This is a genomic window from Enterobacter sp. 50793107 (assembly GCF_001463365.1).
In the GTDB taxonomy this organism is placed as follows: domain Bacteria; phylum Pseudomonadota; class Gammaproteobacteria; order Enterobacterales; family Enterobacteriaceae; genus Enterobacter; species Enterobacter cloacae.
Genome location: NZ_LNII01000078.1, coordinates 1 through 57,671, shown reverse-complemented (window position 1 = coordinate 57,671; position 57,671 = coordinate 1). Strand labels below are relative to the sequence as shown.

Sequence of the window (57,671 nt, the reverse complement as noted above, 5' to 3'; positions counted from 1 at the left end):
TTCCAGCAGGCTGGCAGTGGCCGTTACGCCGTGCGGCTCGCCCCACAGGGCAACCGCAGAGGCCAGACAATAGAAACCGATGTCCATAATCGAGCCGTTGGAGAAGGCCGGATTAAAGGTGTTCGGGTTCTCGCCGTCCAGATAACGCTGGTAGCGCGACGAGTACTGGCAGTAGTTAATAAAGGCTTTGCGCACTTTGCCCACCTTCGGCAAAGACTGCTGTAGCAGCAGGAAGTTCGGCAGGCTGGCGGTTTTGAACGCTTCGAACAGCACCACCTGGTTGTCGCGGGCGCACTGAATGGCGGCTTCCACTTCCTCGATATTCGAGGCCAACGGCTTCTCGCAAATGACATGTTTTTTGTGGCTGAGGAAGAGCCGGGTTTGCGGGAAGTGCAGGGCGTTCGGGCTGGCGATATAGACCGCGTCAATGGCGTCGCTTTGCGCCATCTCATCAAGCGAGGTGAACAGATGTTCAACCAGATAATCGTTCGCGAAGGCCTGCGCCTGTTCAAGGCTGCGGGAATAGACGGCGGTGAGCTTAAGTTTGCCGGTTTCGTGGGCGGCGTCGACGAACTGGCGCGTGATCCAGTTCGTACCAATGACTGCGAAACGTATCATAAACGTTTACGTACTCCATAGCGGGGAACCTTTAGCCACTGTAGCACGTGATTGTTGCAAAACCAGTGCGCTACTGCGCATTACTCTTTAACGATAAATGCGTAAGCCACAAACGGGTATCAAACTCCAGCTGATGGTACTGTGGCTCCATGTGGCAGCACAGGGAATAGAACGCCTTGTCATGCTCTTTTTCCTTCAGGTGCGCCAGCTCGTGCACCACGATCATCCGCAGAAAGGCTTCCGGTGCGTTGCGAAAGACGGTGGCGACGCGGATCTCGGCTTTTGCTTTTAGCTTACCGCCCTGTACGCGTGAAATGGCCGTATGCAGGCCGAGCGCGTTTTTCAGCACGTGGATCTTGTTGTCGTACATCACTTTATTGATGGGTGGTGCACTCTTCAGATACCGGTTTTTGAGATCCTGCGTATACTGCCAGAGGGCCTTATCGGTCGCGACATCGTGCGTGCCGGGATAACGTTTTTCCAGCACCGCCCCCAGTTTTTGCTCGGCAATTAACGTGCGTACCTGGGAGAGCAGATGCTCCGGGTAGCCCTGGAGATAAGTCAGCTGGTTCATCAAAACCCCAAAATAAGTTGAAAACGGGTATACTCACGCACCCTTTTCAGGGATAACGCCAAATTTTACCATTCAGGAGGGCCGATGAGCCACTTAGACAACGGTTTCCGTTCACTCAACCTTAAACGTTTCCCGGAGACGGACGACGTTAACCCGCTTCAGGCGTGGGAAGCGGCGGATGAATATCTGCTGCAACAGTTGGATGACACTGAAATTCGCGGCCCGGTTCTGATCCTGAATGATGCCTTCGGTGCGCTGGGCTGCGCCCTTGCGGCGCACACGCCTTATAGCATTGGCGATTCATACTTAAGCGAGCTGGCGACGCGTGAAAACCTGCGTCACAACGATCTCGATGAATCCAGCGTGAAGTTCCTCGACAGCACCGCAGACTACCCGCAGGCGCCGGGCGTGGTGCTGATCAAAGTGCCAAAAACCATGGCGTTGCTGGAGCAGCAACTGCGTGCATTACGGAAAGTCGTCACGCCAGAGACGCGCATCATCGCGGGCGCGAAGGCGCGTGATATTCATACCTCAACGCTGGAGCTGTTCGAGAAAGTGCTGGGCCCGACCACCACGACGCTGGCCTGGAAAAAAGCGCGCCTGATCAACTGTACCTTCAGCGCGCCGGAACTGGCTGACGCGCCAGAGACGCTGAGCTGGAAGCTGGAAGGCACAGACTGGACCATCCATAACCACGCGAACGTCTTCTCCCGCACCGGTCTGGACATCGGCGCGCGTTTCTTTATGGAACACCTGCCGGAAAATCTGGAAGGGGAAATTGTCGACCTGGGCTGCGGCAACGGCGTGATTGGCCTGACGCTGCTGGCGAAGAACCCGGACGCCAGCGTGGTGTTCAGCGACGAATCGCCGATGGCGGTGGCGTCGAGCCGTCTGAACGTGGAAACCAACATGCCTGAGGCGCTGGACCGCTGCGAGTTCATGATCAACAACGCGCTGTCCGGCGTGGAGCCATTCCGCTTCAACGCCGTGTTCTGCAACCCGCCGTTCCACCAGAAGCACGCCCTGACGGATAACGTCGCGTGGGAGATGTTCCACCATGCGCGCCGCTGCCTGAAAATCAACGGCGAGCTGTATATTGTGGCGAACCGTCACCTGGACTACTTCCACAAGCTGAAGAAGATTTTCGGTAACTGCGTCACCATCGCCACCAACAACAAGTTCGTGGTGCTGAAAGCGGTGAAGCTGGGACGTCGTCGCTAAATAACCAGTGCAAGCTGGGTGCCCTGCGCAATGGCCCGCCGCGCATCCAGCTCCAATGCCACATCGCACCCGCCGATCAAATGCACCGTTTTACCTGCCTCACGCAGCGGATCCGCCAGATCGCGCTTCGGCTCCTGCCCGGCACATAAAATCACATGATCCACGCGCAGCAGCTGTGGCTCACCGCCGATCGTGACGTGCAGGCCGTCGTCGTCGATCTTCTGATAGCTCACCGCCGGGATCATCTTCACGCCGCGCGAAAGCAGGGTGGCGCGGTGGATCCAGCCGGTTGTTTTCCCCAGTCCTTCACCCGGCTTACTCGCTTTGCGCTGCAGCATGACGATCTGCCGTGGGCTTTTTGGCAGCTGTGGCCCTTCCGGGCGCAGGCCGCCGGACTGGCTCAGGCTGGTGTCGATGCCCCATTCCACGCAAAATTCGGCAATGTTCTGGCTGGTGGCCTCGCCCGGCTGGCTTAAATACATGGCGGTATCAAAGCCGATCCCGCCACAGCCGATAATGGCGACGTTTTCCCCAACCGGCGCTTTATCGCGCAGCACATCGAGATAGCTCAGCACTTTAGGATGATCGATACCCTCGATCGCAGGCGTGCGCGGTGCGATCCCGCTTGCCAGGATCACCTCGTCGTAATCCAGCAGATCTGGCGCACTCACCCACTGGTTGAGCCGCAGATCCACACCCGTGAGCTCGATCATCCGGCGGTAGTAGCGCAGCGTTTCATAGAACTCCTCTTTGCCGGGGATCTGTTTGGCAATATTAAACTGCCCGCCAATTTCGCCTGCGGCATCGAACAGCGTCACGCTGTGCCCGCGCGACGCCGCATTTACCGCAAACGCCAGCCCCGCGGGGCCCGCCCCGACAACCGCCAGGCGTTTTGATTTGTCTACCGGGAGCACCGGCATTTTGGTTTCATGGCAGGCGCGGGGGTTAACCAGGCAGGAGGTCACTTTCCCGACGAAGATCTGATCCAGACAGGCCTGATTACAGCCGATGCAGGTGTTGATCTCATCCGCACGCCCGCTTTGCGCTTTGGAAAGCAGTTCTGCATCTGCCAGGAACGGACGCGCCATCGACACCATATCGGCATCGCCGCGTGAGATGACATCATCCGCCACCTGCGGATCGTTAATACGGTTAGTGGTCACGAGCGGAACAGACACTTTGCCTTTCAGCTTGCGCGTAACCCAGGTGAATGCCGCGCGCGGTACCGGCGTGGCGATAGTCGGGATGCGCGCCTCGTGCCAGCCAATCCCGGTATTGATGAGGGTGGCACCGGCGGCTTCAATCGCCTGCGCCAGCTGGACTGTCTCGTCAAACGTCCCGCCGCCTTCCACCAGATCCAGCATCGACAGGCGGAAGATGATAATAAAGTCAGCGCCCGCACGTTCGCGCACGGCGCGTACCACTTCGACGGCAAAGCGCATGCGTCGCGCATAATCGCCGCCCCATTCGTCGTCACGCTGGTTAGTGCGGGCGGCGAGAAATTCGTTAATCAGATAGCCCTCGGAGCCCATTACCTCGACGCCGTCATAGCCCGCTTCACGCGCCAGCGCCGCACAGCGGGCGAAGTCGTCAATCAGCGCCAGCACTTCATCGTGGCTGAGGGCATGCGGCTTGAAGCGGTTAATCGGTGCCTGAATGGCCGACGGTGCCACCAGATTGGGCTGATAGCTATAACGCCCGGTATGCAGGATCTGCAGGGCAATTTTACCGCCTTCGCTGTGAACGGCATCGGTCACAATGCGATGGTGCGGCAGCTGTGACGCATCATTAAGCACCGCTCCGCCTTCCATCCCCACGCCTGATGGCGCGGGAGCCACACCCCCGGTGACGATCAGCGCCACCCCGTGGCGCGCGCGCTCGGCATAAAAGGCCGCCAGACGCTCGGCCCCGTCCGGATGCTCCTCCAGCCCGGTATGCATTGAGCCCATCAACACGCGGTTTTTGAGCGTTGTGAACCCCAGATCGAGGGGGGCGAATAGCGACGGGTAGCGGCTCATAGTCTCTTCCAGTGTAAAATTATTGTTATGTGGTCGGATGAGTTACTAATTTAGCCAGCAGAAAGTAAAAGGGAAAAGGGGAATGCAGTGATTGTGATGGGATTCAAATAATGCCCTCACCCTAACCCTCTCCCACAGGGAGAGGGGACTCAATCTCCCTCTCCCTAAGGGAGAGGGGACTCAATCTCCCTCTCCCTTAGGGAGAGGGCCGGGGTGAGGGGGATGCTCGCACCAGCCCAGGTGCCTGCCACATTGACGTCGTCAGCCCGCTGTCCACCAGACCGAGCTGGTCGGCGTACACCGCCTGCCACTTCTGCATCATGCCATCGTACAGCGCCCGGTGCTGCGGGTTCGGGGTAAACTCGCGGCTCCATTTCACCAGCCGCTCGCCGGTGGTGGCCATATCCGCAAACAGTCCGGCCCCGGCTCCGGCGGCAATGGCGCAACCCAGCGCCGTCGCCTCTTTCACTTCCGGTACGCGCACCGGCAAACCGGTGACGTCACTTAAAATCTGGCTCCATAGCGCCCCCTTCGAACCGCCTCCGGCAAACACCAGGCTCTCGAAGTTAACGCCGGAGAAACGTGAGATTTGCGCCAGGTTACAGGCCGAGACAATCGCTGCGTTCTCTTCCAGCGCGCGGAACAGCGTCGCTTTGTTGCACTTTTCCGGGTCGATGGAGAGGTTAATAAACGACGGGGCGGCGTGGTACCACTGCTTAAAATGCATCGCGTCGGAGAAGATGGGCATCACGCCATGCGAACCCGCGGGCACCCGGCTCGCCATCTCCTCGAGCAGGGAATAGGTGTCCATCCCCATACGTTCGGCGATCAGCTTCTCTTCCGCGCAGAAGGCGTCGCGGAACCAGCGCATGGTCAGGCCGGTGAAGAAGCTGATCGATTCCGCCTGCGCCATACCGGGGATGACGTGTGGGTTCACGCGAATATTCATCTCAGGATCGGTGCGCACCTGCGGCAGATTGACCACCTGTTGCCAGAAGGTACCACCCAGCACTGCCGTTTGCCCGGCGCGGACCACGCCCAGCCCCAGACAGCCCAGCTGCACGTCGCCGCCGCCCATCACCACAGGGGTGCCTTCACGCAGGCCGCTCTGCTGTGCGGCATCATGGGTGATAGCGCCCAGCACGGTGCCGGTCTCTTTCACCGGAGAGAGGATATCGGCGCGCAGCCCGGCCATATCCAGCAGCGCTGGCCGCCAGTCGCGGGAGAAGAGATCCAGCATCCCCGTAGTGCCCGCATTTGATGGATCGACCGCCAGCTCGCCGGAGAGCTTCGCCGCCAGCCAGTCGCTGATCATGGTAATAGTGGCAGCCTTGCGATAGATATCCGGGCGATGGTGCGCCAGCCACAGCAGACGCGGCATGGCGCTCAGGGCCAGGGTCTGGCCGGAAACGTCGTACACTTCGGATTCAAACTGGTTGTCGTGGATCTCTTTGAGTTCGGCCACCTCGCGGCTGGCGCGGGCGTCGACGTTGGCGCAGGCCCAGATGGCCTCACCGTTGCGGTCATACAGCACGATCCCTTCGCGCATGGAGCAGCAGGCGACGGACTGGATATCCGCCGCGCTCAGGTGCGCGCGATCCAGCGCCTGGTGGATGCACTGGCAGGTAAGCCGCCAGTTGGTATTGAGGTCGAACTCCATCGAGCCCGGCACATTTTCCACGCTCAGGTGCTGCCACTCGGCCTGACCCACGGCAACCTGGTTGCCCTGCAGATCGAAAATAACGGCACGCACGCTGCCTGTCCCTGCATCTAACGCTAAAAGGTAACTCATGAGTTTGCCTCGTTGTTAGCGCAGGGCTTACCCCGTTACGTCAGGGCCAGCACCGCGCGGGCTGTTGTCTCTTCCGTCACCAGGCCATTGATACGGCGACCTTTCAGTGCGGCGTAAATCGCATCGGCTTTCTCAACACCGCCAGCCACGCCGACGATGGTAGGTAACTGCGCCAGTTCATCAAGCGTGACGCCCAGCAGTTCTTTGTGGATCTCCAGCTCTTCAACGCACTCTCCTTCGGCAGTGAGGAAATAACCGAGAATGTCGCCGACGGCCCCTTTACGGGCATACATCAGCTGTTCACCTTCGCTGATGTAGCCTGAGCGCAATATCGTTGCATCACGACGCTGGTTCACGGACCCAATCCCGACCACCGCCACGTCGGCCGCCGTTGCGGCGAGGATCACGTCCCGCACGCTGGTTTCACGTTTTAAGATCCCAGCCACCTCGGCGGAGGAGACGCGAAGCGGGGCGGGGATCATGCTGACGCTGCATGCCGCGTCCAGCTGGCCGATACCGGTCATATACGGCCCCACGCCGCCGGAAAGGGTGACCAGACGGATCTGCTGCGAGCTGATAAAGCCGCTTAAATGTTGCAGGCTGCTCATGGTGGTTTCACCAAATCCCACCGCTAACAGCTGGCCGGGTTCCAGCACGCCCATTAACGACTGCGCGGCACCAATGCCTAACCGCACGTTCATTGGCGGGGTATTCAGTGCTGGCAGCACGCGCACCAGCTTTAGCCCAAAGCGCTGCTGCAGTTCGGTTTCCAGTGCCAGACAGCCCTCATAGCGGGAGTTGATCTGCACGCGGATCACCCCTGACTGGCGACCTTTCTCCAGCAGGCGAGAGATCTTCAGGCGCGGCAGGCCGAGCCGTTCGCCAATGTCGTTTTGCGTCAATCCGTCGTGGTAGTAACACCAGGCCACGCGGGCAACCAGCTCCTCTTCCGCCAGTGCCAGCCCGGCAAACCGACCTTCTTCCGCAGTGCGTTTATCGCTCATAATTGAACTCTTATAAAAATTTAGATCATATGTTCGTGACGGCGCAGGTCGAAAGTGTGAGCCACGCGGCAAAACGGATCATTTAGATAGTTTCTTTCTCAGATGGATCTTAATCGATAAAACTGTGATCCCTGCACGGTTGTAAATATAGTTCACCGTCTACGCTTTTGAACATTATTAAATCTAAAAATCATTTGTTCAATAGCGGAGCGATGATGACCCCACTTATCGAAGCACGAGCCATCTGCAAGCAGTTTTCCGGGGTGCCGGTTTTGAAAGGCATTGATTTCACGCTGCTTGCGGGCCAGGTGCATGCGCTGATGGGCGGGAACGGCGCGGGTAAATCGACGCTGATGAAGATCATCGCCGGGGTGGAGACGCCGGACAGCGGTGAACTTTCCGTAGCAGGTCATTCATATGCGCGGCTCACGCCCGTGCAGGCCCATAAGTTAGGTATCTATCTGGTGCCCCAGGAACCGCTCCTGTTCCCCAATCTGACGGTGCGGGAAAACATCCTTTTCCGCCTGCCGCGTGAACGGGAAAGAGAGAATCGGCTGACGGAGAAGCTGCAGCAGCTTCAGTGCCAGCTAAATCTCGACGCCACCGCCAGTACGCTGGAAGTGGCGGATCAGCAGATGGTGGAGATCCTGCGCGGTCTGATGCGTAACGCAACGATCCTGATCCTCGACGAGCCCACGGCCTCCCTTACGCCGGGTGAAACCGAACGTCTGTTTCGCCAGATCCGCGCCCTGCAGGATCTGGGCGTCGGCATCGTCTTTATCTCGCATAAATTGCCGGAGATCCGCCAGCTGGCAAGCCACGTCTCGGTGATGCGCGACGGTGCCGTAGTGCTCAGCGGGGAAACCGCGCAGTTCGACGATAACGCGCTGATTGCCGCCATGACGCCGGTGAGCCGGGAGAAAGGCTTAAGCGATGCGCAAAAACTGTGGCTGGCGCTGCCGGGAAACCGTCGCACCCAGCCGCAGGATTTTCCGGTATTGCGCGTGGACGATCTTACCGGGGAGGGGTTTATCGATCTCTCGCTTGAGATCTACGCAGGCGAGATCGTCGGTCTGGCCGAGCTGGTCGGATCCGGGCGCACCGAATTTGCCGAGACGCTCTACGGCCTGCGTCCGGTGCGTGGGGGACGGGTCTGGCTGGAGAATCAGGAGATCACTCACGAGAGCGTGGGCGCCCGGCTGGACAAAGGCCTGGTTTATCTGCCGGAAGACAGGCAGGTGTCCGGCCTGTTCCTGGATGCACCCATCCGCTGGAACACCGTGGCGCTGAACGAGCCGTCTCTCTGGCAGCAGCGCAAGCGGGAGTCCGCGGTGGTGGAGCGTTACCACCGCGCGCTGGGGATCAAACTCAACCATGCGGATCAAACCGTGCGCACCCTCTCCGGCGGGAATCAACAGAAAGTGCTGCTGGCCCGCTGTCTGGAAGCCAACCCGTTATTGCTGATCGTCGATGAACCGACGCGCGGCGTGGACGTGTCGGCACGTGCCGATATCTACCAGCTCATCAAAAGCGTGGCCGCGCAGAACGTGGCAGTGCTGATGATCTCAAGCGATCTCGATGAGTTTCCTGGCCTTGCCGATCGCGTGCTGGTCATGCACCAGGGCGTGCTCAGCGGCGAGTTGCCGCGCCATGCCGTCAGCCTCGATCGGATGATGGCGCTGGCGTTCGGAGGACAATCATGAAGACGTTACTGAAAAACCGCGAGCTGAGCGCGTTTCTCGCCATTCTTGCGCTGTTTGCCGTGCTGGTGGCGCTTAATCCGGCGTACCTGAGCCTTCAGACGCTGGGGATGATCTTCGCCAGCGCGCAAATCCTGATCCTGCTGGCGCTTGGCGCCGCGCTGGTGATGCTGACCCGCAATATTGACGTCTCCGTGGGCTCCACCGTGGGGCTCTCAGCCATCGCCGTCGGCGTGGCGCTGAACAATGGCTACAGCCTGCCGGTATCGATGCTGTTCGCGCTGTCTGTCGGTGCGCTGGCAGGGGCGTTCAACGGGTTTCTGGTGGTGGCGCTGCGCATCCCGGCGATTGTCGCCACCCTCGGCACGCTGGGGCTGTATCGCGGGGCGATGCTGCTCTGGACCGGTGGAAAGTGGATTGAAGGGTTACCGCCGGGGCTGAAATCCCTCTCTGAACCCGTAGCCGTGGGCATTTCGCCGCTCGGCATGGTGGTGCTGTTTTTGGCCGCCGTCGGCGCGTGGACGCTCTCGCGTACCGCGTTTGGACGCGATTTCTATGCCGTGGGCGATAACCTTGCCGCCGCGCGCCAGCTGGGCGTGGCGGTTAACCGCACGCGGATGATCGCCTTTACTCTCAACGGCATGCTGGCGGCCTGCGCCGGGATTGTCTTTGCCGCGCAGATTGGCTTTGTGCCAAACCAGACCGGGAGCGGGCTGGAGATGAAAGCCATCGCCGCCTGCGTGCTCGGCGGCATTTCGCTGCTGGGCGGGACGGGCACGCTGATTGGCGCACTGCTTGGGGCCTTTTTCCTGACGCAAATCGACACCGTACTGGTGCTGTTTAAGCTCCCGGCGTGGTGGAATGACTTTATCGCCGGGCTGGTGCTACTGGGCGTGCTGGTGCTCGACGGGCGTCTGCGCCAGGCGCTGGCGCGTCATCAGCGGGCGCTGAAATACGGTCGCTTCCAGCCGGGTAACAGAGGGGGAAAGCACGTCACCCCATTTCCCAAACGCAAAAAAGAGGTGGCGTAAATGAAGCTTAACTGGGAAAGCGCGCTGCTGATCTTACTGGTGCTGGAGATCCTGCTCTTTGGCGCCATCAACCCGCGGATGCTCGACATCAACATGCTGCTGTTCAGCACCAGCGATTTTATCTGCATCGGCATTGTGGCGCTGCCGCTGACGCTGGTGATTATCAGCGGCGGGATCGATATCTCCCTCGGTTCAACCATTGGCCTGTGCGCCATTGCGCTGGGGGTGATGATGCAATCGGGCTGGCCGATGGCGGTCGCCATTCCTCTGACACTGCTGCTGGGCCTGCTGTGCGGGCTGGTGAATGCGGCGCTGATCCACTACACGGGTATCAGCCCTTTAGTTATCACTCTCGGCACGCTCTACCTCTACGGCGGCGGGGCGCTGCTGCTCTCCGGCATGGCGGGCGCGACGGGCTATGAGGGCATCGGCGGCTTCCCGGACAGCTTTACCGCGTTCGCTAACCTGACCGTGTCAGGTCTGCCCATTCCGCTGGTGCTGTTTGCGCTCATTACGCTCTTCTTCTGGCTGATTACCCACCGCGGGCGCTTTGGGCGGCATCTGTTCTTAATCGGCCAGAACCCGCGCGCCGCGCGCTATGCGGCGCTGTCGGTTAACGGCATGCCCTACGCGCTGTATGGCCTGGTGGGCGTCGCCTCGGCCATTGCCGCCCTGGTGATGGTCTCCTATTTCGGTTCCGCGCGCTCGGATCTGGGGCGCGATCTGCTGATGCCAGCCCTCACCGCTGCCGTACTCGGCGGGGCGAATATTTATGGCGGGTCAGGTTCAGTTATCGGTACGGCACTGGCAGCGCTGCTGGTGGGGTATCTGCAGCAGGGGTTACAGATGGTCGGCATCCCCAACCAGGTGTCGAGCGCGCTGTCAGGGGCGCTGTTGGTTGTGGTGGTGATGGGACGTTCGCTGAGTCTGCACCGTGAATGGGTGCGTTCTCTCTTTAGAAAACTATCCGGAGCGTAAGATGAAAACAAAACTGATAGTCCTGGCAATGGCCCTCAGCTTCGCCTCGGCGCAGGCGGCGGACCGCATCGCCTTTATCCCGAAGCTGGTGGGGGTGGGCTTCTTCACCAGCGGCGGCAATGGCGCGAAAGAGGCGGGGAAAGACCTCGGCGTGGACGTCACCTACGACGGCCCCACCGAGCCGAGCGTCTCCGGCCAGGTGCAGCTCATCAATAATTTCGTCAACCAGGGCTATAACGCCATTATCGTCTCCGCCGTGTCGCCGGATGGCCTCTGCCCGGCGCTGAAGCGCGCCATGCAGCGCGGCGTCAAAGTGCTGACCTGGGATTCCGACACCAAACCGGAGTGCCGCAGCATTTACATTAACCAGGGTACCCCGGAGCAGCTCGGTGGCCTGCTGGTGGAGATGGCCGGGAAGCAGGTGACAAAACCGAATGCCAAAGTGGCGTTCTTCTACTCCAGCCCGACCGTCACCGACCAGAACCAGTGGGTGAAAGAGGCGAAGGCCAAAATCGAAAAAGATCATCCCCAGTGGCAGATTGTGACCACCCAGTTTGGCTATAACGACGCCACCAAATCCCTGCAAACCGCCGAAGGGATCTTAAAAGCGTACCCGGATCTGGATGCGATCATCGCCCCGGATGTCAACGCTCTGCCTGCCGCGGCGCAGGCGGCGGAAAACCTGAAGCGGGAAGGGGTGGCGATTGTCGGATTCAGTACGCCTAACGTCATGCGTCCGTACGTGGAGCGCGGCACGGTTAAAGCCTTCGGCCTGTGGGATGTGGTGCAACAGGGCAAAATTGCGGTCAATGTCGCCGATCGTTTGTTGAAAAAAGGCGATCTTAACGTCGGCGACAGCGTGGAGGTAAAAGATATCGGTACGCTGAAGGTCGAGCCGAACAGCGTCCAGGGCTACCAGTATGAAGCAAAAGGCAACGGCATCGTGCTGCTGCCAGAGCGCGTGGTGTTCACCAAAGAGAACATCAACAAATACGATTTCTGACGGGGGAGCAAATGGCTGATTTAGACGACATCAAAGACGGTAAGGATTTTGGCATCGGTACACCGCAGCAAAATGTACCGTTCACCCTGAAGGGCTGTGGCTCGCTGGACTGGGGCATGCAGTCCCGGCTTTCGCGCATCTTCAACCCAAAAAGCAACCGCACGGTGATGCTGGCCTTTGACCACGGTTACTTCCAGGGGCCGACCACCGGTCTTGAGCGTATCGATCTCTCTATCGCGCCGCTGTTCGCCGAAACCGACGTGTTGATGTGTACCCGCGGTATTTTGCGCAGCACCGTACCGGCCGCCACCAATAAACCGGTGGTCCTGCGCGCCTCCGGCGGTAACTCAATTCTGGGCGAGCTGTCGAACGAGTGCGTGGCAGTGGCAATGGAAGACGCGCTGCGCCTGAACGTCTGTGCGGTGGCGGCGCAGGTGTACATTGGCAGTGAATTCGAGCATCAGTCGATCAACAACATCATCAAGCTGGTGGATGCGGGGGCACGCTACGGGATGCCCGTGCTGGCGGTGACGGGCGTCGGCAAGGAGATGGCGCGCGATGCGCGGTACTTCTCGCTCGCCAGCCGTATTGCCGCCGAAATGGGGGCGCAGTTTGTCAAAACCTACTATGTGGATGAAGGATTCGAAAAAGTGACCGCCAGCTGCCCGGTGCCGATCGTCATCGCCGGGGGGAAAAAGCTGCCGGAGCACGAGGCACTGGAGATGTGCTGGCGCGCGATTGACCAGGGAGCCTCCGGCGTGGACATGGGGCGCAACATCTTCCAGTCCAGCGCGCCGCTCGCCATGCTGAAGGCGGTGAAGAAAGTGGTTCACGAGAACATGAGCGCCCGGGAGGCGTTCCAGTTCTGGCAGGAAGAGAAACAGGGAGAAGCGAAATGAACGTGACGTTAGTGGAGATCAACATCAAACCCGAGCGGGTGGACGAGTTTCTGGAGGTGTTTCGCGCCAACCACGAGGGCGCGATTCAGGAGCCGGGAAACCTGCGTTTTGACGTGTTGCAGGACCCCCGGGTGAAAACCCGGTTCTTTATCTACGAGGCCTATAAAGACGAAGAGGCGGTGCTGGCGCATAAAAAAACGCCGCACTACCTGGCCTGCGTGGATAAACTCGAAGAGCTGATGTCGGAGCCGCGCAAAAAACGCAGTTTTGTGGGGCTGCTGCCGGAGTGACAAATTAACCGGCAGCCAGCGATTCAATGGGGATAGTGGTGAAAGAGGCGAAGAATAACGGATGTTATACTCTGGCGCCGGTTGTCTTTTATTTCATCTATCCCCAACGATGAGCTGACGTTAAAAAACGCCTCTTCCTTTATCTTATGACGCCAGCAATCCTTTCAATCAGATAGGGATAGAACGGATTCGAGGTGATACGCATTAAGGAGTCCATATCTGCCAGCAGTACCGCTCGCTCCCCTCTGACGCGTAAAACACCCAGACTCAGACCATAGTGATTTGGTTCATAGGGTTCACTTCCATATAAGGAGTCATGGACAGGAAACGGGAGGGCGACATGAGAGAGTGAAAAAACATCTCTCGGATAGCGCACATTAAGGGGCTGCACGTCTGCTGTTGTTGAGTGCGCTAAGTGTGTCGAAGCGACCATGTTCATACTCTCTGAAGAGGCGTTTTTGACGATAGTCGTCGTGTAAGTACGCTGTGGTGTTGCCAGTAAGTGTGATAGCGCGCGATCCGAAGAGTGGCGAAACAGTGCACGAAAATTGACCGCACGATTAATATCAAACAACACCAGTTCGCTACCGTTATCCGGTAGATTATGATGGAGTACGTCCAGCACTGCCCGGGTACTGACTGTGGAATCAAGAACGGACTGAAACGTAAGCACATGAGGAAGGTCTTTCCAGCCAGCCGATGACTTGCGTCGCGTAAGGTCCCGTTTCAATGTCTCAGTCAGAAGATAAGCCTGCCGCGCACCATTCACGGGAAAAGAGTTATATTTAAAAGGATTAAATTCTGGTACCAGACCTAACCAGGCCGCACGAGAAAAGGCCGGGAGAAAGGCTGTCCATTCGGCCATTCCCGAAAACCGAGCAAAGCGGCTTATGCCTATCATGGGAGAAATCAGGACAATTTGTTGTGGCTTCTTCAGGCTCTCATCATCAAGGGCATCGATGGCATATTTCATGGCCAGCGCCCCACCATTGGAAAAGCCAACAATATGCAGCGGCGCATCCGCATGGGTCATTTTTGTTGCCTCGCGCACCGCAAGACGCGTTGCTGCCAGCCAGTCCTGCCATTTTACATCCGTTAATGCCCCGGGTACGGTACCATGGGCAGGTAGACGGATCCCGATGGCGACAAACCCTTCTTTTTGATAGAGCCGGGCAATATGCTGCAGGCTGTAAGGGGAGTCCGTAAGTCCGTGCAGTAACACGACAGCCCCTCTCGGTTCCGCCTGTGGGCGCATGATATAGGATCGATTCCAGTCTGTGGGAAGGGTGTCCGGAAATACCGGGCTTGACGGGTTATAACGATTTAAACTCGTTGTATCCTGATCGGTTTGCTTCATAACGACATTGTTATGCACCTCCATGAAGAGGGCGTTTTCAGCATTGATATAGTCATCCCAGTCGGCACGATCGATCTCGTTTTCGCGTAATTCATTAGGGACAAAAGTATGCCAGGGCTGGAGTTCGCCGCTACGCTGTACCCAATAAAACAGGCCTGTCATTGCACAAAGCGTGAAGCCCAAAAGGATAAAAATACAACGCTTCAACACTCTAATACTTTTCTTGCGCATAAATCCTCTAAACATAGATATTCAACCTGATATCTGCTGTATTTAGGTTTTAAAGCGCAGCGTGGTTGATGATGGGGGCACAGAATAAAGATATGGACATCGCATAAACTATGCTTTTAACCATTGCATGATCAGCAAGGAGTTAATGGCGAAATTAATATGCGCGACGATAGATAACATAATACTAAGCGCTGCCACAAACAGAACCTTGAGGTTGAGGATGCGTGTTTTTTTTAAGTTTGCATCCAGCCATAACATATTCCTTATTTTATTCTTTTGATATAAATACATTATCCCCATAGATAAATATAAGAGAGGCATGATAATGCTTACTGAATTGATCTGTAACAGCAGTAATTCACTGCCAACTAATGCAAATAGCCATGAAATAAATAGCAGCATAAGCGTTGCTCCTCAGTTTTTTTTGTTGGTAAGGTAAAACCAAATCATAAACAGAACATCTAAAAACAACCAAACTCCGCCCAGCAACAAAACGTGCGAGACTGCACCCGGCCAGAACAAAGCGCCATTGGGGGAAACAGAAAAGAAATCCTGTCCCCAGACCAGGCGTGCCACAATCATGAAAAGGGGCAGCAATAAAAGGTTGAACAGAAAAAGATAACGGATAAAGTTTGGTTTTTTGGGCCGTCTGATATTTTCTTCCGGGAACATGGTTTCCTCACTGGTTTCGGTGAAAATAAAGAGGCATTCTAGTGCGAAAAGATAGATGGAACTTAAACACACGTCATTTTATAGCGTGCGCAGCTGTCACCTCGATGATTAATGAATGAGAGTATGGTGAGTGAGGATCTCTTGTTTGTTTGAACTTCATATAACATCGCCCCCTAAAATAAGCCACCAGACAGAGCTTGTTTAAGGTTCTGACTTCTTTTTTTAATGTAGATTAGGTGATAACAAATGTTTAAAAAAACACTCACAGTAGTGGCAATTCTTTCAACTCTTTCTGTTGGTGCTAACGCCGCTGAAATTGGCGCTCAGTTAGGTACACAACATACGGAGTTAAATGCACTAATTGCGCCAGAGCCGACCGGTATTTTTTATACCGCAAACTGGGCTAACAATTATAATGATGGCCGTAATTCTGGCGGTGTCGGCCTGGGTTATCAGGTGTCTCTGGGTAAAGCCGATCTTTACGCAGGTGCCAAGGCCATCTATATGGCGCCTAAGAAAGGTGATAATGGATTTGCGGCACCGATTGGTGGCGGGGTTCGTGTCCATTTCAGCGATGAGGTGTATGCCTATGGTGAAGGTTATACCGCGCCACGTGGCCTGAACAATGCCGTTGAAAACTATGTTGAAGTTGATGCAGGGTTGGCCTGGCAGGTACGAGATGAGGTGAAACTCAAAGCGGGTTACCGTCATATTAGCGTTCATGGTAAATCCGGTACGCCTAATCATACGCTGCTTGATGGTGCTTACCTGGGCGCCGCACTTCAATTCTAAACAAACACTCACCGCGAGCCCTACGCTCGCGGTGAGTCGTTGCATATAATCCAGTCATTTTTCTTTACCCTCCTTTTTATCCAGATACTCTTCTTCCTTCTTCTCTTAAAACATTTCCTTTCCTGCGCTGATAGTAAAAAGACCGAGAGTGTAATGCAGGGCTGAGCCCTGCTACAGGTTGTAACGTAACCATCCGAAGAGTACGTTTCCGTTATTATAGGTGCCAGGAATATAGGTGAACTGAACATTCACATTTTTATAACTCGCTGAAAAAAGAGGGAATATAATCGGTAAGGGAATGTAGTTGCCCATATCTTTACGCGCCGTTATCCCGGCGGTCACCCCTAATCCCAACCTGAAATCTTTTTGTTGGCCTGGATGCCATCCTTTCTCCCATGCATAGCCGGTGACCGGTTGCCACTCATTATGTGAGTCTTTAAACACCATTCCATACAGTGCACTCCAGTTGCCATTGCTGTGATGACGAGAAACACCCACTCCGGCACCCCAGGGCATTTCATTATAGCGATCGGTCTTTTCTTTATCGTACATGAACCGGTTATGCCAGCTGATAAAAGGAAGATAAATATCGTGGCTATCATAATCTGTCCAGGTTTGCGTAATATCGGAAACAATCCTGCTGCCCCAGCTTGCTGCATTTTCATCAGCATGAGTCTGGCCATAGGCACGTGTAGCAAAAAGAACTAACCCGCTCCAGAGTAAAACAGAGCAAATCAACAAAAATAAATGATAAAAGCCGCCGATAAAGTCGATTTTTTCCTTACAGGGCTGCCAGGGGGTAGTGCTTTTCATTGCGAACACTCCAGTGGATAAAAGTAGTTAAAAAATAATAAATAGGCCAGCGCATTAACAAAACATGAGACGAATTGTTAATAGCGCCAGAGATGACTGATTTTCTAAAACGAAATGACTAAGGTTGGATATTACGCCATCCTTAGTCATTGTGATTTAATTTATGGCTTTCTTTTTAAGGAGTTCGAACTCCTCCTGGCTAATAACGTCCTGGTCTAATAGTTTTTTGGCGTCTGATATTTGTTCCGCTGGTGATTTACAAAGACTATATTGTGCTGCGGCATTCGCATCCAGTCTGTAAGCACGTTGTCTTTTGGCCATTCCCTTACCTCTCAGAATGAGATAAAAAACAGAGGTGATCAGCGGGATGAAAAGTAACAGCATTATCCAGAGCGATTTAAAGAAGCCGTTGAGTGTATTGTCACGGAATAAATCAGTAACGATCTGGAAAATAACAAACAGATACGCAATAAAAAAGAATATAGAAAATAGGGTGGCTGCCATATTCCAAAATTGTAATAGATGAGTCGTCACAATGATGCCCTCTTAAGAATATAAATGGTCACATGGAATGAATAAAAGATAAAAACCTGCCACAAAAAATTTTCATCCTTAATGAAAAGGACAATCATCCTGTTGTGGCAGATATGATAAAGCGTGTTATTGAGCTGGAGAGATCGCTACCTGACCGCGATGCGAGGTAATATTTACACGTTGCCCTACGACAAATTCACCTTCACGGGCGGGCTGCACGGTAACGAACTCTTGCCCGTTATCAGGACGAATAAAGAGTTCAGCCGCATTATGTCGCGCCATTCCTCGTTGTATCGACTGTCCTGCCATCGCGCCAGCAACGGTACCGCCAGCCGTCGCCAGCAGACGGCCGCTTCCGCCACCAATAGCATTACCGGCAGCACCGCCAATCAACGCGCCCCCGACTGTACCGGCAGCGCTGCTTCCGGTGTCGTTTTGGATTGTTATGTATCTCACCCCTGTGATTGTGCCGTGCGACAGCGCCATCACCTGACCGGAAAGCGCAGCACTTGCATGATGGGCAGAACCAACGGGTTTTTCAGTACAGCCAGCCAATGCCAGCAAACCGGCCAACATTAAAACAGAACGTGTAAACATCTCTCTTCCTTATGAGTAATCAACGGCATCACGAATTAATGGACATGTCATACAGTGGCCGCCACCGCGTCCACGCCCTAATTCACTCCCAACAATTTCAATGACCTCAACGCCTTCTTTACGCAAACGGTCGTTTGTTTTGGTATTGCGGTCATAGGCGATAACGACACCTGGAGACATGGCGACCACGTTATTTCCGCTATCCCATTGCTGACGCTCGGTGTCGTAAACATTGCCTTCGGTTTCAACGACCCTGAGCGAGCGTAAATTGAGTGCCCTGGCTACCACCTCTGTTAACGGCTCTGAATAATGCTCCAGACGCATTCCGCCTGGGGAGTCGTCCTTAATCAGTGAAAAGACTTCGATTTGATCAACAATGGCGGGATAAAGCGTCACTAAATCTCTGTCACAAAAGGTGAATACGGTATCCAGGTGCATCGCCGCTCTGAGCTTCGGCATCGCGGCAATAATAACGCGCTCGACATGGCTAAACGGGTTCGAAAACAGGGCAGATGCAAGCTGGGCAATGGCCTGATAGGACGTACGTTCGCTCATACCGATTAAAACGGTCTTGTTGCCAATAGGCATAACATCGCCGCCTTCAAGGGTGGCGGATCCGTGATAACGCGTTGGATCTCCCCACCATGTATTGATCGTCTGACGGGTGAAGTCCGGATGGAACTTATAGATAGCAGTGGTCAGTAACGTTTCTTCACGACGAGCCTGCCAGTAAAGGGGATTAAGCGTAACCCCGTTATAAATCCAGCTGGTGGTATCTCGCGTATAAAGCGTATTCGGCAACGGCGGGAGCAAATATTCACGCAGCCCTGTCGCTCTTCCGACGAGTTCAAGTTCTTCTTTATCGCCCCTGTGTCTGTTCAGCAAATCATAGGTTGAAAGCCCGCCGATCATAAACTCAGCCAGCCGATCTGCTGGTAACGAATCCAGGAACGAGCGTGTTTCATTAAGCAAACCCAACGGGATTTCATCAGCAGTAATCTGCTGTTCGATGAGCCAGTTGCGTGCCTGACGGTTAGCCAGCGTTTCGGAGAGCAGATCATGCATCTCAACAACGTCAACACCGCATCCGCGCATTTTGTTAATAAAATCGAGATGATCCTGACGGGCACGCTCTACCCACATAACATCGTCAAATAACAGTCGGTCGCAATTGCCCGGTGTAAGACGGCTATGTGCTAACCCAGGGGCGCACACCATCACTTTGCGTAACTGGCCGACCTCGGAGTGAACACCCAGTGGTATATCTTGCATAGTATCTCCTTAAGAGAGTAATTAAATGGTAATATTTCCGTTTATAATTCCATAAATACAGGCCAAAGCCGCGAGCACGATGGCGGTAAATAATATTCGTTCCGTACCAGAGAATATTTTTTTGTTTTGCTCACGCTTAGCAATGTAATAAAGCAGTGTGCCAGGCGCATAAATAACGGCGGACAGAAGCACATACGTTAATCCGCCGGCATAAATCATCAACGAGGCATAGGCAGTGGCAATGACAGAGATCACCAGGTCTTTATAATATCCCTTTGTGCACTGTTCGTAGGTTTCTCGTGTAATAACCAGCTTCAGGCTATACGCGGCAACCAGAAGATAAGGGATAAGCGTCATCGCGCTGGTTAGCTCAAGGGCTAACAGGAATGCGTAATCGCTGAAAAAAGTGATAATTAAGAACAGCTGTATCGAGATATTCGTCAACCATACGGCTGACGAGGGAACGCGCCAGCGATTCTCGCGTGCAAAAACGGCAGGCATGCTCTTTTTCAACGCCGCGGAATAAATAACCTCCGCAGCGAGCAATGACCAGGAAAGATAGGCTCCGAGGACAGAGATAATTAACCCCACGCTGATGAAAATCATGCCCCAGCGTCCCACTATGCTTTCGAGAACACCGGCCATTGAGGGTTGCCGTAAGGCTCCCAGCTCGGCCTGGGGCATAACGCCATAAGAAAGCATGGTGACTAACATCAGTAAGCACAGCACCCCGATGAAGCCGAATACGGTCGCCAGGCCAACGTCTTTCCGGTTAGTTGCATAACGCGAGTAAATACTTGCCCCTTCGATTCCAAGGAATACGAATACGGTCACCAACATGGTGCTTCTGACCTGGGAAAAGATTGATCTGAAGAGAGGTGGCTCTCCGGCGGCCCCGCCCCAGAAATTAAGCATAAACATCTCTTTTTTGAATGCCATTATCAGAATGGTGATAAATACAAAAATAGGGATGATCTTGGCACAGGTGGCCAGGGTATTGATAAAGGCCGCTTCTTTAATACCCCGCAATACCAGGAGATGAAAAGACCATAAAACAACTGATGAGACAGCGATTGCCAGCAGCGTATTACCTTCGCCAAATGCAGGGAAAAACGCGCCTAATGTTGATTTAATTAAAATAAAATAGGATACGTTGCCGATACATGTACCCGCCCAGAAACCGAGTGCCGAAATGAAGCCCGGATATTCGCCGAAACCGGCTTTAGCGTAGCTAAAGACGCCCGCATTGAGTTCAGGCTTTCTTTGCGCAAGGTTCTGGAATACAAATGCCAGCATCAGCATACCGCCACCGGCAATCACCCAGGCAATAATTGCACCAAGCCCACCGGTTGCTCGTCCGAATGCAGCAGGTAATGAAAATATACCCGCTCCGATCATCGCTCCGACGACAAGCGTCGTTAAAGACCAAAGCGATAGCGTATTGGTCGTAGATTTTTTCATATAATTTTCTTAACAATGAAGCTGTGATTGATGAAGTGTGAGTTTAAAAGTGTTAAATATACCGTACTTAAATGAAGTTAATTTTTATGCCATCAAGGCAGCACAGGGGCTGGGTGTAACTCAGATCGCACCGTTTAGATCGTAATAATAACCCTCTTCTCTTTGATTTCTGATTTGCCCGCTGTTGTAGGGCGCTAGTTTTTTTCTCAGACGACCAATAAGCACCTCGACGGTATTATTTTCTTTACCCATCCAGTCGTGGTAGAGATGTTTCATGATTTTACGTTTGCTCAGCGCCTTGCCTTTGTTCTTCACCAGTAGCTTCATAATTTCAAATTCAAAACGGGTCAGTCGAATTTTTTGCTTGTTGATGAAGAGTACCTTGCTGTTTAAGTCGAGTTCTAAATTACCTGCAGTAATACGGCTGGAAGGGGTGAGATAATTCCGGCGTACTAAAACCCAAATTCTGATGATAATCTCTTCAATATGACTAGACTTGACAACATAATCGTCAGCGCCGCTTTCAAACGCTTTCACCTTATGTTCAATATCGTTGCTGCTGTTAAGGATCATGATACGGATAGTGCGCCCTTCGCGTCGCCACTTACGAATCGCCTGTAACTCAGCAGTGGAAAGCGTTTCAGATGCCATAATCAGGAGTTCAGCTTTATTTGAAAACATAAACATTTCCACTTCCTCAATACTCGAAGATACATCAGTTAAAATACCTGCTTCTTCAATTTGGGTTTTCAAATAATGCTGGTTTATAATGTTAGGATCTAATATTAACACGCGCATATCTTCCTCTCACTTTGTTGCTTCGCCTGTTAGGGTTAATGACATTTTATGAAATGGATTTCTATGCTTTAAGATAAAAGCATCGTCACCAAAAAGTTGGCTAAATAATACTTTCGAAATAAATTCAAACAATTCTTTTATGAAGGATATTAGAAATACAAAATAAAAAAATGCAGAATAAAAGAAGTGAAGGGAAGAGTATGAGAAAAGCAGAGGAAGTAGAATTTAATCAAGAAGAATCACCTTTAATAAGGTTTTTGTTCTGCTTTTTTTGGCAGGCAGGGTGTTTGTTTAGATGAACGTATGGTTGCTCCAATTGCTTTCTGGTTGGGTTTTTGTTAAAAGTTAAGTGCGAGTTTTATTTCTTGATTTAACAATCTATACATCTGTCTTGCATTCATAACATTAGCACAATGAGCCATGTGCTTGCGTCAATAAACTCATTTTCGGCAAATAAATATGGCACGCTGCAAATCGCTTATTCTCCAGGTTTTGGGGTCAAGCTTCTGGATCTTATAGTGCAGGACAGGTTGGCTGGTGGTGAGTTTTTCAATCAGCAAAGAAGGTGCATTATCCTGCGGATTAGCAAGAAATTTACCTTTTGTGACTTTGTGGAATCCGTTTTGCACGTCTGTGTCGATGGTCATGTTTCCTGTACGATCGACAAGGTACTCTTTACCATAATAGTTCAACGTGCCGTATTCGCTGACCGTGACGAGACCATCGTTGGTAATGTGGAAAACAATTTTGATATTTCCATTAATCCCTTGCTGGACATTTTTTGAATCTTCATAGTTGATATGTACCGTCGACATACAGTTCATCGGTAGGTAATCATAAACACCAACAAGCTTGTATATTCCCATTGCAAGCAAGGGAAGCATCAACAGGCATAAAACAATATTAATTGTTGTTAATATTGACGAAGTTTTCGCATTCATGTCCTTTCCCTGTATTTTGTTTGCCACACAGGGCAATGTGAGTTGAGTACACCTTGCTTTTTAAAGGCGCTCTGTTGTCATCAAAATAGATATTTTTGGGATATTGCTGGCATTTTAATGCGATTCTTTGCCCTAAATTTGTATTAAAAAATGAGTCAATATTCTCTTGTTTGACGCCATTTTCGTCAGTATAGACATCGCATAATCCGACTGACTTATATTTATGCATAGAGCTATCGTTTAAATGGTACAAATAAAAGGCAGTGATGGTGCTCACCATTAAAACGGTTAATGCTATTGTGCTAATGTAAAAACCTTTGTGCGAGGAACAGATTTTTTTAAATTTTTCGTACGTGCTACTACGTGTAGTACTAACACGAGTACACTGACAGTGCAGTACAAATCCTTGCTTTGGTATTGTTTCGATTTTGTCTTCAAGCGAGAATTCAAGAAATGCTTTTCGCAACAGAGATATGTTTCGGTTCAGGTTGTTATCAGAAGCAACCAGACCATGTTCTTCCCAGACTTTTTCAAGGAGTTCAGTACGGCTGACCTGAGAATTATTGGCGTCAATAAGTGCATTTAATAATCGCGACGTCGCCAGTGAAAGCTCAACTTCGCGTTTATTATCGGTTAAAATGCGCGATTCATCATTATAATGCACTATCCCGTCAAGTAGGTACTGCATAGCTTAAACGTCCTCGCAAATGAATCTAAGCATTATAATTTTAGCGCTACTATTATTCAATCTTCTGATTTCTATTAAGAGTCGAGAAGACGTATTTTTACCGGGATAATTACACGTAGACAGAGGGACAAACTGCGAGGGTGGGGACGTTGCTTTCTCAACCATCCCTGAGAATAATTACTTTATGAATGATGCGGTGTGGCCGGGTAAGCGCAGCGCCACCCGGCGTTTTTCAGGCCAGTTCCAATTCCGCAAGGATCGCTGAAAGCGCCTCGCGCGGCTCTCCCTGAATTGCCTGCAACGGGAACGGCAAGCCGGGTGTTGCCACTTTTCCCCTCATTTCCGCCGCTGCCGCGATGACCCTTACGCTACCGTAACGACGGAACAGATCCCATAGCGGCTCTAACCGTTCTGACTCTGTACTTTTCCCCGAACGCGCTATCGCCAGCGCCGCTTTTGGGAACAACCCCGCGAGAACCGAATACCAGACGTCAAACCCGGCCTGCAAGGCTGAGGCTGCCCGCCAGTCACCGGCGATACCCAGTGTGACCGTATCAGGAAGCCGGGCACGTACCTGCGACAGGTCCTCCGGCACGCGGCCAAGCTTGATGGAGCCCACATTTTGCAGAGACGCGACGGCAAACAGCAATTCATCGCTAAACGCAAAACCGGTCGTGGCAGGGTTATCGTAAATGCACAGCGGTACGGAGAGCTGGCGGGTCACCGTTTCATAGAGCTTGAATACTTCCTCATCCGTTAATCGCTGGTACGACACGGGTGCCATCAGCACGCCGGAGACTCCGGCCGTTTGCGCGTCGTCAGCCAGACGCTGAATATCGTCCAGCCGCATTGCGCCGATGCTGACGATAACCGGTATGTTACCGGCATGTTCCACCGCACAGCGTGTCACCCGGGCACGCTCTTCAACGGTCAGATAGGCATAGCTCCCGGTCGAGCCAAGAATGCCCAGTGAATCCACGCCTGCCTCAACCACAGGAGAGAGCAGATGCGTAAAGGCCTGCTCATCAAACGTGCCGTTTTTCAGGGGCGTTAACGGAAATGCGCTGACTCCACGAAACATTTTTTATCCTCTTACAGGGTCAGTAACTGCCTGTGCACCACTGCACCCGGCATCAGACGTTGCAGGTTATCAATCAGATCCGCTCCGGCTTCTTCCAGTGCCGTAAGCGGCATTGACGGCAGACTTTCCAGAATAAACCACATGGTTTGCGCCTGACTGTCAAGACGCGTCCGTATACCCTGGCGCCAGTTCCAGCGACGGCAGGTAACACCGAGGTCGTCGCGCCAGATAACCTCGCCCGGCTCCGGGTATTCCACCACCGGCTGCCCCTCTTTGAAGGTATCAAACGGCTCGCTGCCGTCCGCCAGCGTCAGGCGCGGCGCGCCTGAATAAGTCGCAAGATTTTCTCCACCAACCGGGATGGCGTAGCGAATGCTCACCGCGTTGTAGATATCCACCACCGGATCGAGCGGTGGCAGCGAGCCGTCTTTTAAGACCCGCTTACGTAAGGCGGATGCCGAGCAGGGCGTACGTTTCGGTTTTGCGCCGAAGGCCTTAAATACCTCATCCCAGCCGGAAAGGTGCGCGTCAGCCCACGGCACATCATCATTAAGCATCTGCTGGCAGGCTTGCGTGAGCACGGCCGGAGCGACTTCCGGGTGGGTAATCGGCGCAGCTTCAACCAGAATGCTCAGCGCCCGAAAGCCCGGGGCAATTGCGGCAAGGCGCGGGTCTATTGACGGCGTAACGAGAGACATAAATAATCCTGTATTGACTGTTTTATACCATGGTAGTGACCAATGACTGAAAAAGTCAATATAATGACTGAACAGGGTGCCGATATCGCCCAGGTAAGCCTGGCCGTAGCGAACCGCATACGCAACTGGCGTAAAGAGAAAAAACTGTCGCTGGATGAACTCTCGCGGCGTGCCAGCGTCAGCAAAGGCATGCTGGTGGAGATCGAAAAGGGCGCAGCCAACCCCAGCATCGCCATTTTGTGCAAGCTGGCCGCCGCGCTCGGTATCTCAGTGGCGGATATCGTTAACGTCTCCAGCGAGCCGCTGGTGCACGTTATCGAAGAAGCCGCGATCCCGGTGCTGTGGCAGGGGGAAAAGGGCGGACGTGCCAGACTGCTGGCAGGAACCGCGGGCCCGGATATGATTGAGCTATGGCAGTGGGAGATGCAGCCGGGAGAGCGTTTTACCTCTTCGGGGCATCCGGCGGGTACCTTTGAGCTGCTGCACGTGAACGAAGGCATATTAACCCTGACGGTGGACGAGACGGTTACGCAGGTTGCTGCCGGGGCATCGGCGGTGGCGAAAACGGAAGCCGCGCACGGCTATGCCAATGAGGGAAAAAAGGTGCTGCGCTTTACCATGACGGTGGCGGAGTTTCACCGATAAAAAGCAGCCCGGTGGCGCAACGCTTACCGGGCTGGTGTTGTAGGCCGGGTAAGCGCAGCGCCACCCGGCGTTTTTTTACGCCTCTTCCACACTCACGCGCAGTGCCGCCAGCGCTTTACGTGCCGCCTTCAGCACCTGCTCACACTGCTCAATGGTCAGCGTCAGCGGTGGCTCAATGCGGATGGTTTTGGAATTGTTGAGCGTGCCGGCCACCAGCACCCGCTGGCGGAACATCTCGCTCGCGAAGCTATAGCCGATTTCGTTATCAACAAACTCAATGGCCATCAGCATCCCTTTACCTCGTGCCTCCTGGATCAGATCCGGGTATTCACGTCCCAGCTGACGGAAACCGTCCAGCAGCATGTCGCCTTTCTGCTCCGCCTGCGCAGGCAGGTTTTGCTCCAGCAGCACGTTGATGGTGGCCAGCGCGGCCGCACAGGCCAGCGGGTTACCGCCAAAGGTGGTGGTATGCAGGAACGGGTTGTCGAACAGCACCGAGAAGACCTCTTCGGTGGCAACCGTCGCACCAATCGGCATTACGCCGCCGCCGAGCGCTTTCGCCAGACACAAAATGTCCGGCTGAACATTCTCGTGCTCGCAGGCGAACATCTTGCCGGTACGTCCCATGCCGGTCTGCACTTCGTCGAAGATCAGCAGCGCACCAAACTCATCGCACAACTGACGTACGGCAGGCAGATAGCCCTGTGGAGGCAGGATCACGCCGCCTTCGCCCTGAATTGGCTCCAGGATCACCGCAGCTACGTCATCGCCGGTTTTACGGCATTCGCTGAGCACGGTGCGCATGGCATTAATGTCGCCGAACGGCACGTGGCGGAAGCCCGGCAGCAGCGGCATAAACGGTTTGCGGAAGGTGGATTTGGCGGTCGCAGACAGGGCGCCCAGGGATTTACCATGGAACGCGCCGCTGGTGGCGACAAAAGTGAATTTCCCGCGCGGCGACTGGTACGCTTTGGCGAGCTTAAGCGCCGCTTCGACCGATTCCGTGCCGCTGTTGCTGAAGAAGCTGTATTTCAGTTTGCCGGGCGTTAAGGCTGCCAGCGTTTTCGCGAGCATGGCGCGAAGCGGGTCGAGCAGTTCCTGGCTATGGAGAGGTTGTTTCGCGAGTTGATTCTGTACGGCGGAAACCACTACTGGATTACGGTGCCCCACGTTGAAAATGCCAAAACCACCCAGGCAATCAATAAACTCCTGTCCCTGGGTGTCGACAAGCGTATTCAGACTTCCCGCTTGCCACTCTACGGCTCCGTAATCCCCGCCGGCGGTAACAGATTTGCGATACTCCAGAAAACCTGGATTGACGTGCTCTTTAAAGTAATCGATGACCTCTCGGTTAAGTTGTTTCATCTCCTCATGATCAAGCGTTCGCTTCTCAATGAGATTCAGTGCGTGCGCGGTACAGGCAAGAGCCGAGGCGCTGGAAGGTAACCTGTTCAAAATATGCTCCCGGGGATCGCGTATCACATGATACTGCGTTAAGTATTGCAGGGATTACGCCACTTCAGCGGACTTAACGAAAATCGGGATAAACGCCAGGTTAAAATAATGTTGCGCAATATTTAATCATGCCGATGTTTTCCAGACGGGATTTAGCGGTACGGAAAACGGGGGCAGGAAGACGTGGATGGGGTCAATTGCACCAGGGGGGTGCAGGCGGTGCGACTTAAGTGGGCGTTAACAGATCATCCTTTGCAGGTAATTTCATTGTGAAAGTATTTAAAATCAATCAATTATAAAATCTCACAAAAAGTGCGGTTTAAGTGAAATCTGCGATCTCCATCAAGTTTAACAACTAAAGATAAATTGTTTACCGCCGAAAAAACAATAAACCACAAAATTAACATTCAAATAACCTGCAAGGGATGCTCACGATGTCCTCTCCAACCTATGTCACCCAGAATGAATATCTTCTGGACGATGACACCACCTTAATGTCTACCACAGACGTCCACAGCTATCTGACTCATGCTAACGACACCTTTGTTCAGGTGAGTGGCTATCAGCTTAATGAGCTGATGGGTCAGCCGCATAATCTGGTGCGCCATCCTGATATGCCTAAAGCCGCTTTTGCCGATATGTGGTACACCTTGCAACAGGGCGAGCCGTGGAGCGGAATTGTCAAAAACCGCCGTAAAAATGGCGATCACTACTGGGTGCGCGCCAACGCGGTGCCGATGGTGCGCCACGGGAAGGTCACCGGCTATATGTCGATTCGCACCAAAGCGACGGCAGAAGAGATCGCCACCGTTGAGCCACTCTATAAGGCCCTGAATGCCGGACGCTGTACTAAACGGATCCATAAAGGGCTGGTGGTGCGTCAGGGCTGGTTCGGAAAACTACCGGCAATGCCGCTGCGCTGGCGGGTACGCGGCGTGATGGCGGTGCTCTTTGGCGCGCTCGCCGCTACGCTTGTGGCAACCTCAGCAGGCTGGGTGTCGTTGGTCGCAGCAGCGATAATGATGCTGCTGGGCACGTTGTTGTTTGAACAGCAGATTGTTCGCCCGGTAGAGAATGTGGCGCGACAGGCGCTGAAGGTGGCAACCGGCGAGCGCAATAGCGTGCAGCACCTGAGCCGCAGCGACGAACTGGGCCTGACCCTTCGCGCGGTGGGGCAACTGGGGCTGATGTGTCGCTGGCTAATCAATGACGTATCAAGCCAGGTGGTGAGCGTGCGCGACGGCAGCGACAAGCTGGCGCAGGGTAATGAGGATCTGAACGACCGCACGCGTCAGACCGTTGCAAACGTGCAGCAGACCGTGGCGACGATGAACCAGATGGCGGCCTCCGTTCAGAGTAACTCTGAAACCGCCACCGAGGTCGATAAGCTCTCCGTAGCCGCCAGCAGTGCGGCGACCAAAGGCGGGAACGCGATGCAGACGGTGGTCAAAACCATGGACGATATCGCCGACAGTACCCAGCGTATCGGCTCCATTACCACCCTGATCAACGATATTGCCTTCCAGACCAATATCCTCGCCCTGAATGCGGCGGTAGAAGCGGCACGGGCCGGTGAGCAGGGCAAAGGCTTTGCGGTGGTGGCAGGGGAAGTTCGCCATCTTGCCAGCCGCAGCGCTAATGCCGCCAACGATATCCGTAAGCTGATTGATGCCAGCGCCAGTAAGGTACAGTCCGGCTCCGAGCAGGTACACGCCGCAGGACGCACCATGGATGATATCGTTGAGCAGGTGAAAAACGTCACGCAGCTGATCGCGCAGATTAGCCATGCCACCTCTGAACAGGCTACCGGGCTTTCAGAGTTAACCCGCGCGGTGGCTGAACTGGACAGCATCACGCAGAAAAACGCCGATCTGGTTGAAGAGAGTGCGCAGATCTCCGCGATGGTAAAACACCGGGCCGGACGTCTTCAGGATGCAGTGACGGTTCTCCATTGAGTCTGTAATGTTCCAGAAAAGCCGTTTATTCTGCCAGGCGTAAACGGCTTTCGTCGCTTTATTTGTAATTATTCTTGCGATTTATTGTTAATTTTATATTAAATAACTAAAGAAAGTGCCTCAGTTATTTATCCCTGCCTAAGTCATTTTTCCCCGATGCTATTTCATAAATGCCCCGTCTGGTGGTTGAGTAACGATCGATACGGCTATATTAATAGCCTCTGCCTATCCATTGTGATGGTTATGAAATAAAAAAACGATCAAAGTCATAAAGTTAGCGGTTTCGTTACCGATAACGGTGATCGTCTGAGAAATAATCACATCGATGGAGTAAATATGTTCTTACATGACGTAAAAATCGGCACGAAATTATTTCTGGCGTTTGGATTCTTTATTGTCCTGATGGTGGTGAGCGCGAGTTTGTCTTTAATGAGTCTGAACCGGGCAAACAACGGGATGCAATCCATTATTACCAGTGATTATCCAACCACGGTAAAAGCGAACCAGTTAATCGATAACTTCCAGGAATTTATTAGCACTCAGCAGCTCATGCTGCTGGATGAACAGGGAACGTACACGGCGCAGTCGCAGCAGCATCTTAAAGAGATTAGTGAGCACATCACGGTGCTCCTCGGTGAGCTGAACAACGTGCTGCAGGATCAGCAATCGCAGCAGGTGCTCGCCGAGATACGCGGCGTGCGCCAGCAGTATCTGGACTCGCGCTATCGTATTTTGCAGGCGGTGCAGAATCACGATCGCGCCGGGGCGCTTCAGGAGATGATGACCAACACCCTCAAACTGCAGCAGGCCTATAAAGCCAAAGTGCAGCAGCTGATTGCGATTCAGAACACTGAGATGCAGAACGCCGGGGTGCAGGTGGAAAGTGATTTCAGGAGCAACCGTCTGCTGCTCATCCTCATCTCCCTCTTCAGCGTGGCGGCAGGCAGCCTGATTGGCTGGTTTATCGTGCGTTCCATTACCCGTCCGCTGGGCCAGGCCGTGGACTTTGCGGCGGCGATTGCGGATGGCGATCTCACCGGCAGTATCACCTCGCACGGTAAAGACGAAACCGGCCTGTTGCTGCATGCCCTGATGGAGATGAAAACGCGTCTGCTGGACATTGTGCAGCAGGTGCAGACCGGCTCGGAGAATATCTCCAGCGCCGCCGCGCAGATTGTCGCCGGGAACCAGGATCTGGCTGCGCGCACGGAAGAGCAGGCCAGCTCTGTGGAACAGACCGCCGCCTCGATGGAGCAGATCACCGCGACGGTGAAAAACACCGCTTCGCATACCGGAGAAGCGACCAACCTGTCGGCAGATGCCGCGAAGGTGGTCAAAAACAACGGTGAGATGATGAAGCAGGTGACCAGCAAAATGCGCCTGATTAACGAGACCTCGAACCGGATGTCCGACATCATCGACCTGATCGATGCCATTGCCTTCCAGACCAATATTCTGGCGCTGAACGCGGCGGTGGAAGCGGCCCGGGCGGGCGAGCACGGTCGTGGATTTGCGGTAGTGGCTGGTGAAGTGCGCCAGCTCGCGCAGAAGAGTGCTTCGTCAGCCAGTGAGATCCGTGAGCTGATTGAAAGCTCCACCAGCCAGACGCAGGACGGGATGAACCTGGTCGAGAAGGCGAGCGAGCTTATCAACGGCATGGTGGGCAACGTGGAAGAGATGGATGTGATCCTGCGTGAGATCCGCCAGGCCAGCCACGAGCAGACGGAGGGGATCTCGCAGATTAACAGCGCGATTGGCCTGATTGATGCCACCACCCAGCAAAACTCCGCGCTGGTGGAGGAGTCTGTTGCCGCGGCGGCCTCCCTCAACGAGCAGGCGATGCACCTGAAAGAGCTGGTACGCGTCTTCCGCGTGAGCGCGCACGCACCGGCTTAATCCAGCTGGGAGATCTCCAGCGCCGCGCGGTCGATCACGCCAACGATCTGCTTAAGCTGCGCGTCGCTGAGCGCTCCCTGATTCACCTTCAGATCTAACACCGCTTTGAAGTTATCCAGTGCCCGCTTCATCTGCGGGTTTTTGCGTAGCTGGAAACCGACCGCGCGGGCTTTGATACGCGCCTGAATCTGCTCAAGCTGTTCCTGGTTTTCCTCCAGCCACTGCTGTCCTGCCGCATTGATGGCAATGCGCTTACGCCCATTCTCTTCTTCCGTAATGGTGATAAACGCCTGATCCTGAAGATAATCCAGCGTCGGGTAAATCACGCCAGGACTCGGGGTGTAGTTCCCCTGGGTCAGGTTCTCAATCTCTTTGATCAGCTCGTAACCGTGGCTCGCGTTGCGGGTCAGAATATCCAGAATCACCAGCCGCAGATCGCCGTGACCAAAAAAGCGTGGTCGTCGTCCGCCGCCATCATGTTCGTGTCGCATAGTGTGCCTCGTAAATTGATATATCTAAACTATATCTAAGATATATTCAGATGCAATCTAAAAGATCTTGCATTCTTGCTGATTAGCAATCATTATCATTTAAAATCAATTTAGATATATCGTATTCACCTGAGAAGGGTCTTAACATGGCAACCACCCGCTATCCACAACGCGTGCGTAACGAACTGCGTTTTCGTGAACTGACCGTGCTCCGTGTTGAGCGCGTAAGCGCTGGTTTTCAGCGCATAGTTTTAGGCGGCGAAGCGCTGGAGGGCTTTAGCTCCCGCGGTTTCGACGATCACACCAAAGTGTTTTTCCCGGCCCCGGGAACGACGTTTGTGCCACCGGTGGTCACCGACGAGGGCATTGACTGGGGCGACGGCGTGCGCCCGCAAAGCCGGGATTACACGCCGCTGTACGACGCCGCGAAGCATGAGCTGGCACTCGATTTCTTCGTGCATGACGGTGGCGTTGCCAGCCAGTGGGCGCTAGAGGCGAAAGTGGGCGACAGGCTGACGATTGGTGGCCCGCGCGGTTCGCTGGTGGTACCGGAGGATTACGCCTGGCAGCTGTATGTGTGCGATGAGTCCGGGATGCCGGCGTTGCGTCGCCGCCTGGAAGGCATCGCCAGCTTGCCGAAACGCCCGGAACTTCACGCGGTGGTCACCGTCGGGGATGAATCATACAAGGATTATCTGGCGCACCTGAGCGCGTTCAACATCACCTGGGTGATCGGCCACAGCGAGCAGGCGGTGGTTGAGCAGCTGGCGTCGCTGAACGTTCCGGCGGAAGATTACTTTATCTGGCTGACCGGGGAAGAGAAGGTGGTTAAAAACCTGAGCCGACTGTTTGAGACTGAGGCTATCGATCAGCAGCTGGTGCGTGCCAGCGCGTACTGGCACGCGAAATAATTACGCTGCTGAATCGAGCTGCGCTTCGCTCACCTGATGTTCGAGCGAGGCGCGGACCTCGTTCAGCGCTTTTTCCTGCTGCGCGAAGTACGCTTCCATATTGCTGAGCGACGACACCAGCAGCCAGGATTCTTCTTTCTCCAGTTCTGCCAGCTCGTTCACTAAGGTGTCGATCTGCTCGCGAACCTGAGCCATTTTTTTGCGGATGCGCTCCAGATCGTTCAGCCTGTCGCTGGCCATCAGCGGCTCGAAGCCCTGCTGCAGGCGCGCCACCAGAGAACGAATGGTTTTGACGTCTCCACGCTGTTTGGCCTGGTTGAGCTGCACCATCATCGCGTTGGCTTCTTCTTTCAAATCGTCTGCCACCAGATCCGGGTGACACAGCTTGCTCGCCTGCCGCCAGAGCCGTTTCAGCTCGTCCCGATCCTCCTGTGAAAGATCTTTCCCTTTACGCAGACGCACTTCGGCATCCTGATGCTGCTCGCGGTATTTCTCGTACTCTTCGTTGGCCTCGTCACGCGCCTGACGCGCAGGCTCTTCCTCACGCGTTAAGCCGCTCTCCAGCTCCAGCGCCTCGGCAAGCAGGTTGGCAATCAGGTTACTTTGCTGCTGCAGATGCTTACGCGCCTCGGCTGCCTGTACGGAATCGGCAGGAAGTTCGCGCCAGCGCTGGGTGAGTGTTGCCAGCACCTCCACGGCCTGGGCCATGTAGCGCTGACAGCGGCGGTAGTCTTCCTCGCGACGACGCGCCTCAGCCTGCTGGCGGCGCAGGTTCAGCTCGGCCAGCGTTTTACGCAGGGCGAGGATCTGCTGCATCAGCGGGCCCAGGCGGGAGAAATAGAGATCGTTGAACTCATCAAGCTGCTGTACGCGCGCGTTACGGCGGTCAATCAGATCGCGCAGTCGCTCTTCCAGCGCTTTCAGTTCCAGTTTGCTCGCGGCGACCTGCGGATCGCGCCATGGCGTCACGGCACGCTGGCTTTGTAGCCACGCGACGATCGCGGCGATGGCCGCAGTGTAGTTTTTCTGCTCAAGCGCCACGACGATTGCCTGTAGCTCATCGTCAAACGCTTCATTTTTCAGCCGGGTTAGCTGGCTCTGAATGATATCGTCATCTTCCAGTTCAATGGCATTTTTAATGATTTCTAGCCGTTTGATCGGTGTGCTCATGATGCCTTTCGCTTTGGCGCTTAAGTATTTGAGTTAAGGTTAGTTGTTGGAAACGCTACAGGAAATAATACACACGGATGATGATCGGCGCGATGGGGGATTTCTTTAGATTTACGCAGTGTCACCCGCTAAATTCTGAAAATGCAGCAAAAGAGACCTTAAATTAAATGTGTGTATTTACACTGTTTACTTTTTGACATAAGTTGCGCGTTTTTTGACAGGCAAGTCTGAAAACGGACTTTTAGCAAGGAGTGGCAGTGATGACAGGGAAAACGTCGATACTACAGGTGCTGGCTGGCATGGCCTTGCTGGCAGGTGCTGCGCAGGCGGCCCCCCTGTCTCCGGCCGACCGTAATACTATTCAGCAGCAACAGCAGCAGCTGCTGGATGAAAACCAGCGCCAGCGTGAAGAGCTGGAGCGCAGCGTGGTATTACCGCGTCCTGCTCAGCCCGACAGTGCCGCGACTCCGCAAGGTCCCTGTTTTGTTATCTCGCGCATTGAGCTGACGGGTACCACCCTTCTTTCTCCGTTAGCCAAAGATCGCCTGGTTGCGCCGTGGGTGAACCAGTGTCTTGATATGGCGCGTCTCAACGCCCTGACCAACGCCGTCTCTGACTGGTATATCAGCCGGGGGTATATCACCAGCCGCGCATTTTTAACCGAGCAGGATCTCTCTGGTGGCGTACTGCATCTCGCGGTACTGGAAGGTAAACTCCAGCAAATCCGGCTTGAAGGGGTTCCCGCCCGCACGCTGAGCATGACCTTCCCCGGCCTCGAAGGGAAAATTCTTAACCTGCGCGATATCGAACAGGGCATGGAGCAGCTTAATCGCGTGCGCCAGACGCCGGTTGAAATAGAAATTTTGCCCGGCGACAGACAGGGCTATTCAATCGTCAATCTGACGGCTTCGCCTGAATTCCCGCTCAGCGGTTCAGTGAGTTTCGATAACAGCGGGCAAAAGAGTACCGGTACCGGACAACTCAATGGCGCGCTGTACGGCAATAACCTGCTGGGGCTGGCGGATAAGTGGTTTATCAGCGGCGGGCGCAGCAGCGATTTTTCGAACAGCCATGATGCTCAGAATTTTGCCGCCGGGGTCAGCGTGCCTTATGGCTACGGCTTGCTGGACTACAGCTACAGCTGGAGCAACTACCTCAGCACCATCGATAATAACGGCTGGCTCTGGCGTTCGACGGGCGACACCGAAACCCACCGTCTGAATGGCTCCTGGGTCCTGTTCCGCAATGGCGATATCAAAACCGGCGTGTCGGCGGGCATCACCCACCGCATCAACCATAACTATCTCGACGATGTTCTGCTGGCTACCAGCAGCCGCAAACTTTCAAGTTTCTCCCTGGGCCTTAACCACACGCAAAAAATTGCCTCCGGCGTGGCGACCCTGAACCCGACCTTCACTCAGGGTGTGCCGTGGTTTGGCGCCGAAGATGATAACGGCAAACATGGCGATGTGCCGAAAGCCGAGTTCCGCAAATGGAGCGTCAACGGCAGTTTTCAGCGCCCGGTTGCTGACGGGCTGTGGTGGTTGACCAGCGTCTATTTTCAGTGGTCGCCGGACCGGCTGTACGGCAGCGAGCGCCTGACGCTGGGGGGAGAGGCCTCCGTGCGCGGCTTCAAAGAGCAGTACCTCTCCGGTGATAACGGCGGTTACTGGCGAAATGAACTTAATTATTCGCTCTTTACGCTGCCGTGGGTGGGGGATGTTGGCCTGTTGGCAGCAGTTGACGGTGGCTGGCTGAAGAAGGACGGATTTGACCGTTACGCCTCCGGCACGCTGTGGGGCGCCGCGTTTGGTCTGACGACGGCTCATCGCGGCTATTCAAGCCAGTTTACCGTTGGCACACCGATGGCGTATCCGGACTGGCTGGCACCGGATCACCTCACGATTTACTACCGCGTATCAGTGGCTTTCTAAGGGACAGGGATGATGAAACAGGATCAGGTTCGTTTTTCACAGCGCGCGCTGAGCGTGTTACTGAGCGTTCTGCTGGCAACGCAGCCGCTGTTACCTGCGGTGGCGGCATCCATCACCCCGTCCGGCAATACGCAGATGGATAAGGCGGCCAACGGCGTGCCGGTGGTGAACATCGCCACGCCGAACCAGTCCGGTATTTCCCATAACAAATACAACGACTACAACGTCGGGAAAGAGGGGCTGATCCTCAATAACGCGACCGGGCAGCTTAACCAGACTCAGCTTGGCGGGCTTATCCAGAATAACCCCAACCTGAAGGCCGGGCAGGAAGCCAAAGGCATCATCAACGAAGTCACCGGCGCTAACCGCTCAAATTTGCAGGGCTATACCGAAGTGGCCGGCAAGGCGGCGAACGTCATCGTGGCGAATCCCTACGGTATCACCTGTAACGGCTGCGGATTTATCAACACGCCGAATGTGACCCTCACCACAGGTAAACCGGTGCTTGATGCCAGCGGTAAGCTGCAATCTCTTGATGTAACCCAGGGGGCGGTCACCATCGAGGGCGCGGGCCTCAATGGCTCGCAGAGCGATGCGGTGTCGATCATCTCCCGTGCGACGGAGATCAACGCGCAACTGCATGCGAAAGATTTACGTGTCGTTGCAGGGGCGAACCGCGTAGCGGCGGATGGCAGCGTCAGTGCGTTAAAAGGTGAAGGTACAGCCCCGAAGGTCGCGGTAGACACCGGTGCGATGGGCGGCATGTACGCTAACCGGATCCGTCTGGTCTCCAGTGAAACGGGGGTAGGCGTAAACCTGGGCAACCTTAACGCGCGACAGGGGGATATTGCGCTCAGCAGCGCGGGAAAAGTGGTGCTGAAAAACACCCTTGCCAGCGGCAGCACCACGGTCAGCGCAGCGGACGTAACGTTACGCGGGGACCATAAAGCGGGTGGCAACGTCACGGTCTCCGGCCAGACGGCGCTGACGCTTGACCAGGCTCACGTTGCCGCCGATAACAACCTTCAGTTAACAACCCGCGGCACGCTGACGCAAAACGGCGGTGCGTTCACGGCGGCAAATGACGCTACGCTTGCCGCGACCACCCTGATCCAGAGCGTAGATGCCCAGGCAAGCGCGGGTCGTCATCTTGCCGTAAATGCTGAGAAAAACGCGGCGCTTAACGGTTCTGTTGTGGCGGGGCAGCAACTGTCGGTTAAGGGTGGCGAACTGGTGCAGCAGGGAAATCTCAGTGCTTCCGAGATTGCCCTCAACGCGCAGACGTTGACCCAAGAGAGCCGCAGCACAACAAATGCCAGCGGGAATATCACGCTCACCACGTCTGGCCACAGCCAACTGAAAGGCAGCACAACCGCCGGACAATCTCTCGCCGTCAGCGCGGGCAGCCTCGCTAACCATGGCGCATTAGCCGCCGTGGCGGATACCCGGATAAACACCGGTATATTCAGCAATACCGGCACCGTTCAGGGCAACAGTCTTACCGTCTCCGGGACGGATATCACCAGCTCCGGCGCGCTGAAGAGCGCCTCCACGCTGGATATCCGCGCAGACAATGCCACGATTTCCGGTGAGACCGGCGCGAAAGGGAAAACCACCGTAACCGCCAGCGGCAATCTGAACAACAGCGGCACGCTTATCAGCGATGACACGCTAACGCTGAACGCGGCGCAAATCGTCAACAGCGGTACGCTTTCCGGTGTCCGGGGGCTCACCACCTCAGGGAAGACGTTCACCGCCAGCGCAACGTCAGTGACCCACAGCGACGGGGATGTGGCGCTGAACAACACCGATACCACGCTTGCTGGTGAAACCAGTGCCGGTGGCGCCGTTACCGTGCAGGGCCGCAGCCTCAACACCACGGCCACGGCACAGACACAGGGCAACAGCGTCGGCGTGGCCGTGCAAAACGCAAAACTTGAAGGAACTCAGGCTGCCAAAGGCAACATGACGTTGAAGGCTGACAGCAGTCTCAACCACACGGGGAAATCATCAGCTTCAGGGCTTAAGGTTGAAACCGGCCATCTCAGCAACAGTGGAACCCTGACGGCCTCCGCGCTTGTAATCGACAGTCCTGAGGTCATTAACGGTGGTCTGATCCACGCCGGACAAACGCTGTCGCTGGTTACCCGTCTGCTGGATAACCGCAGCAGCGGCGTGCTGTACAGCCCGTCGGCACTGTCACTTTCCCTCTCTGAACTGAACAACGCCGGTATTATCACCAGCGACGCGGCGCTTTCCCTCTCTGGTTCAAATCTGACCAACAGCGGCGAGCTGAGCGGGACTTCACTGGCAATTGATTACGAGACGCTGAAGAACAGCGCGGAGGGGATGTTGCTGGCTCAAGGTGCAAACCGCATCACGGCACAGTCGGTGTCCAGTGCGGGCAGCATGGTGGGCAACACCCTGACGCTGAATGCCGATCGCCTGGAAAGTGCCGGTCTGTTACAGGGCGATAGCGCATTATCACTGACCGCCGGAATCCTGAATTTACTGACAGGCTCCCGCACGCTGACGGGCGGAGCGCTCGGCCTTTCAGGTACCACGCTGACTACCGCAGGGCAGCTCCAGGGACAGGATGTCAGCATCCGTTCCCACGACTGGACTAACCGCGGAAGTTCCCTCGCGACCGGCTCACTTGACGTTACGACCGCTGGAACGCTCAGCAATACCGGCGAACTGATGAGCCAGGGCAACGGGACGCTGAATGCGGTCACTACCGTTAACAGCGGCAATATGTTGTCGGCCGGTGACCTTTCGCTTAACGGAAAGACGCTGCGCAACAGCGGTACGCTTCAGGGGAATCGCGTCACCGCGCATCAGGACACCATCACGAACAGCGGAACGCTGACCGGGATTGCCGCCCTGACGCTGGCCGCCCGCCTGGAGATGGCGGCGCCATTACTGACGCTGGTAAATGACGCGTCGGGATCGTTACTGACTGCGGGCGAGTTGTCCGTGACTGGCGGCGATCTGCGTAACGCAGGGCAATGGCAGGGGAAACGGGTACTTATTCATGCGCAGGCGCTTACGAACGGCGGTGCGATCCAGGCAGAAAATTTACTGGATGCGCAAATCGACAGCACCCTTACCGGGACAGCGGGCAGCAAAATCACCTCCAATGGAGAACTGGCGCTCTCAGCACTGACGCTGGCAAACAGCGGGCAGTGGATTGCAAAACACCTCACGCTGGGGGCCAGTACCCTGAACAACAGCGGTGAGATCACCGGCGTTGTTGCGCTTTCGGTCGCCCTTACGCAGCTGAATAACCAGGCCGGAGGAAAACTGCTCAGCGCAGGCGCGCTGACGCTTGATGTGGAAAATGCAACGAACGCCGGGCAAATCCAGGGGAAAGCGACCACGGTTACCGCCGGTCAACTCATTAACAGCGGACGGCTTCAGGGAGAAGCGCTGACGCTGAATGCCTCGGGCGCGCTGAACAATACCGCCAGCGGTGTGCTGCTGAGCGAGAATGCGCTGACTGTATCGACAGCCACGCTGAACAATCAGGGCACGCTGCAGGGCGGTGGGGAATCTTCGGTGAAGGCCACCACCCGCGTACAGAACGACGGCAAAATGCTCTCCGGCGGCAAACTCACACTGACCGCACCGGAACTGGCGAACAGCAGCAGCGGGCTGGTTCAGGCGGTGAGGTTGCTGCTGGATGTGGTGAAAGCCGTGAATGGCGGAAATGTCCTCGCAACGACACGCGCAGAACTGCGCGGCAGCTCGCTTGATAACAGCGGCACACTCCAGGGCGCTGATTTGCAGGCAAATTACCAGAGCGTTACCAACAGCGGAACGGTATTAGGCACCACTTCGCTTACGATAAACGGTGACGCTCTTGATAATACCGAGAGCGGTAAGCTCTACAGCGGGGATAAGCTGCTGCTCGACGTGCGTAATTACAGCGGCCGTGGTGATGTGGTTTCTCTGGGCGACACCACGCTGAAACTGGTTAACGCGCTCGTTAACACCGGCACCCTGGCGGCAAGTAAAACGCTGTCTGTCTCATCGCAGAATGCCATGACGAACAGCGGCGTAATGCAGGGCAATGCCATTGCCCTCAGTGCTGGCGGAGCGTTCACGAACAACGGTACGCTCACCACCGGGAACGGTAGCAGTACCTTCAACGCGCAGAGCCTGTTGCTCAATGCGTCCGGCTCGCTTCAGGCAGGCGGAGATGTGCAGCTTACCTCACGTGAAAATATCACCGTCAACGGTTTCACCGGTACAGCGGGCAGTCTGACGATGACGGCCGCCGGTACGCTGCTGAACACGGCGCTGATTTATGCGGGCAATAATATCTCTCTGTTTGCTGCACGTATCCACAACATATACGGCGATATTCTTGCGGATAACAGCCTCTGGATGCAGAAGAATGCAGTCGGGGAGGCAAACGCTGAAGTTGTTAACCGCTCCGGTACGATTGAGACCACACGCGGTGATATCACCGTTAATACCGGCCATTTACTCAATGAAGCCGATGGCCTGACTGTCAGCCAGTCTGAACGGGAATACCCGGATGCCATTCCTGCCGCAGATGAACACTACTTTAGTTATGATCTCAACGGCAGACGTTCGGATTTTGTCCTCCTTCTTGAAGACTGGAAAAACGATGGCAGTAAGGTTGTGTATGACTGGTATGAGCAGTGCCTTGGGAGTGGTGCTAATGGCAGTGGTCAGTGCAGGGACAGGGTTGATTATCGCCTCACAGGGGAGGACATCCGGCAGTTCCTGCTGAGTGAGTCTGTGGTTTCCGTATCCGCCACTGGCAGTTCAGCCCGAATTGCTGCCGGACGCGATATTACGATTAATGCCGGAACGCTGGATAACCGTGCCAGCCATATTCTTGCTGGCCGTAATGCCGTTCTTGCTGGGGGAACACTGAATAACCTTTCTGCGGAAGGTGGACGCCGCGTTACGTACGTTCAGGCTGAATACCGTTGCGAGTGGTTTTACCGGGACTGCAGCGATAGCAAATGGGAGCCTCTGACACAATATCCGGACGGAAGTTGGGGCTGGTTTGATGAGGACTACGGCTGGTATGGCTGGGTGCCTTATATCCTCGGTGAACGCACAACCGAATTTGTGGCTGATGGCGGTGTATACCGCTCAGTCATCAGTGCTGGCGGTAACGTTAGCGCAAACTTTACGAGTGATATCAGCAATACTAACGTCACCGCAAATTCGGGTGAGTTCAGTAATACGATTGATGCCCCAACGCTGAATACGCTCTCGCCTGAAGCTATTGGTAAGGGCCTTAACAGTGAATCACTGGCACAAGGTGGCAGTGCGGACATTCGTTTCCCTGAACAACTGGGCAATATCACTGACGCCCTGAAAGATATCTCCGGCGGTTCATCGCTCTCCGACCAAAACGGCAGCAGCGGTAACTATCCACTGCCGTCCGGCAACAACGGCTATTTTGTTCCATCCACCGATCCCGATAGCCCGTATCTGATTACGGTGAACCCGAAGCTCGATGAACTCGGCAACATGGACGACAGCCTGTTTAATGGACTGTATGACCTGCTTGGCATAACACCCGGTGCCACACCGCGTGAAACCAACAGCGCGTATACCGATCGGAACCAGTTCCTTGGCTCGTCCTATTTCCTGGACAGGCTCGGCCTGAACCCGGATCGCGACTACCGGTTCCTCGGCGACGCGGCGTTTGATACCCGTTACGTCAGCAACGCGATTCTGAACCAGACCGGTAGCCGCTATATCAATGGCATCGGCTCCGATCTCGATCAGATGCGCTACCTGATGGACAGCGCCGCAGAGCAACAAAAAACGCTGGGGCTGAAATTCGGCGTGGCGCTTACGGCTGAGCAGGTTGCCGCGCTCGATAAAAGCATGCTCTGGTGGGAGTCAGCGACCATCAATGGTCAGACGGTGATGATCCCGAAAGTCTACCTGTCGCCGAAGGATGTCACCGTTCACAGCGGCAGCGTGATTAGCGGCAATAACGTCCAGCTGGCGGGCGGTAACGTCATTAACAGCGGCAGTACAATTGCGGCGCAGAATGGGCTCTCAATCGACAGCAGCAACAGCCTGAGCAACCTCAACGCCGGGCTGCTGAGCGCAGGTGGCGGGCTGAACCTGAGCGCGCTGGGGGATATCAATAACATCGGATCCACCATCAGCGGCAAAACGGTAGGGCTGGAGAGCGTCGCGGGCAGCATTAACAACATCACCCGCGCACAGCAGTGGAATGTCGATGCGGGAAATGTGCATTTCAGTGGCACCGATGTCGGCAAGACGGCCTCCATCACCGCCACCGACGGGCTGACGATGCGCGCCGGACAGGATATCAACGTGACCGGCGCAAACGTGTCGGCGGGTGGCAGCCTGGGAATGGCGGCGGGGAATGATATCAACATCACCGCCAACGAGATTGTGACCAGCGAAGGACGCGCCGGGCGCAACCGCGCGACCACGGAGACGGCGTCCGTCACACATCAGGGCAGCACCCTGAGCGCGGGCGATGACCTCACCCTGCAGGCAGGTAACGATGTGAATGCCCGTGCGGCAGCGATAGCGGCGGAAGGCGATGTGGGCATTCAGGCCGGTCGGGATGTGAACCTGCTGGCGGAAGCGTCGATGGAACGCTCCAGCAGCCAGGCGAAGAAAAAAACCGCCATTGACGAATCTGTTCGTCAGCAGGGTACGGAGATTGCCAGCGGGGGGAATACGGTGATCCTCGCAGGGCGCGACGTAACCGCGCAGGCAGCTGACGTGACAGCGCAGGGCGATATCGGCGTGGCGGCAGGCCGCGACGTAAATCTGACGACGGCGACGGAGAGCGATTACCGCTATCGGGAACAAACTAAAACCAGTAGCGGCTTCCTGAGCAAAAAGACCACCCACACCATCGAGGAAGAGAGCGCGACACGGGAGAAAGGCTCGCTGCTGAGCGGCGATAATGTGACGGTGTCGGCGGGTAACAACCTGCGGGTGTTAGGTTCTGCGGTCGCTGGCGATGGCGATGTGGCCCTTTCCGCAGGCAACAATGTGGACATCGTGGCGGCGACCAACACCGACACGGCCTGGCGCTTTAAGGAGACCAAAAAGTCCGGCCTGATGGGCACGGGCGGCATTGGCTTCACCATCGGCAGCAGCAAGTCCACCCACGATCTTCGCGAGCAGGGTACCACCCAGAGCGAGAGCTTCAGCACCGTCGGCTCGACGGGCGGCAACGTCAGCATTACAGCGGGCAAACAGGCGCATATCGGTGGGGCAGATATCATCGCACAGAAGGATATCAGCCTGACCGGTGACAGCGTGGTGATTGAGCCGGGGCATGACAAACGCACCCGCGATGAGAAATTTGAGCAGAAGAGCAGCGGGCTGACGGTGGCGCTGTCCGGGGCGGCGGGGAGTGCGGTGAATAACGCGGTCACCACGGCCCAGAGCGCGAAGCAGAGCAGCGACTCACGTCTGGCGGCACTGCAGGGTACGCAGGCGGCGCTGTCAGGCGTACAGGCCGGACAGGCCGTGGCGCTGGACCAGGTGAAGGGCGACTCTGACAAACGCAATAACAACACCATCGGCGTCAGCGCGTCGATTGGGTCACAGTCGTCCAAATCCTCATCGCACATGGAGAGCGAAACAACCACGGGCAGCTCCCTGAGTGCAGGCAATAACGTCACGATAAAAGCCACCGGAAGCGACATCACCGTGGCGGGAAGCCAGATTAAGGCCGGGAAGGACGTGACGCTTGATGCAGCACGGGACGTCAACCTGATTGCCTCGCAGGACACGCAGCAGACAACGGGTAAAAACAGCAGCAGCGGTGGCAGCCTGGGTGTTGGAGTGGGTGTCGGTTCCGGTGGGGCGGGCATCAGCATCTCGGCGAACGCAAACAGCAGCAAGGGGCACGAGAAGGGCAACGGTGTCTGGCAGAACGAGACCACGGTGGATGCGGGTAACCGCGTGACCATCAACACCGGGCGCGACGCGACGATCGCCGGGGCGCAGGTGAGCGGCGAAACCGTGGTGGCGGATATCGGGCGCGACCTGACGATTGCCAGCACCCAGGACAGCGATCACTACAACAGCAAGCAGAACAGCGTCAGCGGCGGTGCGGGTTACACCTTTGGTGCAGGCGGTTTCTCCGGCAGCATCAATGTCAGCCGCGACAAAATGACCAGCGACTACGACTCGGTGCAGGAGCAGAGCGGGCTGTTTGCAGGCAGCGGCGGGTTTGACGTGACGGTGGGCAACCATACGCAGCTCGACGGCGGGGTGATTGCCTCCACGGCGACGGCGGATAAAAACCGTCTAGATACGGGCACGCTGGGCTTTAGCGATATCCACAACCAGGCGGATTTTAAGACGGAGCATCAGGGCGCGGGTATCAGTTCGGGCGGCAGCATCGGCAAGCAGTTTGCCGGGAATATGGCGAACGCTCTGCTGGCCGGAGGCGGTAACAGCGGTCACGCGGAAGGGACAACACAGGCGGCGGTGAGCGAAGGGACGCTCATCATCCGCGATAAGGAGAACCAGAAGCAGGATGTGGCTGACCTGAGCCGCGATGCGGAGCATGCGAACGGCAGCATCAGCCCGATATTTGACAAGGAGAAGGAGCAGCAGCGCCTGCAGGAAGTGCAGTTGATTGGTGAGATTGGCTCGCAGGTGGTGGATATTGCGAACACGCAGGGGGAAATAAACGGGCTGAACGCAGGCAGAAAACAGCTTGCAGATAAAGGGATAACCGAGCCGGGGGCGGATGCCAGCGACGAGGTTAAAGCCGCATATCAGAATGCCCTGCGCGAGACCGATGCATATAAGACCACGACGGCAAAATACGGGACGGGTAGCGACCTGCAGAGGGGTATCCAGGCGGCGACGGCCGCGCTTCAGGGGCTGGCGGGTAGCGACCTGACTGCAGCACTGGCGGGGGCATCCGCGCCGGAGCTGGCGTATCGTATTGGTCACGGCATGGGGATCGATGACAATACGGCAGCGAAAACCATTGCGCATGCCATCCTGGGCGGTGCGGTTGCGGCGCTGCAGGGGAACAATGCAGCAGCGGGGGCTGCGGGCGCGGCGACGGGAGAGCTTGCGGCGAACGCGATAGCGGGTATGCTGTATCCGGGTAAAGCGGTCAGCGACCTGAGCGAGGAGCAGAAGCAGACGGTCAGTGCACTGGCAACGATATCGGCCGGGATGGCTGGCGGGCTTGCTGGAGACAGCACGGCGTCGGCGATGGCGGGGGGGCAGGCCGGGAAGAACTCGTCTGAGAATAATCTTCTGGGTGGTAACGAAGATACCCAGACGAAGTTTGTGCAGGAGCATGGCAAGAATATAGCATCCTGTAGCACTGATCCCGGTTCAGCATCCTGTCAAAAAGGCCTGGCGATGAATGATGCGCTGATGGTGGCACTTCCGGCAGGTCTTGGCGGTGGAGTACTGGCAGCAGCAACGCCGGAAATAGCGGCAGCGGCTCAGGCTGCAATACAGGCCTGCGCTGGAAATGTTGTGCTGTGTCTGAACAGCGCCGGAATACAGGTATCAGAAGCTATCGTACCGGGTGGTGTTGGTGCTGGCGGTGCGGTAGGCATCGGTAAGTCGGTAGCGGAGGCGACGGCGGCGAAAGCCGAAGCGTTAGCGGCTAATGCAGCGAAAAATCTCTCATCAGATATTGGAAAAATTAATGCCGGTAAGTTTGGTCAGCTTGAATTAAATTCGCTTTCTAAAACTGGAGCTAATATTGACTCAGCAGCTAAGTCTGGCAATTTCACCGTTGCAGGCAGGGCATTACAAAAACACGGTAGCCGCGAAGGAAGTGCTTATCCTGCTGCTAAAGGCACTCCTGCTCAAATGAATGAGCAGGGGCAGAAAATATTAGATGAGATAGTTAAAGCGCCAGGAGCTTCTGTAAAAGAAGGAAATCGTTTTGGAGGGTTTGATGTCATCGCCCCTGATGGGCGTGGCGCCAGATTCGACCCTCAAGGTAACTTCCGTGGATTTTTGGAGCCTTAATTATGAATAGTAAAGATCGTTTAAAAATAGTAATTGCGAGTGATGTCGATTATGAGAATCTAATAGCTGAGATTTATCTGAATGACGAGTTTATTGCTCTTTTACAACAAGAAAATGGTGTGGATGATCTAAAAGTTGAATTTGCATCTAATATTAATTCAGTAAACTTTGACTGGCTTCAGAATGCGTTAAATGAGGCTAAGAGAAAATTGTTAAATCAGTAAAAGAAGATCCCGCCTTTAGTAGCGGGATCTTCTTTTTACCCGTCAGCCCTTAACCGGCTCGATCACCAGTCGTTCCTGCTCCACGCTGACCGTGACCGGCGTGTCGGTGCTGAACCCTGTCTCTTCCAACTAATGAGGCTTAAGATAAATTGCTGGAATAACAGGTGGTAATGCAAGAGTATGCTCTTTAACATCAAAGGGTAAATGAAAAACAAGGAGAATATCTGTGCTTTTACGACTGAGGATTGCTTTAGCCATTACTGATAGTGGGTACGAAACCCAAAATGGTTCGCCTGAACACTAAAAATAAGGATATTAAACTTTATGAAAAAAATGTTGATTGCATTGTTTATATTTATGACCGTTGGATGCTCATCACCAGGAAAACCTGGTCTGTTTTACGAGTGGACACAATATAAAACAGGGGTGAAAGTTGAAGTTGTCAGTATGCCAAAATGGAAAGGAGGTGTAGATGCCATCCTGCGTTTGCAAGATGAGGGTAAATATGCATCGATGGTTATTTATAATGGTGGAAACGTCGAAAGCCACTTTGGTTACGTGACAAAAGAAAATGTTCAGACATGGATTGATTTGTATCAGGGTTTTTTGACGTGGGAGCCAAAAGATGTAACGCAGAAAGTAAAGTTTACTATTGAAGATAATGTTTCATTATTTGGTAAAAATATATATGAAGTTGAGTATAGTGTAAAAAATAGTCGGAAATTATTCTTAATGAATCATTATAATGCTCACTATTTTATTTTTGATTACACGAATCAAGCTGTCGATGAAGAGAATGTTAAAAGGTTGTTGGATATTTATCTCGGCTTAAGAAATACTTTGAAATAATATCCCACATTCACAGGCCGCAAAAATGACTCTTTATTGAGAATAATTCTCTAAAGAGCGTGATGTGTGCGGAAACCCCTTGGGATTGTCGTGATAACCCGCTGATTGAAGGTGGAGGATCCAGAGGTGCTTACAATCCTACTGGTAGAAATGGTAATCCCATGAATACCAAAGGTTCTAACTCGCCAGCAGCAATTGGAGAGCGAAAATATTCAGCTCATACAGTTGATCGTATGCAAGGGCGCGGTGTTCCGCCTTCAGCAGTAGAAAATACTATTAAGACAGGGAATACTTATTCAACAAAGTCTGGAACTATGGGGTACTACGATGCAACAAACAATCTGCGGGTAATTATTAACTCTAATACAGGAGATGTTGTAACAGTAATTCCAGGAGCACCGACAAAATGAATGATCGCTTTTTATATAACCAAGTTAAGGCTGTTTTATTACATGAGTGGGATCCTTTAGGTATCAGCGACCTCATTGAGGCCGATGATGAATATGATGCATATGTGCAGCCTATCTGTGATATGTTATATGTGGGAAAAGAAATCGAAGACATTTTTCACTATCTACATTGGGTTGCTACTGATTATATGTGCCTGAATGGAAATAGTGATTTAGAGCGTAGAGTTGCCGAAAAGTTATTTTATTTGCCAAAAGTTCACTAAAAAATGAAAGCTCCCGACTGTCGAGGTGGGAGCGTTATCAGTAGTTACGTTTACATACAATGCCCGCTGCTGGCGAGTTGCTAACAATCATTCATGTCGATACTTGGGTTTACATTAAATGGATATAGAAATTAATAGCCCTATAAATATTACTCTTGACGTATGGAGCTTGACGGGAATATTCCCTCCATGAAGTTTAGTGTAACTATTCGGGTAAGGAAATTTTGCTATAGCTGCGAGGTAAACTCTCAGTTCTGGATATAATGTCAGGAGTTTGACAGGTTTATCGATAATATGAAAAGGGGTGATGTAGCAATACTTAAAGATATGAACCATTTATTCGAGTTGCGGGTATTTTCTTCTCAAGGCTGGCTAGAATGGTCATGCGCCAAAGAGGATTTGGAGGGAAATGTTACATCCTTCCAGGGAAAGGAAAAACTAACTGAAGAATCAACGCGCACTATATATGAAGCATTTAGCGACTATCCTAAATGGTGGTAACCAGGAAGCTCCCGGCCTGTATGTCGGGATCTTCTTTTTTAAACTATTAGGCTTTACTCGAAATTCCCGTATCTGCTCTGGATCACTCACAGATTGCCGAAATTTAACGGCAGTGGATATTGCAGTATGCAGGGGAACGCCGAATTAGGCCTGAACTAAGTACGAAAGAGCGGTAAGCGTAAGCAAGCAGAAGGATATTCTCCTTCATTATTTTATCTCAAGGAAAGAAAATGAAAGTAACAACATTCACAGTAACTACTTTACTATTTGTTGTAGCGCTAACGGGTTGTGCCAGCAAAATAAAGCCTGAAACAGTAACCTCTTCCAATGGTAGTTCAATTGAGATTATGGCTGTGTCAGCACAGGCAGATCTTAACAATAATCGTATCGCAGATAATTCACTACGCGTAGTTACTCCGACTCATAACGCTGTAGGAAAAGGGTTGGCCGTTTTGTCTGTGTTGACCGGAAATATAAAACCCAGCAGTTTTGATAAAGAAAATTATAAAGGGGAAATCATCGAGTCGATCAAAAATCCTACTGATACCTATCTTGTTCAAGGTGCAAAGAAAAGTATCAGTAAGTGGATGGACTCCCAATCCAGCGGTTATGTTTATAAAGAACAACTCAATATTGGCCATGCTACCTGGGCATTAATTTTTAAAGATGCTACAGCAACCACTCCCGTTTATCAGTTGAAATATAAGGTGCTTTTCTATAAGAAACCTGAGGGTGGGAATATGTTTTCCGCGTATACTGTAGCTGAATGTTCCCCCGTTCCTGTGGAAGCGAATCTGTCAGAATGGGAACGTGATAATTATAAGAAGGTGACGATTGAAACCCAAAAATATATGGATACGTGTATCATGGAATTAAAGAATCAACTCCCGCGCTTGCTGAAGAAATAGCATTTGTATAAAAACAGTCCCGGTTTTAAAACCGGGATGTTATCTGTATGAAAATTAGCTTTTGATAAAAATAATTATGGGAATGGCGAAGTAGCTTCGGAAAATATTTTTGAACAATATCATTGAATGATCCCTGCCTCCGTGCTGGAAATCCTATATCAATTGTTACATTTACTCTCATTACACGTTGCCGGGCTTGTTAGTAGTTGTCATTCTGATTACCCCGCCCCCTATGCCCGGTTTACCATAAAATTCCTAAAATGTGTAATTTGCCAGCGACATCACTTTATCCTGCTCTGGATTGTACATCTTCCATGTTAAAATACGTAGCAAACAACATTGTTAAAGGACAAACGATGAAAATGAAGCTTTCCCTGTTTTGCGCAAATACAGGTTTAAGTAAAAAGGACTTCCCCTTATGGTCAGATGTTTACGATGCTCTTCATCAGCTCAGGAGGAATACGGGAAGCGTTAATATTGTAGATGTTGATAATCAAAAAACGCTCACCATCCATTCGGATGGTATGCATTTCCTGCTCTCATTAATTGAGGGTAAGGATGATAAAACAAAAATACAAAGTATCCAAACTGCTTGTTTTGAAAGGAAAGAAAGTTCTGTTCCGCCTGTTTTTCTGAGTCATTCTCATGGCCTGATAAGTGATTTCGAGTTTGTGACTGAGGTTTCCAGAACCTTTTTCATCACAGGACAGGTTTAACGTTTTGCTGCATGAAACCAACCCTGTTATATCCGGCATTTAAATTCCAAACCCATTTATTTAAATCATTATGCCTAATGAAAAGTAGGTTGTGGTCGTGTATTTCGTATTTTTTCTGAATTATTCTCAAACCAGACAAACCTTGTCCTGATTCAACACGTGGTAGGCTATGGTCTAAAGCGTGTAATGGAGCCGTTAATGCCTCAGGAAAGAATAAACACCAATGACAAAAATACTGCTTGTGGATGACCATCCGGCAATCTGCTTTGCGCTCAAGGTGCTGCTGGAAAAAAATCCGGATTTTACCGTGACGACATCCTCCGGCGAGAACCTGCTGGCGCTGCTGCATCGGGAACAGCCGTCGCTGCTGATCCTCGATCTGGAACTCAAAAACGCTGACGGGCTGGATCTTCTCCCGCGTATCAAGCACCACTTCCCTGCGCTCAGGGTGCTGGTTTATACCAACCAGCCTGCAGGGATCTACGCACTGCGTACGCTGAAGGCCGGGGCGAGCGGGTTTATCAATAAAAGCCTGGCGCTGGAGCGCGTCGAGCCGGTTTGCCAGCTGCTGCTGGACGGCTATCACTGTTTCCCGGAAGAGACGTTCACGAAAATCGTCGAGGCTACTGAAATACAACATGATAGCCGGGCGCTGCTGGCGAGTTTCTCCGATCGTGAAATCGCGGTGCTGAACTATCTGAAGCAGGGCAAAAGCAACAAGGAGATTGCCGACCGGCTGGCGCTCAGCAACAAAACCATCAGCACCTATAAGGCGCGAATGATGAAAAAAAGCGGCTTTGCGCATTTTGAACAACTTTTCGAACTTATTGATACTTCAGAGCCAGAGACGTGAGAGCCGTTACTTTTATCCTGTTTTTTTGTATTGCCTTTACCGTGTGCGCCACGCAACCGGGGGAATCCCTTCGCCTGCTGGCGCGTAGCCATGAAAAGGTGATCGAGCCGGGACTCAGCGGTAGCGAATGGCGCTGGGTGCGCGAACACCGCAAAATCCGTCTGGCGGTCTGGGAGCCGATGATGCCCCCTTACGACATCACCACCGGGCTGAATGATTACGGTGGTATCAATGCGGATTTCACCGGGCTGGTGGCAGAAAACCTTGGCGTGGAGATCGAGGTGGTGCGTTATCCCACCTATGACGATGCCTTGTCAGCATTGCGGGCAGGCAAGGCGGATTTTATGCCTCAGGCAGGGGATAGCCAGCAACAACAGGGGCTGATGCTGAGTGTGCCCTACAGCGACAACATCCCGGTTGAAGTGGTGAATACCGATGCCTCGCCCGATGAGCCGGTGAAAAGGATCGCCGTTTCGCCTGTCTACAGCAGCAGTGACGTGCTGGCCCGTTATCCGGGGGCTGACATTGTGAATTTCTCCTCCACGCGGCATGCGCTGGAGGCGCTGGCGTTTCGCGAAATCGATCTGTTCTTCAGCGATGCGATCACCGCGCGCTATCTGGCGAGTCAGTCCAATTTAAGCAATCTCAGTATTCGTCCGGTGGCGGACACGTTCGAGGCGTCGGGATTCTCGTTCGCCGCGATGCCAAAGATGGCGGTCTGGATCGCGATCCTCAACAAGATGCTGACGGCGCTGCCGGAGAACGCGGGCGTGGAGATCCACCGTCGCTGGAGCGGGGGGATCCCGCTCTCCCTGAGCGAAGAGCCACCGCGTTACACCTCGCTCGAACATAAATGGATCAAAGAACATTCCCGGATCCGCGTCGCGGTGGCGCAGGATAACGCCCCCATTGCCTTTTTCAACGAGCGCGGGCAGCTGCGCGGCATCCTGGCGGATCTGCTGACCGCGCTTCGCCTGCGTACCGGGTTTACCTTTGAAATCCGCCGTTATCCCAGCCAGGCCGCCGCCTTCAGGGCCATTAATCGCGGAGAGGCCGAGTTGATTGCAGGCGTCACGCAGGAGGGGATCTGGCAGGCGGATCTCCTCACCACCCGAACCTGGTTGTATAACTCCTGGGTTATGGTTGGACGTGCGCTCCCGGGGAAGGAGGCGCTTCAGCCCCGCGTGGTGAGCCTGCGCGGTGAAGCGCCAGATGGCTGGCTTGGCCGACAAAATAGCGGCCAGACGGCGAAGGTCGATACCTGGTGGCAGGGTTTTAACAGCGTGGTGAAGGATAAAAACGACATGATGGTGGTGCCGCTGATCATTGCCAACGCCCAGCTCACCCGCAAAGAATTTGCCTCACTGAAAATTCTTGCCAGCATCGATGCCGAACCGTTGCGCTTTGCCTTTGGCGCATCGCGGCAGGCCTGGCCTCTGATCACCATTCTGAATAAAGCGCTGATCAACATCCCGCCGGAAGATCTCCACGCTCTGACGCGCGGCAGCAATACGGGCAATGCGTTTGCCTCTGTGTCGACGTCGGCGCTGTCGATAACGTGGTTGGTGACGTTCACCGCCGCCGGTCTGGCCTTGCTGGCGCTGGTGGCAGGATGGATCTACCGTCGGCGGCGCATCCAACAGGCGCGCATCCGCAAGCTCATTCAGACGCTGCGTGCGGCGAAACAGCGCGCAGAGCGAGCCCGTCGGGGAAAAAGCGCCTTTCTGGCGACCATGAGCCATGAAATTCGCACGCCCGTCAGCGCCATTATCGGCATGCTGGAGCTGGTGATGAAACGTCCCGACCATGCCCCGCAAAACCCGCAGTCGATACGGGTCGCCTGGGACGCGGCGCAGTCGCTGTTGCTGCTTATCGGGAATATCCTGGATGTGGAGCGTATTGCGTCCGGCCGTCTGGTGCTCCGCCCGGAGCGCGCCTCGCTTCGAAACCTGATTGAAGGAACGGTGTCGCAGTTTGAGGGGCTGGCGGCGCAGAAATCATTGAAGCTGCTGCTGGAAATGGATACCGCCCTGAAAGGGGACGTATTGATCGATGTGATGCGTTTTCGTCAGATCGTCACCAACCTGCTGGGTAACGCCATTAAATTCACCGACCACGGTCAGGTGATGCTGCGGGCGCAGCCGCAATGGCAGAACGGCGAGTTTATGCTGCTGGAGCTGACAATAGCAGACACCGGCGAGGGGATTGATATCGCGACGCAACAGCGTCTGTTCCAGCCTTTTAGTCAGGGGGAGAGCCGTACCCGGGCGCAGGGCAGCGGGCTGGGGCTTTATATCTGCCGCCAGCTCGCGGACATGATGGAAGGGGATCTCACGCTGAATAGCGTGCCGGGTGAGGGGACAACGGTCACGGTGACGCTCAGGCTGCCCGTCATGGCCGCACTGCCAGAGAAAGAGACTAAAGCTTGTGTGCCACCCGGCAAACGCGCAGCGTTGATCATCATGGTGGTAGACGATAATCCGGTCGGGCGGATGCTACTTACCCAGCAGCTTGAGTGGCTGGGGCATGCGGTCACCCAGCACGACAGCCCGGCAAAGCTGCTTGAGAGCCTGGCAATCCGACAGCCGGACGCGGTGATCACCGACTGCAACATGCCCGAGATGAGTGGCTATGCCCTGTCGCGCATCATCAATGAACATTACCCCAGTGTCACGGTGTTTGGCATGACGGCGGACGCGCGTGAATCCGTGCGGGATGAGGCGCGGGAAGCAGGCATGCGCGACTGTATCTTCAAGCCGGTCACGCTGGTTGCGCTGGAAAATCTGCTTGCCCCTCTGGCCCCCTCCGGTAAATCGCCGGTTGCTTCGCCATATTCCATCTCGCTACCCCCAGCACTGCTGGACGGTGAGCATTTGGCAACGTTTCTGGATTTGCAGATGACCGTGCTGGAGGAGACGCTGGGCGATATTGCGCTGTGGCGAAAGGACCCCGGTACACCCTTGAAGGACGCGCTGCACCGACTGCGGGGCGGTATTCAACTGCTCGGTATGACGGCGCTTGAGGCGCGCTGTCTGGAGCAGGAGCAGGCTGCCGACAGCGGCGGCATCCGTCAGCTTGAGGAGGAGATTCAGGCATTAAGGGCTGCATTACAGCGCTGGCGCGAGACGGGACTACAACCGGGCGAGACCGTCCTACAGCAGAATGAGGACGGGCGTACAGCGTAAGCTTCCCGTCCGCCGGGGTACTCTTTTATTCGAGGACGTTCACATATAAAGGAGATATCCCGATGAAAAAACTCGTATCCGCGCTGGCCGTTATTGCTTCTGTTGGTATGTTCACCACCGCCCAGGCGGCAGAAAGCTGCTCTGCCAAAGCCGCGGCACTGGAAAAAGAGATCCGTATCGCCCAGCAGTACGGTAATACCTACAAGGTCAACGGCCTGAAAAAAGCGCTGGCTGAAGTGAAAGCGCACTGCACCCCGGCAAGCGTACAGGCTGACGCGCAAAAAGAGGTGAAGAAGCTGGAGAAGAAACTGGCCGAGAAGCGCGAAGATATTGCCGAGGTTCAGGCCGATCTGCGTGAAGCGAAAGCCAAAGGCGACAGCAAGAAAGTGGCGAAATACCAGCGCAAACTGGCTGAAAAACAGAGCGATCTGAGCAGCATTCAGCAAGAGCTGAGCCGCGCACGCGCCGCGCTTGCCTCCCTGCAGAAATAACGCTTTTTTGTAAAACAGGTGAGGGGGCGTGAGCCTCTTCACCTTTTTGCGCTGCCTGCCATCATGATGCGACTCCGTCTTCTCTGTTTTATGCTGCTGTTCGCCATGGCAGAAAGTCGTGCGGTAAGCCAAAAGACGTGGGTGATCCTCAATAACCTCTATAAAGGGGCGATTTCGTTTGAGGTGTCTGCCTCAGGGCCTTGCCTTAGCCAGCCGCTGATGGAGGAGTGGGGCGTACGTGACGCGGTGCTTGCGCGTCTGGTCTGGGATGCCAAAGGGTGCCTGACACCACAGTCTGCAGAGCAGTTTAACCTCAAATACTGGTATCGCCCGCAGGCGCAACTGCTGACGCTTCTGTTCCCGACAGACGCCATTAGCCCGCAGCAGAACGGCGTCAGCACCAGCCGCTGGGATGATGGCATCAACGCACTGTTTATCAACTATCGTCTGGATGCGGATAACAGCCAGGCGCAGTATGACTGGGAGCGTTCCGGTACTGACGCCACGCTGAGCCTGGACAACGGCCTTAATGCGGGCCCCTGGCGTTTGCGTTATCAAAACACCTTCTGGCGTGAAAAAGAGGGACAACACGGTTCGTACACCAATGCGATGTCGCTCTGGCGCAGCATCACGCCGCTGCGTTCGCGTGTGAGCCTGGGCGACGGCAATACCTCTTCAAATATGTTCGACAGCCTGGCGTTTCGCGGTGCATCACTCGCCAGTGACGAGGCGATGTACCCTGATAGCTGGCGACCCTATTCCCCATGGATCAACGGCTATGCCCGCACAGAGGCGGAAGTCACCATTCACCAGAACGGGGTACGTGTTTACCGTATTCACGTCCCGCCCGGGCCGTTTACCATTCGCGATTTTTATCCACCGGACCCGGACGGCAACCTGGAACTGACGGTGCAGGAGAGCGACGGTACGGAGCGTACCCGCCTGCTGCCTTATTCCAGCATGCCCAATCTGGTGCATCACGGGCTCTTTAGCTACGAACTGGCCGCCGGTCGGTATAAGCCTTTTCACGGTATCGACAGGGACAAGGATCGCTTCTGGCAGAGTACGTTCTCGTGGGGAGTTGCCCCGCAGGTCACCGTGTTTGCCGGGCTTCAGCAAGGGGAGCACTATTTCAGCCAGGTCGCGGGTTTTGGCGCTAACATCGGGCGGTGGGGGGCGTTTTCCGCAGATGTCAGCGCGGCTCGCTATACGCAAGAGGCGGAGACGCAACGGGGCAAGGTGTGGCGTCTGCGCTATGCCAAAGCGTTCTTTACGACCGAAACCAGCCTCACCGCTCAGCTCCAGTGGTATCCACGTAATGAACATTACCGATCGCTGGAAGAAAAAATCACGCGGGCGGAGCTGCTGAGATACGGCTGGGACGATGACGTCACCCGGCGGGCGCTGCGCGGGCAGCTGGAGCTTAACCAGAATCTTGGCGAGGATGCCAGCCTGAGCCTGTCGTGGCACGGGTTGAAGTCACGTGAACCTGACGCAGGCAGCATGGGGATGACGCTGAGCCTGGATGCGACCTTACAGTACGTGGATGTCAGCCTGTACGGCGGTTATGAACGCTACGGTAAAAACCCGGATGAAACCACCGTGGGTTTCAACATCAGTGTGCCTTTATCCCTTTGGGGGACGACGAGTAATGTCGGCTATATCACCGAGCTCGCCAGCCGGGGGGAAGATAGTCATGGAGTGAATGTGTACGGTTCGGCGTTGAGTGATTACAGCCTGCGTTACGATCTGCAGGCGACGCATAACCTACACCGCAATGATGAGTTGTCTGCGAGCCTGGGCTATCAGTACAACGCGGGCGAGCTGAACCTCAGTATGGTACGCGGCGGAGCGCGCCGTGATTATCATGCCGACACCAGCGGCAGCATTCTGGTACACGCAGGCGGCGTGACGCTTGGCCAACAGCTCGGCAGCACCGCTGCGCTGGTGGACGTGCCGGACTCGCCGGGCATTGGCTTCTATAACCAGTTTGGCTCCACAACCAATGCCAGAGGCGAGCTGCTGGTGAGTTACTTAACGCCGTGGCGCGTGAACCGCATTACGGTCGATAGCCTGAGCTTGCCGGAAAACACCGCGCTGGATGTGACGGAACTGGAATCGGTGCCCACCGATGGCGCGATTGTCCTGCTGCGTTTTCCTCAACCGGTAACGGATTGAAATAAAAAGGAACGGTACTAAAAACGAGACAAATCCCTACGTAAAATTACCAGGTAAAACGCGTATTCATCCTAATAGTTTGCCCTTTCGGGACTGCTTATGATTCGTCTCACTGACTGTTTTTCAATGGAGTGTAGATGAAGATGAAAGCACTTTTAATCGCCCTGCCTGTGGCGATGATCCCGGCTACCGTTCTGGCGGCAAATACGGAAGAAGGGTATTACGGTTCGGCAAAATACCTGCAGATTGAACAGCGTGCGAAAGAGATGGATACCAGCGCGCGTCCGGGTGTCGGGCAGTTTGTGGGCGGTAAAGAGAAAGAGCATTTTGGCGGCGCGGCGATTGCCGCAGGCTACCAGTTCGGTAACGGCTGGCGTACCGAAGGTGAATACACCTTTAAACAAAAAACGGAGTACACCAGCGGCTCCAGCACATTCGCGAACAGCTTTAACCACCTGCAGACCGAAACAGAACGTCTGATGCTGAATGTCTACCGTGATTATGAACTCGGTTACGGTGTCTCTGTTTACGGCACCGCAGGGCTTGGCGTGAGCAAGATCAAAGCGGGCGGCTGGCAGGGTAACACCGGACGTGAATACGCCTCGACCACCCAAAGCAACCTGACCTACGCGTTAGGAGCGGGCGTAAGCTACACGCCGGTTGAACGTCTGTATGTCGACCTGGGCTATCGCTATATCGATATGGGTAAGATCGAAAGCGGATATAACAATTTCACTAACGCGCGCGGCTTAAAAGACGAGCAGATGAAAGCGCATATTGTCTCTAACGAATTTACGCTGGGTATGCGTTACGTGTTTTAACCTGTTGTGATCGTCACTGCTTTAAAACAGGGCCAACACCGTGGGAGTGCGGGGTTGGCTTTTTTGGCATTTTGATGCAAGCGATTATGAGTTCCTACCAGAACAACCGAAAATCAATGCATTGTATTATTTATCATTGACATAGATTGCCACTGTTTGCCATTGATTACCCATTATTCGCCATCTCAATCGCCACTTTATCGCCATATGTTTAGTCTTAAAACCATGCAGTTGAGGTTGTTTTTTATTTACCAGCGAAAGAAAAATCCAAATCCCCCGGGTGGCGTAATGTTAGGAACTGAGGCTGAGTTTATCATGCCCCATCCACCGAATCCGAAGCCGTGTGAAATGTTGTTCCTTCCGGTAACCATCGTTTGACCATGACATTTTGTTAACAGTGAGCCATCACTTTCCACTATAAATCCGTCTTGATGTTTATCCAAAAACATCCCTTTCAACACTTCCACTTTGGTATCTGACAGATTCAAATCCAATAAAATCTTCCCCAACCCAGCTCGGATTTTTATATTATTCCCTTCATATTCGTAATCCCATGCTGATGTTGACACTACCAATTCTCCACGCCTTACTGAAAGTAGAACTTGACCCATTTCTGAATCGCCACGGATAATCTAGACACTTCCGAGCCGTTGATAATACTGGTTTTCATATTCTGTCGGTGACATCTGTTCGCTAGAACCATGCCGACGCTTACTGTTATAAAACATTTCGATGTAATCA

General features: G+C 54.2%; 49 protein-coding genes (1 of these 49 running past the window's edge). 25 read left to right on the top strand and 24 right to left on the bottom strand.

Translation table 11 applies throughout. The features are described from left to right. Positions 1 to 618 carry the 5' portion of a Gfo/Idh/MocA family oxidoreductase gene (locus APU11_RS11790; RefSeq protein WP_013098856.1) on the bottom strand. Its footprint begins 381 nt before the window's first position, so the window shows 618 of its 999 coding nt (coding positions 1–618); its start codon is at positions 616 to 618; its stop codon lies beyond the left edge, outside the window. Positions 619 to 688: 70 nt separating this feature from the next. Next, positions 689 to 1,192 carry a M48 family metallopeptidase gene (locus APU11_RS11785; RefSeq protein ID WP_013098855.1) on the bottom strand — a complete coding sequence of 168 codons (504 nt, stop codon included), beginning with the start codon at positions 1,190 to 1,192 and terminating at the stop codon, positions 689 to 691. Positions 1,193 to 1,276: 84 nt separating this feature from the next. Between APU11_RS11785 and rlmG the strand changes: the two genes are divergently transcribed. Then, complete coding sequence (rlmG, locus tag APU11_RS11780) at positions 1,277 to 2,413, top strand: 23S rRNA (guanine(1835)-N(2))-methyltransferase RlmG (RefSeq protein ID WP_058651401.1); 1,137 nt, start codon at positions 1,277 to 1,279, stop codon at positions 2,411 to 2,413. Here the strand turns inward: rlmG and APU11_RS11775 are convergent. The 3 genes from APU11_RS11775 to lsrR form a co-directional block, all read right to left on the bottom strand. Further along, the gene (locus APU11_RS11775) at positions 2,410 to 4,431 is read right to left on the bottom strand and encodes an NADPH-dependent 2,4-dienoyl-CoA reductase (RefSeq protein ID WP_058651400.1); all 2,022 of its coding nucleotides are present in this window, start codon (positions 4,429 to 4,431) and stop codon (positions 2,410 to 2,412) included. The two genes, rlmG and APU11_RS11775, sit on opposite strands and share 4 nt — an antisense overlap. Positions 4,432 to 4,627: 196 nt before the next feature. Then, positions 4,628 to 6,223, bottom strand: a complete 1,596-nt coding sequence (gene lsrK / locus APU11_RS11770) for an autoinducer-2 kinase (protein ID WP_058651399.1) — start codon at positions 6,221 to 6,223, stop codon at positions 4,628 to 4,630. 35 nt (positions 6,224 to 6,258) lie between these two features. Continuing rightward, complete coding sequence (gene lsrR / locus APU11_RS11765) at positions 6,259 to 7,227, bottom strand: transcriptional regulator LsrR (RefSeq protein ID WP_013098851.1); 969 nt, start codon at positions 7,225 to 7,227, stop codon at positions 6,259 to 6,261. Positions 7,228 to 7,442: 215 nt separating this feature from the next. On the opposite strand from lsrR, the gene lsrA reads away from it, so the two are divergent. Genes lsrA through lsrG form a run of 6 tightly spaced genes read left to right on the top strand, consistent with a single transcriptional unit; the run spans position 7,443 to position 13,128 of the window. After that, entirely contained in the window at positions 7,443 to 8,930 is a 1,488-nt protein-coding gene (lsrA, locus tag APU11_RS11760) for an autoinducer 2 ABC transporter ATP-binding protein LsrA (RefSeq protein WP_060578504.1), read from the top strand. Beyond that, the gene (gene lsrC, locus APU11_RS11755) at positions 8,927 to 9,958 is read left to right on the top strand and encodes an autoinducer 2 ABC transporter permease LsrC (protein ID WP_013098849.1); all 1,032 of its coding nucleotides are present in this window, start codon (positions 8,927 to 8,929) and stop codon (positions 9,956 to 9,958) included. The genes lsrA and lsrC overlap by 4 nt, the downstream gene beginning before the upstream one ends. Further along, positions 9,959 to 10,936, top strand: coding sequence for an autoinducer 2 ABC transporter permease LsrD (gene lsrD, locus APU11_RS11750; RefSeq protein WP_014833377.1), 978 nt, complete (start codon positions 9,959 to 9,961; stop codon positions 10,934 to 10,936). It abuts the gene before it with no gap. A 1-nt stretch (position 10,937) separates the two neighbouring features. After that, positions 10,938 to 11,939, top strand: coding sequence for an autoinducer 2 ABC transporter substrate-binding protein LsrB (gene lsrB / locus APU11_RS11745; RefSeq protein WP_058651398.1), 1,002 nt, complete (start codon positions 10,938 to 10,940; stop codon positions 11,937 to 11,939). Positions 11,940 to 11,950: 11 nt separating this feature from the next. Then, positions 11,951 to 12,838 carry a 3-hydroxy-5-phosphonooxypentane-2,4-dione thiolase gene (gene lsrF / locus APU11_RS11740; protein WP_029883832.1) on the top strand — a complete coding sequence of 296 codons (888 nt, stop codon included), beginning with the start codon at positions 11,951 to 11,953 and terminating at the stop codon, positions 12,836 to 12,838. Then, positions 12,835 to 13,128 carry a (4S)-4-hydroxy-5-phosphonooxypentane-2,3-dione isomerase gene (gene lsrG, locus APU11_RS11735; protein WP_013098845.1) on the top strand — a complete coding sequence of 98 codons (294 nt, stop codon included), beginning with the start codon at positions 12,835 to 12,837 and terminating at the stop codon, positions 13,126 to 13,128. Before lsrF ends, lsrG begins: the two co-directional genes overlap by 4 nt. A 139-nt stretch (positions 13,129 to 13,267) precedes the next feature. Here lsrG and APU11_RS11730 read toward each other — a convergent pair whose 3' ends face one another. The 3 genes from APU11_RS11730 to APU11_RS11720 form a co-directional block, all read right to left on the bottom strand. Next, a complete protein-coding gene (locus tag APU11_RS11730) occupies positions 13,268 to 14,716 on the bottom strand; it encodes an alpha/beta hydrolase (RefSeq protein WP_038985790.1) in 1,449 nt (482 codons plus the stop codon). Between the two features lie 108 nt (positions 14,717 to 14,824). Then, positions 14,825 to 15,118: a hypothetical protein gene (locus APU11_RS11725; protein WP_020689402.1), complete on the bottom strand. Its 294-nt coding sequence runs from the start codon at positions 15,116 to 15,118 to the stop codon at positions 14,825 to 14,827. 12 nt (positions 15,119 to 15,130) lie between these two features. Further along, positions 15,131 to 15,388: a hypothetical protein gene (locus tag APU11_RS11720; protein WP_023622126.1), complete on the bottom strand. Its 258-nt coding sequence runs from the start codon at positions 15,386 to 15,388 to the stop codon at positions 15,131 to 15,133. Positions 15,389 to 15,634: 246 nt separating this feature from the next. Here APU11_RS11720 and APU11_RS11715 point away from each other — a divergent pair, with 246 nt between their 5' ends. Then, complete coding sequence (locus APU11_RS11715; RefSeq protein WP_013098838.1) at positions 15,635 to 16,180, top strand: YfaZ family outer membrane protein; 546 nt, start codon at positions 15,635 to 15,637, stop codon at positions 16,178 to 16,180. 171 nt (positions 16,181 to 16,351) lie between these two features. Here the strand turns inward: APU11_RS11715 and pagP are convergent, their stop codons facing one another. The 10 genes from pagP to APU11_RS11665 all read right to left on the bottom strand — a co-directional run bounded on the left by pagP (position 16,352) and on the right by APU11_RS11665 (position 25,063). Then, positions 16,352 to 16,993, bottom strand: coding sequence for a lipid IV(A) palmitoyltransferase PagP (gene pagP, locus APU11_RS11710; protein WP_072200407.1), 642 nt, complete (start codon positions 16,991 to 16,993; stop codon positions 16,352 to 16,354). Between the two features lie 156 nt (positions 16,994 to 17,149). Next, positions 17,150 to 17,527, bottom strand: a complete 378-nt coding sequence (locus APU11_RS11705) for a zinc metalloprotease HtpX family protein (protein WP_029883828.1) — start codon at positions 17,525 to 17,527, stop codon at positions 17,150 to 17,152. 126 nt (positions 17,528 to 17,653) lie between these two features. Next, positions 17,654 to 18,124: a glycine zipper 2TM domain-containing protein gene (locus APU11_RS11700; protein ID WP_058651397.1), complete on the bottom strand. Its 471-nt coding sequence runs from the start codon at positions 18,122 to 18,124 to the stop codon at positions 17,654 to 17,656. Between the two features lie 9 nt (positions 18,125 to 18,133). Next, entirely contained in the window at positions 18,134 to 19,396 is a 1,263-nt protein-coding gene (locus APU11_RS11695) for an arginine deiminase (RefSeq protein ID WP_045293622.1), read from the bottom strand. A gap of 21 nt (positions 19,397 to 19,417) precedes the next feature. Further along, positions 19,418 to 20,857 (bottom strand): basic amino acid/polyamine antiporter, encoded by a 1,440-nt coding sequence (locus APU11_RS11690; RefSeq protein ID WP_058651396.1) that lies wholly within the window; start codon positions 20,855 to 20,857, stop codon positions 19,418 to 19,420. A gap of 120 nt (positions 20,858 to 20,977) precedes the next feature. After that, positions 20,978 to 21,655, bottom strand: coding sequence for a winged helix-turn-helix domain-containing protein (locus tag APU11_RS11685; RefSeq protein WP_013098832.1), 678 nt, complete (start codon positions 21,653 to 21,655; stop codon positions 20,978 to 20,980). 440 nt (positions 21,656 to 22,095) lie between these two features. Continuing rightward, positions 22,096 to 22,596: a hypothetical protein gene (locus APU11_RS11680; protein WP_032618564.1), complete on the bottom strand. Its 501-nt coding sequence runs from the start codon at positions 22,594 to 22,596 to the stop codon at positions 22,096 to 22,098. Next, entirely contained in the window at positions 22,559 to 23,284 is a 726-nt protein-coding gene (locus APU11_RS11675) for a winged helix-turn-helix domain-containing protein (RefSeq protein ID WP_058651395.1), read from the bottom strand. Before APU11_RS11675 ends, APU11_RS11680 begins: the two co-directional genes overlap by 38 nt. Positions 23,285 to 23,516: 232 nt before the next feature. Next, positions 23,517 to 24,365, bottom strand: coding sequence for a dihydrodipicolinate synthase family protein (locus APU11_RS11670; RefSeq protein WP_058651394.1), 849 nt, complete (start codon positions 24,363 to 24,365; stop codon positions 23,517 to 23,519). Positions 24,366 to 24,376: 11 nt separating this feature from the next. Further along, positions 24,377 to 25,063 carry a B3/4 domain-containing protein gene (locus APU11_RS11665; RefSeq protein ID WP_038420663.1) on the bottom strand — a complete coding sequence of 229 codons (687 nt, stop codon included), beginning with the start codon at positions 25,061 to 25,063 and terminating at the stop codon, positions 24,377 to 24,379. Between the two features lie 42 nt (positions 25,064 to 25,105). On the opposite strand from APU11_RS11665, the gene APU11_RS11660 reads away from it, so the two are divergent. Next, positions 25,106 to 25,708 carry a helix-turn-helix domain-containing protein gene (locus tag APU11_RS11660; protein WP_013098828.1) on the top strand — a complete coding sequence of 201 codons (603 nt, stop codon included), beginning with the start codon at positions 25,106 to 25,108 and terminating at the stop codon, positions 25,706 to 25,708. A 75-nt stretch (positions 25,709 to 25,783) separates the two neighbouring features. On the opposite strand, the gene ygjG is transcribed toward APU11_RS11660, so the two are convergent. Continuing rightward, complete coding sequence (gene ygjG, locus APU11_RS11655) at positions 25,784 to 27,163, bottom strand: putrescine aminotransferase (RefSeq protein WP_013098827.1); 1,380 nt, start codon at positions 27,161 to 27,163, stop codon at positions 25,784 to 25,786. A 434-nt stretch (positions 27,164 to 27,597) separates the two neighbouring features. Between ygjG and APU11_RS11650 the strand changes: the two genes are divergently transcribed. Both APU11_RS11650 and APU11_RS11645 read left to right on the top strand, forming a co-directional pair. Continuing rightward, on the top strand, positions 27,598 to 29,118 hold the full coding sequence (locus APU11_RS11650) for a PAS domain-containing methyl-accepting chemotaxis protein (protein WP_057072843.1): 1,521 nt from the start codon (positions 27,598 to 27,600) through the stop codon (positions 29,116 to 29,118). A 336-nt stretch (positions 29,119 to 29,454) separates the two neighbouring features. After that, positions 29,455 to 31,014, top strand: a complete 1,560-nt coding sequence (locus APU11_RS11645) for a methyl-accepting chemotaxis protein (RefSeq protein WP_058651393.1) — start codon at positions 29,455 to 29,457, stop codon at positions 31,012 to 31,014. Here the strand turns inward: APU11_RS11645 and APU11_RS11640 are convergent. After that, entirely contained in the window at positions 31,011 to 31,505 is a 495-nt protein-coding gene (locus APU11_RS11640) for a PadR family transcriptional regulator (protein WP_013098824.1), read from the bottom strand. The two genes, APU11_RS11645 and APU11_RS11640, sit on opposite strands and share 4 nt — an antisense overlap. Before the next feature lie 146 nt (positions 31,506 to 31,651). On the opposite strand from APU11_RS11640, the gene APU11_RS11635 reads away from it, so the two are divergent. After that, entirely contained in the window at positions 31,652 to 32,416 is a 765-nt protein-coding gene (locus APU11_RS11635) for a siderophore-interacting protein (RefSeq protein ID WP_058651392.1), read from the top strand. Here the strand turns inward: APU11_RS11635 and APU11_RS11630 are convergent, their stop codons facing one another. After that, complete coding sequence (locus APU11_RS11630) at positions 32,417 to 33,586, bottom strand: DNA repair protein (protein ID WP_045293638.1); 1,170 nt, start codon at positions 33,584 to 33,586, stop codon at positions 32,417 to 32,419. A gap of 260 nt (positions 33,587 to 33,846) precedes the next feature. Between APU11_RS11630 and APU11_RS11625 the strand changes: the two genes are divergently transcribed. Genes APU11_RS11625 through APU11_RS11615 form a run of 3 tightly spaced genes read left to right on the top strand, consistent with a single transcriptional unit; the run spans position 33,847 to position 45,755 of the window. Further along, on the top strand, positions 33,847 to 35,520 hold the full coding sequence (locus APU11_RS11625; protein ID WP_058651391.1) for a ShlB/FhaC/HecB family hemolysin secretion/activation protein: 1,674 nt from the start codon (positions 33,847 to 33,849) through the stop codon (positions 35,518 to 35,520). 9 nt (positions 35,521 to 35,529) lie between these two features. Next, on the top strand, positions 35,530 to 45,531 hold the full coding sequence (gene cdiA / locus APU11_RS11620) for a contact-dependent inhibition effector 16S rRNA endonuclease (RefSeq protein WP_170955163.1): 10,002 nt from the start codon (positions 35,530 to 35,532) through the stop codon (positions 45,529 to 45,531). A gap of 2 nt (positions 45,532 to 45,533) precedes the next feature. Beyond that, positions 45,534 to 45,755 carry a hypothetical protein gene (locus APU11_RS11615; RefSeq protein ID WP_023619976.1) on the top strand — a complete coding sequence of 74 codons (222 nt, stop codon included), beginning with the start codon at positions 45,534 to 45,536 and terminating at the stop codon, positions 45,753 to 45,755. A gap of 42 nt (positions 45,756 to 45,797) precedes the next feature. Here the strand turns inward: APU11_RS11615 and APU11_RS28860 are convergent, their stop codons facing one another. After that, positions 45,798 to 45,884, bottom strand: a complete 87-nt coding sequence (locus APU11_RS28860) for a SymE family type I addiction module toxin (protein ID WP_072052086.1) — start codon at positions 45,882 to 45,884, stop codon at positions 45,798 to 45,800. Between the two features lie 195 nt (positions 45,885 to 46,079). Here APU11_RS28860 and APU11_RS11610 point away from each other — a divergent pair, with 195 nt between their 5' ends. From APU11_RS11610 to APU11_RS11565, 10 genes are all read left to right on the top strand, one after another. Continuing rightward, entirely contained in the window at positions 46,080 to 46,604 is a 525-nt protein-coding gene (locus APU11_RS11610; RefSeq protein ID WP_023619975.1) for a hypothetical protein, read from the top strand. A 161-nt stretch (positions 46,605 to 46,765) separates the two neighbouring features. Beyond that, positions 46,766 to 47,014, top strand: a complete 249-nt coding sequence (locus APU11_RS27985; protein WP_072052087.1) for a DUF4258 domain-containing protein — start codon at positions 46,766 to 46,768, stop codon at positions 47,012 to 47,014. Further along, positions 47,011 to 47,277 (top strand): hypothetical protein, encoded by a 267-nt coding sequence (locus tag APU11_RS11605; protein WP_058651390.1) that lies wholly within the window; start codon positions 47,011 to 47,013, stop codon positions 47,275 to 47,277. Before APU11_RS27985 ends, APU11_RS11605 begins: the two co-directional genes overlap by 4 nt. A gap of 731 nt (positions 47,278 to 48,008) precedes the next feature. Next, positions 48,009 to 48,686: a hypothetical protein gene (locus APU11_RS11595; RefSeq protein ID WP_058651388.1), complete on the top strand. Its 678-nt coding sequence runs from the start codon at positions 48,009 to 48,011 to the stop codon at positions 48,684 to 48,686. Between the two features lie 356 nt (positions 48,687 to 49,042). Then, a complete protein-coding gene (locus tag APU11_RS11590; RefSeq protein WP_230963070.1) occupies positions 49,043 to 49,402 on the top strand; it encodes a hypothetical protein in 360 nt (119 codons plus the stop codon). 223 nt (positions 49,403 to 49,625) lie between these two features. Next, a complete protein-coding gene (locus tag APU11_RS11585) occupies positions 49,626 to 50,255 on the top strand; it encodes a response regulator transcription factor (RefSeq protein WP_058651386.1) in 630 nt (209 codons plus the stop codon). Further along, on the top strand, positions 50,252 to 53,440 hold the full coding sequence (locus APU11_RS11580) for a transporter substrate-binding domain-containing protein (RefSeq protein ID WP_058651385.1): 3,189 nt from the start codon (positions 50,252 to 50,254) through the stop codon (positions 53,438 to 53,440). Before APU11_RS11585 ends, APU11_RS11580 begins: the two co-directional genes overlap by 4 nt. Positions 53,441 to 53,502: 62 nt before the next feature. Next, positions 53,503 to 53,931 carry a DUF1090 domain-containing protein gene (locus APU11_RS11575; RefSeq protein WP_014833354.1) on the top strand — a complete coding sequence of 143 codons (429 nt, stop codon included), beginning with the start codon at positions 53,503 to 53,505 and terminating at the stop codon, positions 53,929 to 53,931. A gap of 63 nt (positions 53,932 to 53,994) precedes the next feature. Further along, positions 53,995 to 56,109 carry a fimbria/pilus outer membrane usher protein gene (locus APU11_RS11570; protein WP_230963115.1) on the top strand — a complete coding sequence of 705 codons (2,115 nt, stop codon included), beginning with the start codon at positions 53,995 to 53,997 and terminating at the stop codon, positions 56,107 to 56,109. Positions 56,110 to 56,246: 137 nt separating this feature from the next. Next, positions 56,247 to 56,930, top strand: coding sequence for an outer membrane beta-barrel protein (locus APU11_RS11565; protein ID WP_060578502.1), 684 nt, complete (start codon positions 56,247 to 56,249; stop codon positions 56,928 to 56,930). A gap of 248 nt (positions 56,931 to 57,178) precedes the next feature. Here the strand turns inward: APU11_RS11565 and APU11_RS28380 are convergent, their stop codons facing one another. Together APU11_RS28380 and APU11_RS26795 are read right to left on the bottom strand one after the other, a co-directional pair. Continuing rightward, positions 57,179 to 57,499, bottom strand: coding sequence for a hypothetical protein (locus APU11_RS28380; RefSeq protein ID WP_131729161.1), 321 nt, complete (start codon positions 57,497 to 57,499; stop codon positions 57,179 to 57,181). 63 nt (positions 57,500 to 57,562) lie between these two features. Beyond that, a partial coding sequence (locus tag APU11_RS26795) for an IS3 family transposase (protein WP_131729156.1) occupies positions 57,563 to 57,671 on the bottom strand: 109 nt, incomplete at its 5' end.

What these genes read in the sequence shown, in the direction of transcription:
- APU11_RS11785 (WP_013098855.1), bottom strand. Translation starts at nt 1,192, where the DNA reads ATGAACCAGCTGACTTATCTCCAGGGCTACCCGGAGCATCTGCTCTCC.
- rlmG (WP_058651401.1), top strand. Translation starts at nt 1,277, where the DNA reads ATGAGCCACTTAGACAACGGTTTCCGTTCACTCAACCTTAAACGTTTC.
- APU11_RS11775 (WP_058651400.1), bottom strand. Translation starts at nt 4,431, where the DNA reads ATGAGCCGCTACCCGTCGCTATTCGCCCCCCTCGATCTGGGGTTCACA.
- lsrK (WP_058651399.1), bottom strand. Translation starts at nt 6,223, where the DNA reads ATGAGTTACCTTTTAGCGTTAGATGCAGGGACAGGCAGCGTGCGTGCC.
- lsrR (WP_013098851.1), bottom strand. Translation starts at nt 7,227, where the DNA reads ATGAGCGATAAACGCACTGCGGAAGAAGGTCGGTTTGCCGGGCTGGCA.
- lsrA (WP_060578504.1), top strand. Translation starts at nt 7,443, where the DNA reads ATGACCCCACTTATCGAAGCACGAGCCATCTGCAAGCAGTTTTCCGGG.
- lsrC (WP_013098849.1), top strand. Translation starts at nt 8,927, where the DNA reads ATGAAGACGTTACTGAAAAACCGCGAGCTGAGCGCGTTTCTCGCCATT.
- lsrD (WP_014833377.1), top strand. Translation starts at nt 9,959, where the DNA reads ATGAAGCTTAACTGGGAAAGCGCGCTGCTGATCTTACTGGTGCTGGAG.
- lsrB (WP_058651398.1), top strand. Translation starts at nt 10,938, where the DNA reads ATGAAAACAAAACTGATAGTCCTGGCAATGGCCCTCAGCTTCGCCTCG.
- lsrF (WP_029883832.1), top strand. Translation starts at nt 11,951, where the DNA reads ATGGCTGATTTAGACGACATCAAAGACGGTAAGGATTTTGGCATCGGT.
- lsrG (WP_013098845.1), top strand. Translation starts at nt 12,835, where the DNA reads ATGAACGTGACGTTAGTGGAGATCAACATCAAACCCGAGCGGGTGGAC.
- APU11_RS11730 (WP_038985790.1), bottom strand. Translation starts at nt 14,716, where the DNA reads ATGCGCAAGAAAAGTATTAGAGTGTTGAAGCGTTGTATTTTTATCCTT.
- APU11_RS11725 (WP_020689402.1), bottom strand. Translation starts at nt 15,118, where the DNA reads ATGCTGCTATTTATTTCATGGCTATTTGCATTAGTTGGCAGTGAATTA.
- APU11_RS11720 (WP_023622126.1), bottom strand. Translation starts at nt 15,388, where the DNA reads ATGTTCCCGGAAGAAAATATCAGACGGCCCAAAAAACCAAACTTTATC.
- APU11_RS11715 (WP_013098838.1), top strand. Translation starts at nt 15,635, where the DNA reads ATGTTTAAAAAAACACTCACAGTAGTGGCAATTCTTTCAACTCTTTCT.
- pagP (WP_072200407.1), bottom strand. Translation starts at nt 16,993, where the DNA reads ATGAAAAGCACTACCCCCTGGCAGCCCTGTAAGGAAAAAATCGACTTT.
- APU11_RS11700 (WP_058651397.1), bottom strand. Translation starts at nt 18,124, where the DNA reads ATGTTTACACGTTCTGTTTTAATGTTGGCCGGTTTGCTGGCATTGGCT.
- APU11_RS11695 (WP_045293622.1), bottom strand. Translation starts at nt 19,396, where the DNA reads ATGCAAGATATACCACTGGGTGTTCACTCCGAGGTCGGCCAGTTACGC.
- APU11_RS11690 (WP_058651396.1), bottom strand. Translation starts at nt 20,857, where the DNA reads ATGAAAAAATCTACGACCAATACGCTATCGCTTTGGTCTTTAACGACG.
- APU11_RS11685 (WP_013098832.1), bottom strand. Translation starts at nt 21,655, where the DNA reads ATGCGCGTGTTAATATTAGATCCTAACATTATAAACCAGCATTATTTG.
- APU11_RS11680 (WP_032618564.1), bottom strand. Translation starts at nt 22,596, where the DNA reads ATGAATGCGAAAACTTCGTCAATATTAACAACAATTAATATTGTTTTA.
- APU11_RS11675 (WP_058651395.1), bottom strand. Translation starts at nt 23,284, where the DNA reads ATGCAGTACCTACTTGACGGGATAGTGCATTATAATGATGAATCGCGC.
- APU11_RS11670 (WP_058651394.1), bottom strand. Translation starts at nt 24,365, where the DNA reads ATGTTTCGTGGAGTCAGCGCATTTCCGTTAACGCCCCTGAAAAACGGC.
- APU11_RS11665 (WP_038420663.1), bottom strand. Translation starts at nt 25,063, where the DNA reads ATGTCTCTCGTTACGCCGTCAATAGACCCGCGCCTTGCCGCAATTGCC.
- APU11_RS11660 (WP_013098828.1), top strand. Translation starts at nt 25,106, where the DNA reads ATGACTGAAAAAGTCAATATAATGACTGAACAGGGTGCCGATATCGCC.
- APU11_RS11650 (WP_057072843.1), top strand. Translation starts at nt 27,598, where the DNA reads ATGTCCTCTCCAACCTATGTCACCCAGAATGAATATCTTCTGGACGAT.
- APU11_RS11645 (WP_058651393.1), top strand. Translation starts at nt 29,455, where the DNA reads ATGTTCTTACATGACGTAAAAATCGGCACGAAATTATTTCTGGCGTTT.
- APU11_RS11640 (WP_013098824.1), bottom strand. Translation starts at nt 31,505, where the DNA reads ATGCGACACGAACATGATGGCGGCGGACGACGACCACGCTTTTTTGGT.
- APU11_RS11635 (WP_058651392.1), top strand. Translation starts at nt 31,652, where the DNA reads ATGGCAACCACCCGCTATCCACAACGCGTGCGTAACGAACTGCGTTTT.
- APU11_RS11630 (WP_045293638.1), bottom strand. Translation starts at nt 33,586, where the DNA reads ATGAGCACACCGATCAAACGGCTAGAAATCATTAAAAATGCCATTGAA.
- APU11_RS11625 (WP_058651391.1), top strand. Translation starts at nt 33,847, where the DNA reads ATGACAGGGAAAACGTCGATACTACAGGTGCTGGCTGGCATGGCCTTG.
- cdiA (WP_170955163.1), top strand. Translation starts at nt 35,530, where the DNA reads ATGATGAAACAGGATCAGGTTCGTTTTTCACAGCGCGCGCTGAGCGTG.
- APU11_RS11615 (WP_023619976.1), top strand. Translation starts at nt 45,534, where the DNA reads ATGAATAGTAAAGATCGTTTAAAAATAGTAATTGCGAGTGATGTCGAT.
- APU11_RS11610 (WP_023619975.1), top strand. Translation starts at nt 46,080, where the DNA reads ATGAAAAAAATGTTGATTGCATTGTTTATATTTATGACCGTTGGATGC.
- APU11_RS27985 (WP_072052087.1), top strand. Translation starts at nt 46,766, where the DNA reads ATGAATACCAAAGGTTCTAACTCGCCAGCAGCAATTGGAGAGCGAAAA.
- APU11_RS11605 (WP_058651390.1), top strand. Translation starts at nt 47,011, where the DNA reads ATGAATGATCGCTTTTTATATAACCAAGTTAAGGCTGTTTTATTACAT.
- APU11_RS11595 (WP_058651388.1), top strand. Translation starts at nt 48,009, where the DNA reads ATGAAAGTAACAACATTCACAGTAACTACTTTACTATTTGTTGTAGCG.
- APU11_RS11590 (WP_230963070.1), top strand. Translation starts at nt 49,043, where the DNA reads ATGAAAATGAAGCTTTCCCTGTTTTGCGCAAATACAGGTTTAAGTAAA.
- APU11_RS11585 (WP_058651386.1), top strand. Translation starts at nt 49,626, where the DNA reads ATGACAAAAATACTGCTTGTGGATGACCATCCGGCAATCTGCTTTGCG.
- APU11_RS11575 (WP_014833354.1), top strand. Translation starts at nt 53,503, where the DNA reads ATGAAAAAACTCGTATCCGCGCTGGCCGTTATTGCTTCTGTTGGTATG.
- APU11_RS11570 (WP_230963115.1), top strand. Translation starts at nt 53,995, where the DNA reads ATGATGCGACTCCGTCTTCTCTGTTTTATGCTGCTGTTCGCCATGGCA.
- APU11_RS11565 (WP_060578502.1), top strand. Translation starts at nt 56,247, where the DNA reads ATGAAGATGAAAGCACTTTTAATCGCCCTGCCTGTGGCGATGATCCCG.